A 48,806-nucleotide genomic window follows, 5' to 3' on the forward strand; every position below is an offset into this window, starting at 1 on the left:
TAATTGCCACGCTGGTTGGATTTTAATTGCCAAAGTGGTTGATTTTTTAATTGCCAAACACACTTCTAATGATTTAGCAACGATTTTACTAATATTTTCTTTTATCTCTTCTAAATATCCCTGCCTCTTTAATTTCTCATAAATATTATTAAGGGTATCGAAATCATCGATACCCTTAGCAATGGATAGTATTAACTTTATATCCATATCTTCATAGTTTGGATATTTCTTTTGATTAAATTCGTGAATCTTATTTTTCATTTCAACAAATTCATCTTCTATATACATAGGATTAATATTATCTTTTGTTTCTAATATTTTTTTGATTGTTCTTACAGACAAGGTTTTAGATTTTGGAAGCTCTATGCTTTCCGGTGTACGAATTACCATTTTAAATAAACCTTCATTTATTTTTTCAAAATATCGTACAGAGTAGTTGTACTCTTTATTTTCAAAAAGTTGTTCCATTTCTTTTGCTGTCGCTTTAATATTTTTATGATATTCCAACTATCTAACCTCCTCCTTACATTCTATTTTCCTATCTGTATTCTCATCTTGTAATTCTCCTTTTCCTACTTTCTCTTTGAAATAATCAAGCCTATCCATTACAGATGATTTTTCTTTTTTATCAAAATCTCCTATACTTTGTACTTTGCTATCTCTAAAGTCTGCATCATACCTGTCTGCTACTCCGTCTAAATCCATATCCATTGATAGTGGATCATAAAAATTGCCCTCATCATCAATTTCAAGATTAAGAACTTCTTTTAGCTTTTCTTCATCAATAGATACAAGTTCATTAAAATCCCAAAATGCAATATCATTTTTTAGTTGTATCAATTCTTTTTGACTGGCTGCATCATCCTTATCATAAATATATGGATAGCTCTCTATCAAAGTATTATCAACATAGGTATTTAGCTTATAGTTTATTAAATCTAAATTCGTCTGAATTTCATGTTTTTCATCAGGTGTTGTCGTATATGCTATTCCAACATTTGAAAGATCCGGAAATAAAGTATCAAAATCTTCTACTCTATTTTCTTCATCATACTCATGATTGATAAAGTTTATAATTTCTTCTTTGACTTCCTTTAAGAGAACTTCATCTGTATTTTCTTTTCCATCGCTTTTTCCCATATCAAGAAGATTATTGACCTCAGCAAGCCTCAAGTTCTTTTCTTTTAATAAATCAGCTTGCGGAAATTTTTTCTCCACTTCAAGTTTTGCAATTTCAAATTGCTTTTTTGTATCTTCAAGTTTACCTAAGGTCTGTTCCAATCTCTCAGGAAGTTTATCAAGTACATTATCCATTCTTGTGATATTTCCTATCTCATCTGTACCAAACTCACCATAATGACTTTCCTGTCCCTGTAGCTTAAATTTATATTGGCTTGCAAAACTATCATAAAAAGCATAGAGATTAAAATTTCTATATTGACCTATCAAAGTGTCCTTATTTTTATCTCCTAGCTCACTTCTTTTAATAGACTTTATCCTGTTTATCAAAAATTCTCCAGCTAATTTTTTATCTGTATATTTTCTTCCATCTAAAGTTAATGAAGTAAATTTAGATAGTTTTTCTTTGCCCGTTTCCATATCCTTTCCATTTAGCTCTTCCATTCCTACAAAAGCTCCTTGAACCATATTTATGGTTTGTTCCTGATTTTCTGTATCTTTATATGGTTCTACATGCTCTATATCTTTTTTAAGGTTTTCTATTTTTATCTCCAGTCGTTCTATCTCTTTTGGATAAAATTTAACTACCTTATCCTCTAGCTTATACAAGTTTGATTTAAAGTTGGACTCAAGCATTTTTAGTTTTGATACCTCTACATCCAGATCCATTTTCTCACGAATAAGAGGATTTCCTGTGGCAAGTGCCTTTATCTCCGCATAGTTTAATGTTGCCTCGTCTACATCTTCTGCAACTCTTACAGGTGTCTTACTTGTCATGATTTGAGAGATGTATTTCTGTTTATTCTCTAAGGTTTGGAAAAGATAGGCATCAAAGGTATTTTCTGTAACATAACGAAAGATATGAACATCTGTATTTTCATTACCTTGACGAACTATACGACCTGCTCTTTGGGCTAAATCCGCAGGTCTCCAAGGCACATCTAAATCGTGGATAGCAATTAGCTTATCTTGGGCATTCGTACCTGCTCCCATCTTCTGTGTTGAGCCAAGTAATACCCTTATCTCTCCACTTCTTACCTTATCGAATATAGCATCTTTTTCTTTGTTATTTTTTGCATTATGGATAAATTCAATCTCATTTTCAGGTACTCCCATTTTAATCAGTTTTTCCTTCATATCATCATAGATATTAAACTCATTACTTGGCGTTGACATATCGCAAAAGATTAACTGAGCTGATTTTTTATCCCTGTACTTATCCCATATACTAAATACATTGCTTACACAAGCATTTACTTTTGAATTTTCATAATCAGGAAGTAGCGGATTGATAAGCCTTTGGTCAAGTGCCATTTTCTTACCGTCGTTCGTTATTTTTAACATATTATCAACAGATGGATCCACTTCTTTATTTCTAACCTTATCCGCTCTTTCAGAAAAACTTTCAAGGATCTCTTTTTGTTCTTCAGTAGGCTTTGTTTTAATGGTTTCATACTGTGCATTCGGTACGGGCAAGTTTAATACATCGGATGTTTTAATATCCATAAACTGTTTAACTGTATTCATTAACTCCGGAAGGTTATAAAATTTTGCAAATCTTGTTTTACTTCGATAACCATTACCTTCAGGATTTAATTCAATAGCTGTAACCGTTTCTCCAAAGGTGCTTGCCCAAGAATCAAAGTGCTGCAGGTGCATATTCTTTAACTCGTCATATTGTAGATAACGCTGCATAGTATATAACTCCGCCATAGAATTACTTACAGGGGTCCCTGTGGCAAATACAATCCCCTTATTATTTGTAATCTCATCCATATATCGGCATTTCATCAACATATCACTTGACTTTTGTGAATCCGTTGTAGTAATTCCTGCCACATTTCGCATTTTTGTAAATAAATACAAATTTTTAAAACTATGTGCTTCATCCACAAAGAGCTTATCTATGCCAAGTTCCTCAAAAGTTACCACATCATCTTTCTTATAATCATCATTGAGCTTTTTAAGTTTTGCTTCCAAACCTTTTTTTGTTTTCTCTAATTGCTTTACTGTAAATTTCTGATCTCTGTCCCTTTTGTATTCGTCTATAAAATCCAAGATTTCATCAATTTGGCTTTGCAGTTCATACTCTTGCCTTTCTTTACTAATTGGAATTTTCTCAAATTGACTATGTCCGATAATAACCGCATCATACTCTCCTGTGGCAATCCTAGAGCAAAATCTCTTTCTCTTACTTGGTGTAAAGTCCTTCTCCGTTGCACAAAGAATATTGGCTCCCGGATAGAGTTCATTAAACTCACGTCCGAATTGCTCTATGATGTGGTTTGGAACGACAAACATTGATTTGGTACTCATACCAAGCCTTTTGGATTCCATGGCAATTCCTATCATCTCAAAGGTTTTGCCTGCTCCGACCTCATGTGCAAGCAAAGTGTTTCCTCCAAAAAGTCCTCTTGCTATGGCATCTTTTTGATGCATTCTAAGCTCTATTTCCGGATTCATACCCTCAAATGTAAGATTACTTCCATCGTATTCTCTTAATTTAATAGAATTAAACATCCTATTATATTTTTCTACAAGGTCGCTTCTTCTGTCTATATCATCAAATATCCAGTTTTTAAATTCTTCTTTTATAATCTCCTGCTTACTTCTTGCAAGCATGGTTTCTTTGTCGTTTAATACAGAACGCTTTTTCCCATCAGCATCAACAAAAGTATCAAATACTTTTGTATCCCTTAAATTTAAACTATCCTCAATTAACTTATAAGCATTTACTCTCGAAGTACCATAAGTAAGATTTGAAAGATCATTATTTCTATCGACGCTCTTTCCTTCAACTCTATATTCACCTGTAAAATTAGAATACTTAATATCAATATTCCACCTGTTATAGTTTGAGGTTTCTAAAAGATGAAACATAAAATCTTTATAATACTTTTCATCTACCCAAGTTGCCCCCATTCTTACAGTAATATCACTGGCTTCCAATTCTTTTGGCATTACTTCGAGTAATTTTTGCTTTTGAAAACCTAAATAAGATAGCTCTGTTTTCAATATCTCATTTTCTTTTCGGATTTCTTCCTGTGGCTTATTTTCTGTTTCATTCTCGTTTTCTAGGTTAGTGTCTTTAGCTAAATACTCTTCATTTTTACTAATTTCATAATCTATATTCTTTATATAGGAGTCTATTATATGAATTTTATCTCTAATATTACCGGATAAATATTCATCTGCTGTAACATAAGGTCTTGAAAAATCTCCATTATTTATTACCGACCTAAAGGGAGTAGTATCGCTTGGGTCAAAATTATCAAGATTTAAAAATATTTCTCCCCTTAATTCCTCTATTAAGGTTTCTCTTGTTTTATCTGTAAGATTTTGCATATAATCAAAATCTACCCTACCTTTTTGAGATATAGATAATATCAAGGCATCATTTGCTTTATCCGTATGTTCCACTGCTACTGCTTTTCTAATTGTCCTTTTTGTAAATATATCTGATTTACCTATAAAATTCCCTTTTTTATCTAATCTTTCCAAACTTGACATAAGAGAGTAATTGGCATCTTCTTTGAAAAGTAGGCTGTTCTTCTTTGCATTTATAAGACTATACTTTTTAGAAAAATCATCATAAATTGCATTTAATTCAACTTGTGCTGCCTTTATTTCTTCATCTGTATAATCTTCCTTCTGAAGTTTGATTACTTGTCTAAGTGATTTTTCTAAATCTATATATGCTTTTACTTTTTCTGTATCCGCCTTATTTAAAGATACTTTTTGCATGATTGAGTTTTCTCTGAAATAAATCTTATCTTCAATAAGTGCATAAGAAAAATTTTTAACACTATCATCTGCCGGTATGGTTTCTGTTTCTAATTCTTCATTTAATTCTGCTTTTTCATAAGTACCTGAGATATTTTTAATTACTGAAGATAATTTTTCTTCTAGGCTTATATTTCCATCCTCTATGCAAGCCAAAGCTGTTCCAAACCTACTTGATATTTCTTTCATACTACCTAAGACTTGACTTGGGTTATCTGCAAAATATTTGTTGTAAGTTAAGCCTTTTTCATCCGTTGCAAGTTTTATCCAATCCTCATCTATTTTTAATAGTTTATCTCTTTTTTTAAGGAAAATTATATCTGAGGTAACTTCTGTTCCTGCTTCCCCTTTAAATACATTATTAGGTAACCTGATAGCTCCTAAAAACTCTGCTCGCTCTGAGATATATCTTCTAATATCTTCACTTTTCTTATCCATTGTTCCACTTGATGTAATAAATGCTATTACACCTCCTGAACGCACCTTATCCAAAGTTTTCGCAAAAAAATAATCGTGAATAAGAAAGTTATTTTTCTCATACTCACGATCGGCTACTTTATATTCTCCAAAAGGTACATTTCCTATTGCCACATCAAATAGGTTATTTGAAAATGTTGTTTCTTCAAAGCCTTTTATCTGTATGTTAGCATTAGGATATAGCTTACTTGCTATCCTACCACTAATACTGTCAAGTTCCACTCCATAAAATCTACTACCTTGCATACTCTCCGGTAGATTCCCAAGAAATCTACCTGTTCCCATACTAGGTTCTAAGATATTACCACTTTCATATCCCATATTGGATAGAACCTTATAGATACTGTCAATTACTATATTTGGTGTATAAAAGGCTGTAAGTGTACTTCCTCTTGCTGCTTCATACTCTGATGATGATAGATTTTCTTTTAAAAATTCTCTTGCTTCTTTCCATTGCCCCTCTTTCGTTTCGTCAAATACATCAGAAAGTCCGCCCCAACCTACATATTTGCTTAAAATATCTTGTTCTTCTTTTGTAGCATAGCTTGATCTTGCTTCAATTTCTTTTAAAAGTTTTATTGCTGATATATTGTTTCTAAGTCGTTCAGATGGTGGCAAGATTTCATCCTCTTTTGTTATTTTATAATTTACAGGAGGAATACCACCCATATATTCATCATTCAAAATAGGTATATCTTCTTTTGTTGGTGTTTCTCTTTCTTTTGCCTCTAATCCACGATTTGCCCTCCAGTTGTCATAGGATTCCAATTTTTTATCAATTGTTTCTTTTTGATGTTTGGTAAGTTTTAAGTTATTTCCATCCCCATCTATTTTCCCAAGTCCATTTAAATAATCAAAAGAAAGTTTAAACTCTCTATAGTTATTCGGATTTTTTTCACTATATACTGTAAGCTCTCTATTTTGATTATCGACATCTACGATAAATTGGTTGGCAATCACAGTGCCTTGATCATTTACCACATCCAAACTATGGTGTAAAAGTTCTGCCCTATCTTTTTCTTGTAAAGTAGAGCTTTCTTCAAATTTTGAAATTTCATCATTTACATCCTTCAATTTTTTAAATTCCTCTAGAGATTCTTTTTTCGCATAAAGTTCAGTAACCGGTCTACTTTGAGTATATAAAATTTCTGTCATCAGTTTTTCTGTATTTGAAACAAGTTGTAGCCTGCTCATTCCAACGGGATTAAAATTATTTCCTGTAATTTCATACTCTTTATTTTGAAAGGTAACTGAAAGTCCTTTTTTGTTATAATCTTCAATATCCAACAGAATTAAATCTTCATTGTCTAAACTTTGCTCTTGTAGTTTTTCTCCTCTAGATACAATCTCTAAATCAAGTTCACTTTCATTTCTGAATGCAAGAATTTCACTGCCTGTAATAAATCCATTCATATAGCCTTCATTATCATCTAGTTTTATAGTCTTATAGGTATTATAATCTTGAATTTCTGCAATTACATATTCTTTGCCTTGATATTTTACCTGCATTCCTTCCTTGTATATAGGCTCTTTGGGTAAGTCTTGCTCTTTTTGTCGTTCTATTTCTAAATTTATAAAACCTGTCAAAAGTACATCTCTATGGTTATCATCCAGCAAATATGGTAAATTTCTTAGCATAGTATGATAGCTATCATACTTAATCGCCTTGTTGGTATTTACTACAAAGCCATTATATTTAAGGTTTTGCCTTAACTCCATATTTTTAAAATCAAGAATTAACTCTGCTTCATAGCCTTTCTTGAAATCTATGCTATCTGTTATATGTTCAATATCTTTTAAAGTCCCATCTTCAATCTTTTTAATTTTCAAAGTATATTCTTCTGATTGTGGATTAAAATAATACCCTTTACTTTCTGCTATATCCTTTTCAATTAGGTTTGATAAAATTTCTTTTTTATCTCTAATTTCATACACCTTATTTTTTTCATTTTCAGGAAGATTTACACTAAAGTTCAATTCATTGTCTTTGTTTATATATGCTACATTTTGCATTGCACCATCAATCTTTAGGTTTTTATTTGAAACATATATATCTTCATAGTAATTTGGAAATTGCTCACCAAAACTTGATATATCAAAATCATAGCCCTCTTTTTCTTCCGTTACTATATCTCTATCAATTTCATATAAGCCTTGATTATTTAAATAAAACAAATCGTTTAAATCTGTAAGGTTTGTTTCTTTCATATTCGCAGCTATTTCATCAAAGAGTTTATCTAATTTTTGACTTTCTTCAAAAGTTGTTCCCCTGTATAGAGGATAAACTCTTCCTTCAACATTATCTTTACTTGGATATACCTTAGTCCCTGTTTGTTCAAGAGAAATATCTACTACTTTTTCTTTATCCACTACTGTATAGTAATATCCTACTTTTACAGCTATTTTATTATCATCATATATATCTTTTGTTTCTAATACACTTTCTTTTTCTTTAGATAATTCACTTAAATATTCATTGTACCTATGTTCAAGTTCAATTCGCAGTTTTTTGACATCATCTAAACTTTTCATATCGTCAGGAAGATTGCCTTGTCTTTCGGCAACTTCTCTCATAACTCTTGCGTATTCTCTTTGAAAAACTCCTGAAAAGTCAGCAAGTGTATTATTCCCTAAAATTTCCCTTGCTTTAAGTACAGTTCTTTGTAAATCTTCATCATTTTTCAAAGTTTCATACAATGTATCTGAAATATCTTTAATAGAATTTATTTTTGGATACTTTAAATTAGCTATATCTTTTTCGCCTTCTATTGCTACATCTATCTTTCCTAAGAAATTATCTACTGTACTTGAATAAGTTAAGCTATCTGTATTTGTATATACTACTCTATATTCTCCATCATTGTTTTTAAAAAAAGTGAGACGAACTAAATCAGATGAGTTCTTATCATCTTCAAAAGGATTATATTCATTTAACTTAGATCCATCTGTATATGAAAAATCTTCAAAGTATGGAAATAACTTTTGGTAATCTTCTTTATTTGAAAATACCTGCATAGACTCTTTTTCTAAGATGTTTTTTATTGTAGTATCTACATTTTGCTTATTTTCTATGATGTTTTCTTTATCTACCTGCTCATATAGGTACTGAAAATCTCTCCCGTTTACTTCATTTCCATCGCCTATATCTACTCTTAAATGCTCTGTTACCTCTCCATTTTCAATATGGTCGAAATAGAATTTTGAATATCCTTCCCATTCATCCGATATCTCACCATATTTATCTACCTCAACAGTTTCATTGTGAAGTTTTATTTGTTTGTCTAATTCTTTAATTTCATCAATAAGCTCTTTATTTACTATCCTTCCTTTGTATGAAGTTTGTATAAGGTTTGAGTCCTCATTAAATTCTACTATCCAATAATCCTTTGAATTTAACGGTTTTTCTTCAATATTTTCTTTGAATTTAATCTCTTGCTTTTCTACATCACCATAAATTTTTCTGCCTGTGGAATTAAAATTATTTTGAATGCTATCATATATCTTTTCAGCTTCTTCATAAGAAATATCTTCTTGATCTTGCAAGATAAGTATTTCTTCTTCTCTTTTGTTATCAAAGGTAAGTTCTCCATTAAAGGCAACTTGTAATTCTTCTTCGGTCATTTGTTTTTTAAGTTCTGTATCCTTTAATTCTCTAAAAGTTGTTGGAAAATCTTCAAGGATTAACCTTTGTGCATTTAATTCCTTTAGTTCATTCACATTGAAATATCCCCATTCGACTTCATCTCCAAGCACAAGTCCAAAGGCTTCGCCTGTTTCTTTATCATACTCCGTCATATACCAGGTCCAATTTGACTTAAAAGGAATAATATATGCTGCATGTACTTCCTTGTCTGCTAAATCTACTTCTTCTTGATCATAAAGCTGTGGTACTCTTTCAAGCATTTCATTTGTTACAAGCTGATGCGGATCATCTTTTGGGTAAATTTTTGAATTACTATCTTCTTTTTTTATTGAATGAAGATTTTCCTGTTCTTCTTGCAATAAAGTCTGCTCTTCTTTGGTAAGATATTTATCATTTTTAACTAAATCTTCTATTCTTCTTGCTACCTGATTCCAATTAAAGAAAACATCTTTACAATCATTTTTTGTCAGCTTTATACCTTTGGCATCGTGGTTCTCGCCACTTCCTCTTGCACCTGATAGAGCGTGTGAGCTACCACCTGTTCCATACTCATTTTTAAGAAAATCTGCTTGTTCTTTTAAGGTGTAATTTTTTCCAAAAAATTCGTATATTCTTTTTTTACCTTCGGATACTCCACTACCTCTCATAAGATTTGTGTCAATTTCATCTTCTGTAATAAAGGATTTAATTGTAGGTAAGTCAGTAAGATTTGTAGTAAATTCTTTTCGTGGTAGTTCTAAATCATTCAATCTGTTTAATAGTTCATTAATATTATGATTATGAAATCTTAGTATATCTGAATTGCCTTGATACTCTTTTGAAAATGTTAAATACTCTGTTCTTAAATTCGCCCTAAAGTCTTTGTCTTGTAGCATTTTTGCAAGATATTCCGTTTTTTCAGGATAGCCTAACCTTTGTTTTTCATTCAGGATTGATAAATAAGTGTCTTTTACCTCATCATTAAAATCTCCTTTTAGATACCATAGTTTCTCTGCAAGCTCAGCTCTTTCATTACTCATGGCTTCAATCAGTTCTACATTCGTTGCATAGTTGCCTTCGTCTAAAAGCTCTCCCATTCTATTTGCTGCATCTTCCCAAGATAAAAGTTGCGTGTAGTTTTCTCTTGATGATATATCATTTGATAAATGAATCCCATCTTCTGAGTACCAAGCACAAACTTTGTCATTTCCTAAGTAAAAGCCATTACCACCTTGAAATGTATTTTTTAGAAAATCTGCTAATTCTCCCTTTGTTTTTCCTTTGCTAAATTCCGCTATGACATCTAATCTTAAATTATGCTCATTACCACCATAAATTAAAACAGTGTCTATCTGATTTTGGGTAAGTGGTATCTGAAAACCTATTTGTCCTGCATTTTGAGTAAAAGAAAAAGAAGTCTGTTCGACTTCTTTTTCAGCATTTTCTTTATTTATATTTTCATTTGAGTTTTCTATACCCAAACTATCTGTTCCATTGCCATTCTGTCTAACTCCATATCGAGGTTCTTCATTAGTCCTGCGTATTTCAGAAAGTCGTTGTTTTGAAGTTCCTCTGTCAAGCCCCAAGACTCTTTCATCTTCAGTTTCTCTCTCATTGTGAAGTCTATCGCTTGATCCTCTATCTTGTCCAGATGTTCTTGTAATGTCCCTTCCAGTAGCATCTGTTCGTAGTAGTCCTCCTTGTTCTCCTTGAGGAATTTCAGTCTTGCTTTGCTGAACTTTCTCAAATTCCTCTCGTCTACCTGCTTCGGTATCTTTATTTTCGGAATTAAGACTTGTTCTCCTCCTGTCATCTTCTCTATCATATATCCCCCTCCCATTTCCTCGAAGTGGTTCTCCTTGATTACCGGATAATATATCTCGTTCTCTACTATATACTCCTTGCCTGATAGTATCACTTTTTCTTCCATTTTCTATGCCTCCAATTCCTATTTTATTTTCATCTATTCCATTTTCTGTAAAATTATTATAACGCTCCTTATCCTCTTTTGTCTGCTCCTTTTTATGAAATTTCTCCATTTGTTCTTGTCTTTGCATCAAGGAGATTTCATTTCCAATATTTATAAGAAGACCTCTACTAATACCTGAGGTATAGATAAGTAATTTATCTAAGTCATTCATTTTAAGATTATTGGATAAAATTTTAAAACTATTGTTATCTGATGTATATTCTATTCCCATTCTTGCACATATTGAAACTTTTACGGATTCTTTTAAAAATGCCAAAATATCAAGTTTACTATGTTCTTTTAAAAAATCATCTGACAATTCATCTGTTATTTTATATAGATATTGCTTTGCATAGAGATTTGCCAATGTGTCTAACTTTTCATCCAATGAAAATAGTAGACCGGCATCTTTTTGTTTAAAATGATTTATTAGCTTATCCAGCACTTCAATATGTTTTTTATTGTCATATTCCCATAGTTTTACTTCTGAGATATTGTGATTTCTGCTCACTGTTTGACTTACATCAAACACATATTTTATTTTACCTGTTGTACTATCTAATAAAGGGATTCCTTTTTCATTTCTCTTTACAACTCTGCCTATGCTTTTCCAATAATCGTACTCTGCACAAGCGGTAGCTTCTTTGTTTACATTACAAATGCTAAGCTGATGTGTATATGGATATTTGTAGTTTTTTCCTGATACTTTCAAATATTCTTCATATTTTAAGGTATTGGTTTTAAATTCTCCTTTTAGATGATCTAATATATATTTTAGTTCATCTTGTGTATATCTTTTCATATCACTTTTGTCCTCCTTATTTGATTTTTGATGATTTGTTGTAGTTTTATTTCTATGTTCATTCCTCCTTTTATATCTATTTTCTCTGTCCCAATCATAAAATGTACCCATTCCGTTAAATGCTTTTTGAGCTATATATCCAAGATAGTTCGTGCCTGACCGTCTTTTATACCACTTCTCTCTGTTTAATCCACTTCTTTTCATCAGTGATATCGCTTCATTTATATTTCCTGTGTAATATAGTAACCTTTGTAGCATAAAAAAATCAGCCTCTGATTGGCTGTTAAAATAGGACCTATAGTTTCCATTATATATTTGTCTTAAATCTTCTCCGCTGTATGAAAAATATCCTTTATTAAATAGCTTTTCTAATATATCTCTATCTGCATTATACAAAGTTATGCTTGTCATTTTTCTGTTTTCTTTGCTTACAACTTTTGGTTTCGGCATATATTTTTCATATAAAGGTTTTAGCTCACTTTCAATCTCTATTACCTTACTTCTGTCTTTATCTTTTATCACATTGCCGGTTACGGTAAAAAATCTCCCTTCATCATAGATTTCAAGATTTTTATGTCTTTTTCGCTCTCCCGGTACATTTCCTTTTCCAATGAAATGTAGTCCTGTTCCTGATGGTGATATTTTTGCATAAGTTGATATATTTCTTAGAAAATCGGCTGTCATAGAATTTGCATTAGTATCCTTAAAATACGCATTCATATCCTCTGTTACTTTATCTATATCTATTCCTAAATATCCATCTCCTAAGAAAAATCCCAGTCCATCGCCAATATGTTGACTAAGTGCCTTCTTGCAATCTTCATAAGAATGCCAAGTGGATGTATCGTTGGATTTTGCAGGTTTTTCATTTGGCATAATGGGAAGTTTTGTGTTTTTTTCTTCTCTTTGAATGATTTTATATAAGCACCATCTATTCTCTCTCTTTAAGTCATTAGGTATATTACTATAGGCATACTTCTCACCATTCATTATATTTCCATTCCTTTATCTTTTTTAATGGTCTTTTCCTCCTTTGTTTTTTCACTGTCATTAATTTTTTGCTGATTCTCTTTGAGCATCTTTAGTACAGATGGTTTCTTTTCAACTTTTTGTGATTTAGATTTCTCCAACACTTTTTCTTTTTTAATAACTTCTTCTTTTTTAGTTCCTACTTCTACCTCTTTTTTATCTGTTTTATCCCTGTTCTTTTCGACAAAAAATTCTTTTTCATCCTTTTTTATTTCTTCAGATAAACTATCCAATTTTTCAAGGCAGACATTTAGCTTCTTTTGCTGGTCTTTGATAAAATCCTGCATTGAACTTACAAGATTTTTTACAATACTAATTTTTGCTTGTACTAACTTTTCCTGTGCTTTGGTTAAATTATATGAAAACTGATATTTCATATTGATATATAGACTTTTCATACTGTCTACTGCCTTGTTTTGCAAGGTTACCAGTGTATTGCCTATATTTTTTATATCTCTTAAAATAAGAGAACTAAATGTGATTCCCTCTAATTCATTTAATCTTTTTATCTCTGATTTTAATCCTAGTATCTCCTCTTTTAGTGATTTTAGCTCTTCTATATTGACATCAAAATCATTATTTTTGAGTTCTTTTTTTAGTTCTTCAGCAACCTTTAACTGTATATTGGTATTATCTTCAAGATTATCTATCCCTTTATCGTATTCATCTTTAATTTCTTTTAAAACTTCATTTGCCTTAACTTCTTGTTTTTCAACTTTATTATCCATAAATCCTCCTTGTATAATGAACACATAGTAATTAGTGTTCAAAAATTTCTTTTTACTATATGATAATCATAGGCTTGTGGATTGGTTTTTCCTCCTATAGCTTTGACTATTTTATTAAGGTTCCAACCACAATTCTATGTTTATTTGTTTATGAGTTAGATAACGCTAGACGTTTTATCTCGTGCAAGGATACGATACATAGTTTTTGTGGTTACCACAGCCAATTTATTTTAAAGGATGTGTTTTTATGATTTTTGTTGGTATCGATGTTGCTAAAGATAAGCATGATTGTTTTATTTGCTATTCTGATGGTTCTGTTTATAAAGATGCTTTTTCCTTTTCTAATGATAGAGATGGTTTTAATATTCTTTTATCTTTTATGCCAGAACCTTCTGAGAATGTTAAAGTGGGGCTTGAAGCTACTGGTCATTACAGCTTGAATTTAATTAACTTTCTTGTTGATAATGGTTTTAATCCAGTTATTTTCAATCCCCTTCAAATTAATCTTTTCAGAAAAGCTCATACGCTTAGAAAGACTAAGACTGATAAAACTGATGCTAAGTTAATTGCTTTCATGCTTTCTTCCAGTGATGCTAAACCCCACTTAGATTTATCTTATCATGTTGTGGAGCTTAAGTCATTAACTAGATATCGTTATAGACTTAAAGATCAGCTCGCTAGGCTTAAAATTTCTATTTCTAGAATTGTTAATATTATTTTTCCTGAGCTTGAGAATTTAGTTTATTCTGTTAATCAAAAGTCTACTCTTGCTCTTTTGCATGAGTTCCCATCTAATTATTTGATTGCTAATACTCATCTTACTAGAATTACCAATATTCTTAAATCTAATTCTAGAGGCAAATATGATAAGTCTAAAGCCTTAGAGATAAGATCTGCTGCTCTTAATTCTATTGGTTCTGATTCTGATGCTTATAGATTTGAACTTGTTCAAACTATTGATTTGATTAATTTTTATTCTTCTAAGATTGATGAATTGGATTCTAAGATTAAGGATATTCTGCTTGAGCTTGAGTCTCCTATTTTATCTATTCCTGGTATTTCTTTTAATTTGGCTTCTATTATTTTAGCTGAAATTGTTGATATCAATAAATTTGACACTCCTAGCCAGCTTCAAGCTTTTGCTGGTCTTGATCCTGCTACTCATCAATCTGGAAAATTTGTTGCTTCTGGTGTTTCTATGGTTAAGAGAGGTTCTCCTTATCTAAGATGGGCTCTTCTCAACGCTGCTAGGCTCGTATCTATGAGAGATCCTAGTTTTAAAGAATACTATCAAAAGAAGAGAAACGAAGGTAAACACCATTTTGTTGCTCTTACTCACGTTGCCAAAAAATTAATCAGAGTTATTTTTAAATTACTTAAAACCAATACTTTATTTGTTTCTCAAGTTTAATATAATAAATTTTTTTAGCCTTTAATTAGGCTTGTTTGCCATGCTCATTTTTATTTAATTGTCTTTTTTGTTATCTTTTCACTTTTTTGGCGAATTATTTTTATTTTCGCCCTTGTATTCATATAGTTAGTCTTACTATCTAATCTAAGTTATGTTTTCCCTAAATATCCTACCTCCCATACAAATTTACTAAATTTAATAAGCGTATCAAACATAAACTATTCCTTTTCATAACGAGAAATTACATTTCTTATCCCACTTTCTATTGCCTCCAAAAAATCTTTCTTTAGTGATTTTCCCTGTACAATATCCAATAGCTCCATTTCCCATTTTGATGTTGTTTCTGCGGATTTAAAAGTATCGGCTACAATCGTTACAATGTTGATTCCCTTATGTGTATTAACTTATCTGTTGATTTAGCCACCTTACCATTTATCTTTTTTAATTCCATCAGGCTTTTGATGTTGTAGTTGTTATTCATCCCGTATTTCTTTCATGTCTGTTTTTTCGTTTTCTGCCATTTAGTTCATCCTTTCGACTTCCACAAAAAAAAGATTTCCTGTACTTAGGAAACCTCTTTTTCTCTTGCTTATATTTTGTTTTTCGTTTTCGGTATTGATTTTAAGTTGTGGATTGTATCTTTTTTCTTGCTCTATATTCCCTTGCTTTTACTTTCTCATACTATCTAAATTTTTCAATATTTTTAGCTCAGTATTTTTTGGAATATTCTCTATGGTATGCTAGTGATTTTTCTTTCTTTGCTTCTTCAATTTCTTCTCCCATCTGTATCATTTCTTGTTCTGTTGGCTATATTTGTTTTGTGAGTTCATTCTCAAATCTGCTTATATAGTTAAAATAAACTTCTATACGCTGAACAACATATCTTGCTCTTTTGACATCTCGCTCATGCACTATAATTTTACTGATAATTTGAAAATTTATCAATTACTTTTTTACCCATGACATAAATATCCAACGTTCCACTATCTACTTATATATTTTGTTATTAGTCTATTCATTAAATTAATAATATTAAAATGTTTATCATACTGAAACAAAAAATAAAAGAAGTTTTGACACTATCCTATTTTTAATATTAAATATTTATTTAGTCTACTTTTTACAAATTTTGCCATCTTTTAATATAAAATAATTAACATCATATTTTTTTAACAGTTCTAAATTATGTGTAACTATTATAACAATTTTTTCACTTGCAATATCATTCATAATATCAATAACTTTTTTTTCCATATTAGGATCCAATGCTGATGTAGGCTCATCCATAATAATCACATCAGCTTCCTTTATGAGCATTTTTGCTAATCCTATTCTTTGCCACTGTCCTTTAGATAATTCTTCCCCACCAAACCATTTACCCATCTGCGTATCTAATTTATTGTCAAAGTTATCAACTTTATTTTTCAGCCCCAAAATTTCCAATATATTAAAAATTTTTGTATCATCATATCTATATTTATCTGACATTGAAATATTCTCTCTCAGTGTAAATTCATATTGATTATAGTCTTGAAATAAAATTGCTATTCTATCTCTAAAAGATTTCTTGTCTATATTTTTTAACTCTACATCATTAACAAATATTTCTCCTTCATATTCATTATAAAGACCAGCAATTAATTTTATCAATGTACTTTTTCCAGAACCATTTTCACCTATTATTACTATTGGTTTACCAGTCGTAAATTCCACATTAATTTTGTTAATAATTACTTTTTCTCCATAACTAAATGTTACATTTTTTAGGATAATTTCTTTTATGTTTTTCGAAATTTTTTTCCTTCCTAAATTATCCTCTTTAATATCAATAAATTCAAAATAATTTTCTGCATATAATTTATCTTTGTATATCTCAGATAGAGACTTAAATATGGACATAAAATTCAATTGTATATTTTCAATAGAGTAAATGAACCCCATTATGTTTCCCACTAACCCATTAGTAGCTAACGATTTCATAATATATAATGATATTAACAATATTTTTACTATTAACTCAAACAATTGAATTGCAACATTTACGATATTGTATATACATGATAACTTAATCATATATTTCATTGTTTTTTCTTTGTATTTTATGAATTTCTTTAATAAAACATCTATATACTGAAAAGTTATAATTTCCTTTATAGCTATATTATTTGTAAGCAAATATTTAATATAGTCACTTTTTCTTAATATTAAAACATTACTTTTTTCTACATTATATGCATATTCTCCCATTTTTCTATTAACAAAAAAAGAAAGTATTGGAACAACAAGTATAATCCACCAGAATTCATTTTTATAACTTATCAACAGTGATATTATAGACATTATCGATATAATATCTTGAATGAATTTCACAAAATGTATATAAATATTAACCACCTTGCCTTGCCCAAGAACTTGTGCTTTACTTATTAAATTATAAGTATGTTCTTCATCAAAGTGTTTTAAAGACAATATTTTTATTTTATTTATAAAATTCTTTTCTAATAAATATTCTATTTTTAAAGCAAAAACTTGATTTATATATCCCTGAATCTGAGTAATACATATAAAAAACAGATTTACAAAAAAGAATAATGTTATATACGTTATAATAGCACTCTTACTACTAAAATTTTGTATATTATTTATTAAATTTTGTAATATATATATTTTAATAGCTTCTCCAAATCCCAAAAAAATACTAAATATTAAATTTGCTATAAATAAAAATGGTGATGAAATATAACACTGTTTAAGAGATCTCAATAAAATACTCTTTTTCATACTCTTCTATCCTTCCATATAATAAAGAGGGATAGAATACACTATCCCTCTTTATAATTGTAATACTAGATACTTGATCTTGAAGTATTACTAGCAGTTGATGCATTAGCACCATGATTATGAGGCCAACAATTGCATCCACAATGAGAACAATTATCAGCATCACCCAAAGCAGAAGAGAAAGCTATTCCATTTCTGCACATGCATGCAAGTGGTTTTATTCCACCTTCGTCTCTTTTTAGGTCTCTGCCTAATGGATTCGTGATTTTCATAACTTCTACCTCCTTTTCTAAAATAACTGCATTTTATTCAAATCCTCTATTACAGAAGGATTAGAATACATCATTTCATGATATAGTTTTAAATAATTTTCTATACCAAAACGTTCGCTAATACATTTATACTTTTTAGTCAATATATTTAATCCATCCTTATCATAACAAATCGCATAACAAATACTACACAAATTTATTGCCCAACATCTTGAGCAATCATTTTTAGAACACTCACAATAATCATTTACATAGTATTTCTTTATCGAGTCTATGTCATATCCATCTATGTAATTCCCTATAGTTGGTGTTTCTCCCATACGCTCACATAAATTGTAATTACCATCAACTGTAACAAACAATTTCCTTCCACCTGGCATACAACAGCCATTCATTATATATTCATTCATAGGTTTCCCAGAAATTCGCCTACTATGAATTTTTTGGAGATTTTGCAAAATTCCATTCCACGTAAATGGATTTTCAGATGTTACATTATTTATAAAATTTTCAGCCCATTCCTGAACTGGATTATTATCTCTCATAAACTCTTTTGATGAATTATAAAATCGCCTACTCTTTATATCATTTTCATTTATCTTTCTTCCATAATCCACATAACTTGTAATTATAGAAGTTTTTTCGTTTATAAATGGACAAGTTTTGAAAAAATGCTGTATTCTAGATAACTTGTTTTCATCATATGGGGGAGTAATAACTGTACTCAATAATATTAAATCTTCTTTTCCTCTACTCTTTAGCTCATTATATAAAATTCCAAGACCTTTAGTTGTTCGATCAAAACTTCCATTGCCATTGATATCCACTCTATATTCATCATGTGTGATTTTATCCCCATCTATACTACAAACTACAGAAAAGTTTTCTGTAGTTGCAATAAACTCAGCAATTTCCTCATTCATAAGAGTTAAATTAGTTGTCATAGAAAAATACAACTTTGTATTTAATTTCAGTGATAATACATACTCAACAATTTTTTTAATCAGTTTAAAATTAACTAAAGGTTCACCACCATAAAAAGTCACATAAAACTCATCATCTACTCTATCAATAATATTGTTAATACTTTTTATTGCAATATCTAAAGGCATATCTTTAGTTTCAGAAAAATCTCTAAACTTGGAATTTTCATCACCATATATACAATATTTACACCTAAGATTACATTTCTGAGTTACCTCCAGTATTATCTGATTCAATTTTCTATTTAGATTTTCTTCTAAATTCAAGACTTGATCTCCAGTAAATTCCACAAAAGGACAGGCTTGAAGCAAACTCTCTTTATCTATTATATCAACTACTTTGCTAAATACCTCTATGTTCGTATTCTTAAATATTTCTTCTAATGATTCATTATTTTTTATAGAAAGAATTTGTTCAAATATTTGATACTCTTCAAATGTACATTCAAAAATCTTACCTGTCCCTAAATCATAGAAAAAATATTTATTTCTAGTTTGAAAAGTTTTTCCTAACCTCTCATAGTATATGTTCTTTGATAATATACTTTTTAACTTGCTTAACTCTTTACCCATATATATCAAACCTCCATATATTTTATATCACATTCAATAATATTCGATAATATTTTGCAAAAAGCTCAACTTGAAGTTGTATACTAATTATTTTTTCTCTTAGTGAAAATGTCTGCAACTAAAAAACCAATTACACCACCTAAAACATTTGTTATCACATCCGTTATATCTGATGCCCCAATAGACATAATATACTGCATTATTTCAAAAAATAAACTTACTACTAGAAAAATTAAAAATGCCTGGTTAATTTTAATACCACAACTTATTTTTTTTAATAAAATTCCAAAAGGAATAAATATTAATATATTAAAAATAGGTTCTAACCAAAACAGATCTCCTTCTATAATATTGTCATAATAGAAAGGAATAAAGTTTACGTCTCTAACCCTCCTCATATCACTAATAGAAAAGCCTAGCTTAAAAAGAACTAGCCAAGACAACAAAATCAAGTATATGAATAACAATATTTTTAATATATTTTTTTTCTTCATTATTATAACCTCAACCTTTTATGCGGTAGTGTCAAAAACTACCTGTTTTTATTGTTCTAAAATCCTTTAAAACCTTGATTTATTGGAGGTTTGCAAATAAAAAGAGCATTTACCTCCTATTTTTGGTATAATGTCTATTACCAAACCAACCTTATACAAAAGGAGTAAATGCTCATGGACATTATACTTTATTTACTTAACTTAATTCAATACCAACAAAAACAAATTTGCTGGCTTTTTAACTTTATCTGTAGATATATTCCCATTAAGCAATGGGCTTTCGATGATTCTCATTCTCCTAAGTACCAAAAATTTAAGATTGATGAACTCCCTAAGATTCTCCACTATGAGCCATGGGATTACAAAGATTACATTCCTTACATCGAATGGCGCTATGGCAAGCAAATCAAGCCAGTTTCCAGACGTTCTGAATGTGACATTGACGACGAATGCCAATGTCCAAGATGCAATGCTCCCAAGCCATATCTCTATAAAAACAATGGTTCCAAAGGACAGATACTCTGTAAAGTATGCTCTACAAAATTCAACCCTGCTGAAAGCAGATTTACACGGACAACAACATTACGCTGTCCTCACTGTCTGAATACTCTGGTAAAAAAGAAAAACCGTAAGCATTTCATTATTCACAAGTGCGTCAATCCGAAATGTCCGTATTATCTTCACAACCTTAAAAAGGTTGATAAAAAAGACCTTGCAGAAGGCTATGGAAAAAACAAATATAAACTCCACTACATCTATCGAGAATTCCGGGTAGATTTCTTTCGCATGGACTTAAACAGTCTCCCTAAAAATGCATCTTCTTTGAAGTTCACCAAACACGATCAGAATGTCATGTCTCTCTGTCTTACCTACAAAGTGAATCTTGGACTGTCACTCCGCAAAACAGCTCAGGCTTTAAAGGATATTCATGGTATCAGCATCTCACATCAACAGGTTGCCAACTACTGTAAAACTGCCTCTGTCTGCATAAAGCCTTTCGTAGATAATTACAATTACGGAACTGACAAAGTATTTACTGCTGATGAAACATATATCAAAATCCGTGGCATCAAAACCTATATCTGGTTCATTATGGATGTTGCAAAACGTTCCATCATTGGTTACCAAGTATCTGATAATCGTGGCGTAGGACCATGCATTCTTGCAATGCGAATGGCATTTCGACATCTAAAAGAGCTTCCTAAAAACTTTAAATTCATTGCAGACGGCTACAGTGCCTACCCACTCGCTGCCCAGCAGTTTTTCCGCAAATTCGGCAAAAAGTTTAAGTTCGAAATCACGCAGGTAATCGGTCTTACCAATGATGATGAAGTCTCCAAAGAATTTAGACCCTACAAGCAGATGATTGAACGCTTAAACCGTACATACAAGGCTTCATATCGTAAAACAAATGGGTTTGATAACATCAATGGAGCCAACTATGATCTGTCTCTATGGGTTGCCTATTACAACTTTTTAAGACCACACAAACACAATAAATTCAAACCTTTAAACGAAGTTGAAATAATATCACAAGCTGATACAATGCCCGGCAAATGGCAATTGCTCATTTCCCTCGGTCAACAGACAATCCTAAATCTCCAACACGGCAAAGCTGCTAACTGTTCTTAGATTCCAAGCCTGAGGTTAAACACAGCCACCGCAAAGCGGCTTGCCCTTGATGGCACGAAAAAGAGCTGCTATACTGCTGTAAGCGACGGAAAATTCAAACTGTTCTTGAGTTCTTCGCCGTCGGTGCTTCACCTACAGCAGCTCTTTTTCGTGCTGTCAAGGGTGGCGGTAAGCTACCACAACATAAAATATCTACAGTTTTCAAGGTTCATTTGAGTCTTTTTCCTTTGGTTCGTTTTTTTCATAGTTCACTTGACACTATCTTTTATGCATTTGTAAAAAATATTCCCATAACACTCTCCCAAAACTTCTGCCAACTGAATTGCTCTCTGTATTGTCGGAACTATTATACCTCTTTCCACACTACTTATATACTGCTGCGAAATACCAGTCAACTCCGATAATTGTATTTGGGTATATCCTTTACTTTTTCGTATTTTTGCTAGTGAATTACACACTTTTATTTTTTGCATCATTAATCCCTTCTCTTTCTTGTCTTCTATTATATATTAAATCTAAGATAAATACAAGTTTAAATTGTATTATATTTTTATTACCCGTTGTTCTTACCTTATAAATCTCACAAAAAAATTAGTTCTACTCTACAGACTCATTTTTATTTAGATGAATTGTCAAAAAATCTCTTATTATAAACTTGGCTTTAAAAAACCTAACATGCTTTAACCCATTTATTTAACTTTAGTAATCATAAGCTATTCCTTTTTATAACGAGAAATTACATTTCTTATCTCACTTTCTATTGCCTCCAAAAAATCTTTCTTTAGTGATTTTCCCTGTACAATATCAGATAGCTCCATTTCCCACTTTGCTGTTGTTTCTGCCGATTTAAAAGTATCTGCTACAATCGTTACAAGGCTGATTCCTTTGTGTGTGGCAATAAGGTTTTTTTTATCTCTTTCTACAAATCCCTTGAAAATCAGATTTTCAATGATTCCTGCTCTTGTTGCAGGTGTTCCAAGTCCTTTTCGCTCAACTTCCACACCTTTTTCCAATGCGTCATTTCCTGCAAGCTCCATAGCCTTTAGGAGAAGATCTTCCGTAAAATGTTTAGGCGATGATGTGTATTTTTCTTTTATCCCTTTATCTTTAATATCAAGACTATCACCAATCTTTACATCCGGAAGCACTGTATCTTCATTTTTCTTTTTTGCATATTCGTTTAGGTATTTGGTAAAGCCCTCATCTACAATCACCTTTCCACTACTTGTAAATTCAAATCCATCAAATTCAGCCACAATCTTCGTTGTATTCTCAATTAAAGGATAGCCTACACTTGCATGTAGCTTATTTAAAATAAGTTCATATACCTTCAATTCACTTTCCGGAAGAGAAGTTAAGTCCCCATTCATACTGCTTGCTGTCGGGATAATAGCATGATGATCTGTAACCTTTTTAGAGTTAAATACCGTCTTAATACGCCCCGTATCAAAGTCATTCTTTCCTAAGATATGATTGATGGTACTTGTAATCATATCTTCCGTTAAGCATCTGCTGTCTGTTCTCGGATAGGTAATCAGTTTTTTCTCATACAGACTTTGAGCATAATCAAGTGTTTGCTTGGCACTATATCCAAAATATTTATTGCACTCTCTTTGAAGTGTTGTAAGGTCAAAAGGCAAATCAGGTTTTGTTATCTTTTCCTTTTGAATAACATCGGTAATTCCTATCTTATTGCCAACTAAATTGATTAGCTGTTCAGCAATAACCTCATCATCAATTCTATCTGTTGATAGTGTAAAACCATTCATAGAAAGTTCGACTGTAAAATATTTTTCTTTCTTGAAATTTGCTATCTCATCATCTCTATTTACAATCATTGCAAGAGTTGGTGTTTGTACCCTCCCAACAGAATAACTCTGTTTATATAGGCACGAATACAGTCTGCTTAAATTCATTCCCACAAGCCAATCTGCTATTGCCCTTGCTTGTGATGATTCAAATAGATTATCGTAAGAACTTCCATCTTTTAGGTTATCAAAGCCATCTTTAATTGCACTATCTTCCATTGATGAAATCCAAAGGCGTTTCATCTTCTTTTTGCAATTTGCCTGATTGTAGACAAGCCTGAAGATTGCTTCTCCCTCACGCCCTGCATCACAAGCATTTATCACAATATCTATGTCCTTATCGTTCATCAGCTTTTTAAGAATCATAAATTGTTTCTTTGTAGACTTTGCAATCTCATACTTATATTCCTTTGGAATAATCGGCAAATCAGCCATATTCCACTTCGCATATTTTTCATCATAACTATCAGGATTTGCCATTTGAATTAAATGTCCAACACACCAGCTTACCTTGTATCCGTTTCCTTCATAATATCCATCTTTCTTCTTTGTTGCTCCAATCACTTTTGCAATAGAGATTGCAACACTTGGTTTCTCTGCTATCACCAAATTATGTTTCATAAATTCCTCCTTATTTTTGTACTAAAAAAGGCAATCAGAGTTTCAATTTTCTCCAATTGCCTATTAAAATTTCATATATTTAATTGTCTATTTTTTAATCCATTTTCCTGTTTTAGAACTACCTACATACTCTATCTTTCCTTCATCTTTCAATTTTAAAATATCTCTTCTGATGGTAGATTCTGCAACATTTAACATCTTTGATAATTCTAATCTCGTAATATTTGGTTTGTCTGAAATAATATCAATTATTTTATTCAATCTATCTTGTTTCGTCATTTTTTGGGGTTCATTTTGGGGTTCATTTTGGGGTTCATTTTGGGGTTCATTTTGGGGTTCACCACTAACATTATAGTTTAAATTCTTTAAAATAGTAAAAAATGAACTTCTTGTAGATCTAAATTCCGGTTTTAAGTGTTCATTGTAGTTCTTCTCAAATTCATAACTCTCTATAATTTTTTTCAGTCCACTTCCCCGTCTTTCCATTAAGTCCATTCTTCCAAAAATATCTGCAAGAATTGGATTTCTTCTACTTGACGAAATAGTATATGGGTCTACATCTTGAATTAAGGTTCCGTCATACATTCCACCTGGAGAGTAAATTTCCATTCTATCATCATAAATATCCAAATGTACTTCACTTCCAATGACGCTATAATCTCTATGAATCAAAGCATTGACAATTGCTTCTTGAACCGCTCTTTCAGGATATTCAGGATATTCTTCACGATAGAGTGGTCCTTTTCTCCACATTTTCTTTGTGTTTACCTTTGTAAAATTCAGTGCATTTTCAAGCAAAAACAAGATATTTCCCTCAAATTCATTATCATCCAGTGCTTCCATCAAGCCACTAGCCTTTGTAAGTCCATTCCATCTTGTGCAAAATATCCTTGATTGATATACTAAATATCCGTCTGCAAACAAGGCTCCTGCATAAGTTAAAAGATTATCTTTTGTTGTTAAACCGAACGATAACAAATCTTTTTCTTCAAATTTTTTATTTGTCCTTTTTTCATATTCAATTCGCAATTTATTAAAGGTAGCATCTTTTGTCTGAATATCCGTTTGTATAGTATCAAATGTTTTATTCATTCCTTTCAAAACTAAATTTTTAAGGTCAATACTTGTAGCGGCAACACTCTGATTTCCAATCCTTATATAAGAAGACCTATTTCCTCCATCAATAACATAATATGGAGTCTCACTTCCTGCTTTTATATGAAGAACAATAAAATACTTACCATTTTCAGTATGGTTTTCAAGTTTTATTTTTGGAACCGGATCCATCTTAGCCTTAATTATTTCACTGATAGTTTCAGAATCTTTCTTATAATCTTTTAGTCCAATAAGTTCATCTGCATCAGAAATACCAAATATTAAAGCTCCACCATTTTCATTTGCAAATGCACTAATACTTTTTAACCAGCTCTTTGGTTTATTTATTTCAAGTTTTTCTTTTTTATCATAGGAAGTGGATTCTCCAATATATTTTGACAAATCCATTTTCTCTACACCTCCCTTATACCATAATGTAATATTATTACCTATTACAGATATTTATCGTCTATAATTTTATTTCTTTGATAAAAATAGCCCAGCCACAATCGGGCTTGGGCTTACCACATTCAAGTTTTTATTGCCAAAATTATACCATAAATTCACTGTAAGTACAATTCTATCCTTACTAATCATACATAATTTTTATGTCAACAATTTACTTCCTCATTGTTGTGTCTACACTTATTTTATGCTATTTTTTAAGTGTAAACACAACAAATCGAGTGGATAATTTCATTTATATCTAATTTTAGTCCTCATCTTCATCATCATAAGCATCAATTGCCAAATCTTCTATCTCTTGTTTTTCTTCTTCGTCTGGCACTTCACTTTCATCATCTTTTCTTTCATAGGAATCTTCAAACTCATCATACTCTTCTTCATCTTCCTCATCATCTTCCTGATTTTTCTTATAAATCTTGAAATAGTATCCTCCACCTATTACAGCGACAATGATTAAACCTAAAAATATATAAAGACCGTTTCCTTTATTTTCAGCTTTAGGGTCTTCTTTTTTAACTTCAGGTTTAGGCTCTTTATCTTCAATTTTTTTAATTTCTTCTTTTGACTTTTCCTTACCCTCTACCATATTAAGAAGATCATCTTCAGACACTTCCGTTAAAAGCATTACATTTTCACTTTGCTCATCATGGTTGATAATTAAATGAAATGTCTTACCTGATTTTGTCTGGAAGGTTACAAATTGTCTTGCATCAGCAGAATATTTGTCAGTTTCTTTATTGTCTTTACCATCATTATGATGAACCCTATAATCCTTGTTAGCATTATCCTTATTCTCAGTAACAGAAGCTCTAGCCTTTGACGGTGCTGAGGCTACTCCTTTATTGGTATTGACATTCTTTTCTCCGCTATCCGTAGTCGAATTTTGACTGTTATTACTTGCTGCCTGTTTGGGTGTCAATTTATTAGGATAACGAACCTCTTTTTCTTTATTTTCTTTATTCTCTTTACTTTCTTTATTCTCATCACTTTTTGTATTTTTAGAGGTATCCGGTGCAGATGATTTTAAGGCACCCTTTTCTTTCTTTACACTATCTCCACTACCTACTGAAGCAGATGGTGCATTACCTTTTACAAATGAAGATGGATTTTGTGGTAATGCTTGTGGCAATGGATTTGTTATAGCCTTTGGATAGTCTTGTTTATTGATCTGATTTGATTTTTCCTGCAATTCTTTAATTTTCTTCTCCAGTTCTTCCACAGATTTTTTGATTTCTGTGTTTTCTTTAGAAGAATTCATCTTTTCTTTTTCCTTTTTCAGCCTTTTCTCCAAGGATTCTATTTCATCTTCCAAGTCTTTGATTTTATCCTTTTGCTTATCATTTAACTTGTCCTTATCCTTGACTTGTTCACTTAATTTATCTAATTTTTCTTTCAGCTCTTTCGATTCCTTTTCCATCTTAGATATGCTTTCTTTATCTATGTCTGTTTGAACTTTTTTATCTTCTGTTTTTGGATTTTCCGTTTGTGTACTTTGTTCATTTTTAGGATCTTCTTTTTCATTATTTTCCTCTGTCTGCGTTTTTTTATCCTTAACAGTAACTTTTTCCACTTTACGAATAATTTCGTCTGTCCCGTCTCCCTTTACTTTATAGAACAAAAATTCATCTATAAATTTCATATCATCAGGCAAGATAGGAATGTCTCCACTGTCAAGAATCTGTCCTTCCTTTGCTTTAATGCTTTCTTCTTTGTAAAGACTATCATCTTGAAATATATATTTTACCTTAACTTCTACCTCATCTTTTTTAATATCTTCCACTGGACTAATCAATGTTGGAAACAAATTCCCCTGTGCAAATACAATCTGTTTATTAAAAATCATAGTTCCGATTAACATGACAATAACAACAATTATTCCAAATAAGGTAGCTTTGGATTTCTTATTCATCTTAAATTTGGTTTTCATCATTTTCCTCCATATATTCTATATTTTCTGCTTTTTGCATACTCCTTTTTTCCTTCAATTCATCTTTCTTGTAACTTTTTATCATTTCCAAAAATTCATCAATGGAAATATCAATACTTCGATATTCTTTTAATATACAAGCACTTTCCATTTCTTCCTGCTCTTCTTTTAATATCTCTTTTTTTAACTTTAATTCTTCTATCTTTTCATCAATTTCTTTTTGTTTTTCAATATTTTTTCTATACTTGTTATTCAATGTACTCCCTCCTATTTAGGTCTACCAAATCCGTAAAAATGCTGTTTCCAGTACGGTGTATCAATCCTTGCATACTGAATCGGATCTCCTGCATGAATCATATAACCCCCACCTACATAGATGCCTACATGAGAAATTGGTGATCCTGAATTATATGTTCCCTTAAAGAAAATAATATCTCCCGCCTTTGCTTCACTTGGTGAAACGGGATTGCAATAGTCTGTATAAATTCTCCAAGCAGTAGTACGAGGCATATTTTTTATCCCTGAATGGGTATAGGTCCAACATACAAAACTTGAACAGTCAAAGTTACTAGGTCCATTAGCTCCAAACACATATCTTTTTCCGATATGTTTTTCCGCCTCATGCACAATAGCTTTTACACTTTCTCCATTAAATTCAAGTCCGGGATTTGAAAAATCGGGATTATTGATAATCTCTGATAAATCCCCATTGCCACTTCCAAAGGCAAGTTCCATATTTCCTTTACTTGCAAGGAGCGTTTCATAGTGGGATAAATTGTCAGGATAAGAGTGGAACACTTCTCGGATAATTATATCCATCTCTCTTTTTTCCAAGGTTACAATGAGCTTTTTATACTCATATGCTTCTTCATGACTTTCACCGTCCTCAGATGTAACAGTTCTATATCTGATTTCAATTTCTTCTTTGTAGGTTAAGGTATACATCTGATGAAACAAACTTTGAAGTTCGCTTTCTACTTCGGATACTTCTTTTACCACTCCAAAGCGGGCAGTGATGTAGGATAAGAGTTCATGAACATTATGACCAATATTCTCTTTTCCATTTATAATATATTCATCATAACCCGGATGATTTTCATGGACACTATCCATTTCTTCCTGTAATTCCTGTTCTAAGGAAGAAAATTCCTGATTAATTTCTTTTAGTGTATCTTCTGATGATAGATACGTAGTCGAGATTGTATTTCCTACCATACCTGTTCCCATGTTCATCAACATAGTTCCCGATTGAAAAAGCATAAAAAATATTCCTATAACAATAAGTAATAGGAATCCCATCTTTTTACCTCTGGCTCTTATAAACTCAGCAAATCTTTTACTACTCTCGATAAAGGATTTTTTTATTCTGTTTTTTACGCTATCTTTATACTTCTTTTGAATCTGCCTTTTATACTGCCTTCTTTTAAAAAACTGTTTTAATCTTGAAGTATTCTGATACTCACTACTCTTTTTTAGTTCTTCCATATTTTTTTGAAAGAAGAGTTTCTTTTCCTGTTTATGAATACTCTTGTCAAGTTTATTTATCTTCTTTTGTCTCTTTAATACCTTCTTCTTTCCACGATGATAAGCATGTCTTGAAATGGTTTCCATCTTCTCTACAGCCTTATGCGTTCCCTCAACTCCAGCATTATCTTCTTTTCCGCTTTCCAAATACCTCTTTACCATTCCCGTTGCCATTACAGCACTTTTTGCACTTTGACTTTTGCCATCAATTCCCTTATTTTTTAGTTTCTGCTCTTGTCTTTGCTTTTTTTGCTGTAACTTGGAAATTTTCTTTTCCTTATTTTCAAATTTCCCTTTTCTTTTTTGTGATGTGCTTTTATCACTGGTTTTTCCCTCATTCTTTACATCTTGAAATGACTTCTTTTTCGTATCTTTATCTCTTGTAAACTCCTGATTGTCAAAATTACTTTTAAAATATTTCTTTTGATTTTCCGATTTTGGACTTTCTTTGGAAAAGGTATCTTTTGCATAATGTTTGTATATCTTATTCTTGGATTTTGGATTTTTTACATATTCATCATAATTTTTTTCCTTATCATTTTGCCTATTATCATACTTTTCATCATCTGCAAGAGTTCGATATGATACTTTACTATCCCTAAAATCCACATCATACCTATCTATTACTCCATCGTTGTCCATGTCTTTAGATAATGGATCATAAACCTCTTTTTCTTTATGAAACTTATCTATCTGCTTTCGCATTTTTTTCTTCTGATTTTCTTTTCTTGAAAAAGTTTGACCTTTTTCTCCGTTATCACTTAATGGGTATAATTCATCGTTTCGTATATTTTTTTCGTATTGTCCACTCATAAAATGCTTTGATTGATTCTTAGATACCAGCTTATCTTTACTCAAATTCATACTTTCTTTCATGGAATTATCTTCTTGACTGTAAAAATTTTTATGCATCTTTTTACTACTTATGCCATTAGATTTTAATGTGGAATTTTCTTGTATATCTACCATAGAATTATCATCTGACAGATTATTGTCATATCTACTAACATTTTGATGACTTGAATCAAAAGAAGTATTCTTTTTAAAATTCTTTTCTCTACTCTTTTTGTATCTCATTTGCTTTTTCATTCAAAGAATTCACCTCCCTTTCGATTCTTTCCCTTGCAAGCCTGCAATACTCTTCATTTAATTCTATACCGATATATTTTCTATCTTGCATAAGTGCCACAAATCCGACTGTTCCACTTCCAATAAAAGGATCAAGGATTATTCCACCTTTAGGGCAACCCGCTATCATACAAATTTCAGCTAACTTAGGTGGAAAAGTAGCATAATGTTCCCCTCTAAAAGATACGGTATTTATAGTCCAAATATCTCTTTTATTACGAAACTGAGGAATATTATCTCCCATATACTCTCCATATCTTCTTGCTTTATTGATTTTTTGTATCTTTGCTCCGGAATTTTCTTTTAAATATTTATTATCTGCCTTTCTTCCTCTCATATATCTTTTTTTGCTAACTTCTTTCATCGGCTCTGCCATTTGTTCATAATCATAATAATATTTTGGTGATTTAGAAAGTAAAAAAATATGCTCATAAGAACGAGTAGGTCTGTCCTTACAAGACTCAGGCATGGCATTTTCCTTATGCCAAATAATATCAGAACGTAAATACCACCCATCCTCTCTTAAAGCAAAAGCCAATCTCCAAGGTATACCCATTAAATCCTTTGACTTATATCCTGAAACCTTTTGTGTAATTGATGGATTTTGTCCATTTCTTCCTTTTGGATATTTAGGATCAATATATTTTCCCTTTCCACCTCCTGAACCGGCATAAGAATCCCCAATCACGACAAAGCAGGTGCCGTCTTTTTTTAATACTCTTCTCACCTCATGAAATACTGCTACCAATTTGTCAAGATATTCTTCTACCGTAGTTTCTCTTCCGATTTGATCTTCCTTGTGGTAATCTCTCAGTCCATAGTAGGGCGGGGAGGTAATCACACAATGTATACTTTCATCTGGAAATTTTCTTAAAGTTTCAAGTGCATTCCCACAAATAATTTCATTTGTATTTTCTTTTATGAATGCTTCTTTACTCCTGTCTACACTCATCCCTATTCACCTGCCTTTTTTACTTCTTCAGGTTTCGTTGTGATTAGTGAATAGAGTTTTGTATTTTTCGGAAACTGGTCTATAAAAGGAACAATCGTATTTCCATAAAAGATAAGTCCCTCTCCTTCACCCGAATTGGTTACATAGGAAAGCTGATGTTTGGAGATGTTGAGTTTTTTAGCTAGAATATCTCTATCCGTTCCTGCTTGGTTAAGCATCAAAATAAAGTCGGTATTGTCAAATATATTTTCAATTTCAGGACTTGCAAGTAAGTCCTTTATATTTTGAGTTAAGCCTGTCGGCATACCGCCCCATTTTCTAAAACGCTTCCAAATTTCAATGGAATAATTGGCTGTTTGCGGTTCTTTCAACAAAAGATGAAATTCATCAACATAGTATCTTGTCGCTTTTTTGCTTGCTCTGTTTATGGTTACTCTGTTCCATACCTGATCCTGCACCACGAGCATCCCTATCTTTTTAAGCTGTTTTCCAAGCTCTTTGATGTCATAACAAACCACTCTGTTACTTGTATCTACATTCGTTCTATGATTAAAGACATTTAAACTTCCCTTTACATAAATCTCCATCTCTACTGCAAGTTTCTTTCCTACGGTTTCTTCCTGTTTTTGAAGAAGATTATATAAATCTTCCAATATCGGCATATTTTCAGGAATTGGATTTTCAAAGTAGGCTTTATATAAAATTGGCAAACAACGGTCAATAACGGAGATTTCTTCCGCACTTAACTTTTTTTCTCCTACAACGAGTTCAAATAGAGATAGTATGAAGTCTGATTTTAAGGACAAAGGATTATCTTCATCCGCATAGTCAATATTGATGTCCAGCGGATTGACATAGTCTTTTGAAATCGGAGATATTTTAATAACCTGTCCTTTTAGAGCCTCTACGAGTGGTGCATATTCAGCTTCCGGGTCTGCTATGATAATGTCATCATCCGTAATTAAAAAGGCATTGGTGATTTCCCTTTTGGCTGCAAAAGATTTACCAGAACCCGGTGTTCCTAAAATTAGACCATTTGGATTTTTTAGTTTCTTTCGATCTGCCATAATGATATTTCTGCTCAGTGCATTTAGTCCGTAATATAAGCTCTCTCCCTTGATAAAGAGTTCTTCCGTTGTAAATGGAATAAATATAGCTGCTGCACTTGTGGTAAGTCCTCTTTCGATTTCCACTTCATTTATCCCAAGAGGTAAACTTGCAACAAGTCCCTGTTCCTGTCTGTAATTTAGATTTTTCAAACTGCAATTATGTCTATTTGCAATTGACTTTAATGCAAATACCGTATTATCTAGTTTCCCCTTACTTTTGTTGGTGTTCATAAAAAGTATAGTTACCAAAAACATCTTTTCATCATGATTTTGTAGTTCCGATAAGAGATTCTTTGCTTCTGCCCCATAAGTTACAAGGTCGCTTGGTAAGATGTCGATATCATAGCCACTACGAATTGCTTTCTTATTTTCTTCTAATTTCATCTTGTCTAAATCCGTAATTTTTCTTTTCACATTTTTAATAGCTTCCATCTGATCAATCGCCTTAATATGAAATGTTACAATCATATTCTCTTCCATCTCTAAAAACTCGGATAACATCTCATCTTTAATATCCGATGCCAAAAGTTGTAAGAAATTTACTTCAGCAAAGACCTCTCCGGTTTTAAAATAGGTTGGCTTGGAAAAATTAAAAGATGGAGGAACAATGTACTCTTTGGTTGTCAGTCCGCTATATTTTAAATCTTCAAAGGAAAAGACCAGTTTGTCATTCGGATTTAAAATATCATGAATTGTTTTAAGTCTTTCCTCACCGTCAAGTACATAGGCTTTTACTCCCATCTGCTTAAAATTATTTAGCACATCCATCTCCATTCTCTCTAACCTACTCTTTGCCTGCTTTAAATCCTCCGCCTCTATGGTAAAGGTAAGATACATACTTTTAGAAAGCCCATTGTTTCCTTTGGAACTTTGACTTAAGAGCATTTGTCTATATTCATTTCTAATTTCATTAAAATCATCCATATTTTCTTTAATATCAATCAGTCTACTGATTTCCTCATTTTCACCGATACTATTGATATAACTAAATTCTACTTCCACAGAGGAATCAAAGAAATTTAGAAAAGAAGAAAACTCCGAAAATATTCCCTCTTGGTCTGCTTCTTCCATAAGTCTATAGTTAATGTCCAAAAATCGAATGGTTTTGTTATAACTATTCTTATCAATTTGACAAATTCCGTCTTTTAGCATTCGTTTGTAGGGAATTGTATCTTGTACCGTTTCTTTCTTTTCTTGTTTCATCAAAAAAGGAAACCACCTATCTTTCTTTGATGATTTCCCATTTGTTTTTGACTTTGTTTTTTTCTTCCCTGATTTTTTAAGTTCAGATAACTCTTTTTTATTTTTCTTTAGCTCTATCTCATCTTTTCTTAGTCGTTGCTCTTGCTTTTTTCGATTGTTTTTGTTCACTCTTTTTCCTCCTTCCATTTGTTTTGTTTTTACTTCCTATATGCTGTTTTTTCTTATCCGTATGGTAGATACTTTTCGCCTTGTATAGCCTGATTTTTTTGCTCTTGTGAAATCTTAAGATATATGCCAAATGTTTTTCAAAAGGCAAATTATCTTTTTCATATAGTGTTGCAAAAAGAACCGGAAGCACCGCTATACTCATAACTATCATTGATATATCTACACTGAAAAATTTTTTACAAAGCATATACACAGGAAATCCGATAAGTCCTGCTATACTAAAGCCTATAAGCTGTCTTTTGGTAAGATTAAGAGCGACTTTAGTTTTTACTTTCGTCAAATCCTTTGGTACTTTTACATATGCCATAGCCTACCCTCTATCTACTTTTTCTTTGATATTTGAAAGTGCTTCTATATGCTCCCAAAGTGCAATAATTTCTTCTTTACAATTTTCTAATTCTTTAACCAATGCTTTAGCTTCACCTATTCTGTCAATATCTTTTTTTACTGCATTCACGTTTTCACTCATTAAAATCACTTCTTTTAAAACAAGATTCATTACCTCTACTGATAAACCTCTAAATTCATCTTGTTTTTCTTCTTCTGTCTTTAATTCATATTCTAAATACTCATCCTCTAAAGAGCCTCTCTCTTCTTTTTTTACATTATCTTTTGTATTTTCTGTATCAAATTCATCCATAATACAAGACTCTTTTTCTGTCTCATCAAAATCAAAGTAAAAATCATCTTCTTCAAAATCGGATAACTTTTTCGCTCTATTTTCTATTAGTACTTTCATCATTGTCCCCATAGAAAGAATCAAACCTGTTCCTATCAATATTCCTATTTTCTTATTCACTTTTTTCATTTATTACCTCCAATAATTATATTTTTTAACTATCTTATTCACTTTTGCTCATTTTGAACTGAAGTTATTTAGTGGCTATTTAAAATCGCCTTTGCGATACTTCCCGATTTCATCATCATGACTCCAAGAATCACTCCATATGCCAATACCTGTAAAATACTTGCGTGAATATCCGTAAAGTTTACCGTTTTGACCAGAACTGCATAAATTCCAAAAAAGATTAGGATAAAGAGTCCTTGAAGTCCAAGTGCAAATAAAGATTTAATATAGTTTGTTCCAATATTTGACCATTCCTTATTTCCCATTGTAGAAAATGGTATTGCACAAACAGAACAGTAAATATATATTTCAATCATTCTTCCATATAGAATTACAGTGATTAAAATAGAAATAACAGTTAAAGAAAATTTAACTAATCCCGTCTCCAGTGCAATTCCAATGAGTGTTCCAAGTTCCTTTGTTTTTAGGGCATCAACCATAGCATCAAAATTACCAGGTGTGATGTTGGCACTTGTTCCCACAACACCTGCCGCCTTTCCTATCATGGACTGTGCAACAACAAAGACTGCCATTGAAAAATCAAAAGCGTGAGAAACAAACCATATAGCTATCCACATCTTGATGATATACTTAAAAAATTCAAAGGTATCCGTATCTTGCATAGAATTTTTTCTCAGCACCACTTGAATCAGCTCTATACAAAGTATTGCGGCTAGAATTATGGCTGCTATGGGCAAAACAACATTTGTGTTGATTGATTTGATGAAGGTAAAGACCTCCGAGTTCCAAGAACCCGGAGTCTTTCCTACTTCTCCTGCAACTGTTCCTACTTTGTCATTAATATCCACAAGCATTGCAGAAAGATTATCTTTAATAATATCAATCATAATATCCTTGAAAAACTCTTCTATCTTTCCAAATAAGTCAAACATTATTTCAAGACGTTAGCAAGTAGTGGAATGAGTTTTAGCCCTATCAAAACAATTCCTCCACCGCTCATCAATTGCTTGATGCCTTGCGATTTTGCCCCGGGATTATCCGATCCATATCCTTCGAGTAAGTTGATAACTCCCCATGCACCAAGTCCTGCTCCGATTGCCATAACCAAAATTTTAAGCACATTTACTGCTTGTACAAAAAAATCCATAATTTATTCCTCCTTGTTTTCTTCCTGTTCTTTTTTCTTTTCCATTTCTTTGTCGATTTTATTGACATGCCTTACAATAAAGTTTTTGTAGGTTTTATCCTCTTTTTGAACTTCTTTGTAATATCCGTATACATGGATAAAATCTCCTTTTTCAAATTCCTTTGTAAGTTCCGTCTTTTCTCCGTAAACATTACAATTGATATATTCTTTCTTTTTTTCTCCTTCCTTGCCCATTTTTCTAAAGAGCGTAAAGTTTGCAACTGTTACTTCTTTGTCTTTTCCCTGAATGGTTTTCATCTCTACTTCATTAATTAAATTTCCATTGATATTAAGCATTTCTTTTTGCATATAAATCCTCCATTTTCATTTCTTTTAATTTAACAAAAAAAGACCACAACTTTTCTATATTGTCATGGTCTTATCTATATTTTTCTCATTTTAAATTTTGTCTTTTATTTATTCTAACTTCTGTTCATTTTGGGCAAAAGTTAGAAGTTCTTCTTTTATCCCTGCCATAATATACTCTACACAAGGTAAGGCAATCGCATTTCCAAGTGCTTTATACCTCGCACTGTCTAATATAATTTTTCCGTCTTCTCCATATTTTGTGTAGTTATCCGGCAGTCCCATCAGCCTTTCACACTCTATCGGTGTTAAATATCTAATAAATCCCTCTTCTTCTTTTCCGTCTATCCAATACGCAAACATCGTTGGATTGGATGCTAATAGAGTTGGAAAAGGTTCATTTGGCTTTCCGAAGCTGTTTCTAAAAAGAGTTTCATTTCTTCCTTTTGCACCTCCTCGCATTTTTCTATCTTGAAAGGGTCTGATGTTTGGTATTTCCCTCCCTGTTTTATCAGAATTTCTTCGATTGGACTTGGTATCCTTATCTTCGATATTTCCGATAGTTTTAATATCTTTGAGCAAGTTTTCGGGCTTATATAGTATTTTATGGGAACGAAATCCTCCAAAATCACAGACAATAAATATTCTCTTTCTTCTTTGAAGGAGCTTAGGCTCTCCGAAATATTGGGCGTCCAAGACTCGTAGGCTATGCTCAAATTCTCTCCCTCGCACCATTCCTGCATTTGCCCATTTAAGTGTAGGCATTGGAATTTTGGTGCTACTGAAGGATTCAAGGACGGCTCTAAAATCCAACCGATCTCCTGATACAAAAGCTCCCATGACGTTCTCCCAAATAGCGAAAGTTAGATAACTCCCATTTGTTACACACCTCATTTCTCTTATCAAGCGTATCGCTTGATAGAAAAGAGATGATTTCTCTCCACTAAGTCCTGTTAAATCCCCAACTGTTGAAAAATTTTGACAGGGAGAACCAAAGGTTATTATATCCACCGACTCTATATCTCTTGCCTTTAATTTTGTTATATCTCCTAAATGCTCTACATCAGGAAAGTGTCTTTTAGATATAGATATTGCATTTTTATCAATTTCACTTGCCCATACTGTTTTTATCCCTACATTTTCTGCTGCTAAAGGAAATACTCCTATTCCATCAAATAAACTTCCAAGTGTTATTTCTCTTACTTTGCACCACCCCTTTTCTATTTTTACAATGCCATATTGTTGGCATCATCACTATAAAATTACATCTTTTACCTCCAATCTATACATAACAATTGGAGGACTTCTACTCTTTTTGAAATTTCTCATATTTCAAGGACTCCTTTTTTGTAATAAACTAAAAATAACTTCTGCTCATTTTGAACAAAAGTCACTAAGAAGATTTACACATCAGCTTCCAACACTGTTACCACCATATTTTCTTTTAAATTTACTTCATCTTTTCTCTTTAAGTATCTTTCTATATCAAAGGTATTTTTATCATTGTAGTCGGATAAAAGTCTATAATTCTTGTGCTTGGTAATGTCAAATTTATCAGAATAAAAAGGTCTTGCCCCTCTTATTTCCAAGATACACTTTCCACCATCCATTATTTTAAGTTCATCTCTACTCATCAGTTCTTTGCCGAGTTTTTGATAGTTTAGTCCAAAAGATTTTTGATTAGACCTTGTTTCTGATGTATTGTAAAGGTCTATGGTTTCTTTTCCCAAGTTCTCCGACAGCTCCTTTATTGTTGTTCCTTCTTTTCCACCTAAAAATAACTCACTATCACAATTCCCCTGAATCGTTTCAGCATGGTCTTTGTAAATGGCTTTAAGTTGTGATTTAGCTTGAAGGATAATACTTGCGGATATTTCTCTAGAACGAATGGTTGCAATGAGTTTTTCAAATTTTGGTATCTGCCCGATGTTGCTAAATTCATCAAGTAAACATCTTACATGAACGGGTAATCTTCCTCCATATTCGTCATCTGCTTTATCACAAAGCAAATTGAAAAGCTGGGTATACATCATTGCCACCACAAAGTTAAAGGTATCATCAGTGTCTGATATGATGATAAAAAGTGCTGTCTTTTTATCTCCTATGGTATCTAGGCCCATTTCATCATATTCCATTAAATTTCTTAGCTCCCCAATATCAAAGGGAGCAAGTCTTGCTCCGCATGATATAAGAATAGATTTTGCTGTTTTTCCCGCAGCTAATTTGTACTTTTTATATTGCTTGACTGCAAAATGGTTCGGTTTTTCTTTTTCTAATGCTTCAAAAATATAATCTACTGCATTTTTGAAATTCTCATCTTCTTCTCTAACCTCACTAGCATCAATAAAAGCAAGAAGTGTTGCAAAATTTTGTTCTTCAATCGGTGCTTCATAATATAAATAACCTATTAAGGCTGTGTAATACAATCGCTCGGCTTTCGTCCAAAAATCCTCACTGGATTTTTCTCCTTCTCCCTTAGTATTCACCATTATTGTCTGCACGAGTTTCAATATATCTTTTTCACTTCTTAAGTAAGCAAAGGGATTGTAATGCATTGATTTTTTGAAGTTTATTGTATTTAATACCTTAATTTCATATCCATTTTTCTCAAGCATCTTCCCACACTCAACAAGGACAGTTCCTTTAGGGTCGGTAACAACATAAGATGAATGCATTTGCATAAGGTTCGGTTTTACAAAAAATCTGGTTTTACCACTTCCGGATCCTCCTACTACAAGCACATTTTTATTCCTCGCATATTTAGGAATTTTCGGTCTGCTGTTCATCGTAAGCCGTTCTGTATTGGTAAGTAAGATGTTGTTTTCAAACTTTTCATCTACATAAGGCTCAATATCTTTACAACTCCCCCATCTTGCAGAGCCATATTCTCTCCCTTGACGAAATTTTTTGGCATTTTTCTTTTTGTTATAAACTATAAACCATATAACTGCTGAAAATATTATACCTGTAAGTAGGTCATTTACTCTAAAAGAGGGCAAATAAGACATATTTTCAATATCTGATAAAGCAACGATACTTCTATCTATAAAATCTCCACCTGTGTAGCTGTTTACCTGTCTTGAGAATATATTGCCTATATAAAAGAAAAAGAGATAAGGTAAGTTTAATAATACAAACTTTTTCTTATCTCTTATATGAAACACATTCTTTATGTCTTTTATTACTTCATTTAATATTTTTATACTACTCACTTCCTTTCTTTGGAAAAAATTATAAGTTTTTTAATATCTTCGCCTTTTATCAATTGAATAATAGGAAATCTTAACCCCTCTTCTCTCAAAGCAATGTGTATATCATTCGGTATTGATAATTCAACATTTTATTATATTATGTTCTTTATCAAGCGTGGGCGCATAAATTTATTCTTTTATTATTCAAACACTAAAAATAAAATAAGACATGATCATTCTCTCTTATTTTTGTCAGAGGATTTATGAATTAAAATTATAATTACCTTCGGGAGTTTATTATCTTGAACTAACTTACTAGCTTAATAAGACTATATCTTATTTCTGCTCATCTATCTACAAATTTGCTGTTTTTCTCTCTACCATACCTCATTACGTAAAATTTGCAAGTCTCTATAGGTTTTTTAATAACTTTTTTCTTTCCAAATTTTAATTGTAGATACAAAAAAAGAAATAACAATTTGTTATCTCTTTTAATAATATTTCAACTTATATTATTTATAATTTTTTCCAATTCAAAAATAAATTTATCAATCTTTTCTATTTTACAAGCTAAATTAACTCTAAAATATTTTTCAAATAGTTTATATTTAGATGAAAATACAACTTTTATTTTATTCTCTTTTAAAATTTTTTCAAATAATTCTTCAGATATCCCTAACGCATCATAATTAACCCAAGCTAAATAAGAACCGTATGTTAATTCATAATTTAACTTATTTCTAAATTTGCTATCTAATTCTTGCTTAAAATACTGCTTATTTTTTAGTATTATATCATTGATATCATCTAACCAAAATTTCCCTTCCATAGAATATAAGCATTCTGTTAAATAATATGAAAAAATATTTGGAGACATTAATCCATCAGATTTAATTTCATGTACTATTTCATCACAAATCTTTTTATTATAAGCTATTAAATATGCTCCTCCAACACCCGAAATATTAAATGTTTTTCCAATTGTTTTCACAACAATACAATTATCATATTCTATATTTACAGCACTAAAGAACTCATTTTGCACTATATCTCCATATGCTTCATCAACAACTAAATATATATTGTGTTTTGAGCATATATCAACTATTTCTTCTAATTTTTCTTTGCCTATGATTTTCCCTGTAGGATTATGTGGATTTGAGATTATTATACAATTAATTTTGTTTTTAATTATAAATGTTTCTAAATGTTCTTTAAAACATTCTTCAAATAAATTCAAATAATTATAATCAAAAACTCTATATAAATTTAAAATATCATTATAACCATTATAACAAGGTATAAAATTAAGTATATTTACCTTATTACAAGAATCAATTATTTTCTTTATAGCATACTTTATCGAATGGGTATATACAAAATATCTATCATCAATAATTTGTCCATATTGAATATAAAACCATCTTTTTATAGACTCTGAGTATTGTTGTGAATCAGGATTACCATATCCCAATTTATTTATATTTTCCAGATACTTTCTAATAGGAAATTCAAAATCCATTTCTGCTATTCCAAAATCCAATTTGTATTTGGTTCTAATAACATCTTTTAAATAAAAATCATTTCTCATTTTTATTCCTTTTTATTCCTTATACACATATTTGTTAAAATTGGTAATACAGCCATACTCATCGCAAATAAGGGAAGCTTTTGAATACTATATTTTATAGCTACTCCACCAAGAATACCTCCCAATGAAATACCAAAATTTATAAACGACATATTTAAACTTAGTAATTTTTCAGACTCTCTATTATTTCTTGATTTATTAATTAACATTTTTTGTATCATAGGTCCACTTGCCCACTGTATAACACTCCATAAAAATATTAAAAAAGATAATATGTAAATATTTTTAAAAATATAGATTATAGGTAGCAACAAAGTATATACAATTAATATAATCTTTAAACCTTTTTTTCTGAACATTTATTTGATATTTTAGAACTAATATAACTTCCTAAAATGCCTCCAACTCCAAATATAAAAAGCACTATAGAAACGCTATTATTTCCATTATTTTTTAAAAATGGATCAATATATCCCATAAATATCATATTAGAACCTAATATACAAATTGTAGTAAATAGTAACATGATAACTTCAATATTTCTATACCATTCTATTTTACTGTAATCATCACAACAATCAATTTTATTTTTTATAAAAAAATCATCAAATTCAATACAATAAACAGTTAATATTACAACAAATATAAAACTTGCTGATAACAACTGAGGAACTACTCTCCATCCAAAATTATTAGATATATGTGAATATGTTGGAATTAAAAATGTATTAGCAGCTGCAAATGCACTATATAAGATACCTAAATTTTTGCCAACTTTTTTTAAGCTTGAAAACTCTGTTATATATCCAAAACATTTTGTAATTAAAAATGATGCTATACCTGCTGAAATTATTCTTATTATAAAAAAAACTTTTATATCATGTATATAAGCTATTAACAAATTAGAAAATAATAAGAATATAACCGAGGTTAAGATAGATATTTTATAACTAAATTTACCAAATACTTTTATTAATCCTGGTCCTAAAATCGCAAAAGATAATGCATATACCGATGAAATTTGTCCTGATAAAGACAGTGATATACTAAAATCTTTAGATATATCATCTATTGACCCTAAAAAACACAAAGCCATGCTAGCTGAAAAAAACACAGTAATCCATAAAACAATTATTTTTTTCAACTCCATACTATATTATCCTTAAATTGTTCTAATATATCTTCATTAAAATTGTAGTCTAATGTAACCAATTTCTCATAATCTATGTGAAGTGTATTAAATCCCAATTTAATTGATGGCTCTATATCATTTATATATGAATCACCAATCATAATAGTATAGTGTGGTGTTATATCAAATTTATTAATTAAATAATAAAATGCTTTTAAATCTGGCTTCTCATAACCTATAGACTCAGAAATAATTATATTTTCAAAATATTTACTTATTCCTAACTTATTTATTTTCATTTCTTGTTCTTTCTTTAAACCATTAGTTAGAATATAAAGTTTATAATTATCTTTCAAATTAGATAATATATTATTTATTTTTGATTCAATGAACATTTCATTAATCAAAATATCAAACATTCTTAAATAAAACTCTTTACAAAATTTTCTAGATTTATCTATTCCTAGTTTTTTAAAAGTTATATATGGCCTAATAATCCTAAGTTCATTCAAATCTATTTTTCCTGCTACTATATCATTCCACAATACTTTGTCTTGAATTAAATACTCCTTCATAAAGGTATTATAATCAACCTCTTTTATATTTAAATCTTTATACAATTCATAATGGGCTTTTTTCCCAAAAATATTTAAAATTATATAAAGTATTGTCTAAGTCAAATATTATAGTTTCAATTTTATTCATCATTTTTATTTCCTATTTTTAATGCCTCCTTTATAGCAAATTCTGTTATACCTGATGATAAATCACTTCTTTGACCATCATCTAATGATATCCACTCATATGAACCAATTTCTCTTCCAATAATTATTTCTCCATTTATTTTTTTATTATTTAAATGAAATAAATACGTTTCTAATTGACTATTTTCAAATTGAGAGTTTGTATAAAAAATACCCAAAAAATCAAAATCATTGTCTACAGTATTCAAATTTATTTCTTCATTCAATTCTCTTTTTAATGCATCTAATGGTGTTTCTGAGTTTTCTATCTTCCCACCAGGTAAAATATAATGAGTTGGATTTTTTTTCTTTTTAACAACTAGCATTTTGTTATTGTTTATAATTAATGCTGAAGATTTTCTTATCATTTTATTTATACTCCTTATTTCCCAACAATAAATCAATATGTTCTCTGCAATAATGAATTTTATCTTCTATATATTCTTTTATTACTGAATCATCTGGTTCTGTAAATGAATCACCAAAAATAGACACTCCTTCCAAGGATTTATTATATATTCCAAATTCAAGTAATGCATATTTAACAGCTTTCTTATCTCCAAATTCATATATAGGAGATTCATATGTTATATTATATTCCTTTTCAAAATTTTTTAACATTTCCATAGCAATAATTTTTTGTTCCACTAATTCATCTTGGTATTTAACAACTCCATCTAATAATTTAGTAATTCCATTTTGAATACAATAGGCTGTCGCAGCAGCGTGTATTGCCATTTTATCACCTAACAAAACTAAATTACATTTCCACTTCAATATATCTTTTTCTATATCTTTTATTGCTATTTTCCTTAATAATGCGCTTGTAGAAAGAAAGTGTCTTTCTATGACAACATTAGGAAATCTTTCAATCAATTCTTTAACTCTTATTTCAGATAATTCACTTTTTATTCCTATACCACTAACTCCAGTAAGTAAATGAACATTATTTCCCTTACTCGCTTCTAAACAAGCTACTAATGATGAATCTTTTCCACCAGTAAAAAGCACTGCAACGGTTTCTCTTTCTTTATTCATTCCCAAATACCTCACTTCAATATTCAATATACAACATACACACTTATTTTAATATACACACTTATTTTAACATATAAGCTACATTATTTCAATACTTACATTTCTTAATTGAATTTCCATAAAATCATAAAATTAATTATATATTACTTGATTTTATAAAAATATATAAAAAGAAAAATCTTTCTAAATTTTATAATGTTAAATTTTTTTGAAAATTTTATTTTCTTATTTGTTTTATTTATAGATAATCTATAAACTTTGCTCATGATGTTTTTCTTTTATCTTATCTTTTTGAGGTGCATTTCTAACTTTTTCTTTAAAGTGATTTAATTTATCCATTACAGATTCTCTCTTTTTATTCTTACCGGCAAATTTTGAAACAGTATCTTTAAAAGCCTGTTCCATAACTTTTTCATCTTTTGCCTGAAAAAACACTATCTTATTTCCTGTAATTAAATCTTTTTTTATACTGAATTTCACGCCACTCTTCTTTAATTCTCTTTTTAGATTTTTTAAATCAACATCATTTAACTCTAGGGTTTCAACTTTTCCTTTTTTCACTAAATCCTTTACTGTAGTCGGTTTTTGTTTGTCAATCAGACCTTTCAACCCGTTTTTTTCTTTTTCCGCCTTATTCAGTATCATCTTCATTAGTTTTACAATTTCTTTCGAAGTCAAATGAAGTGCTTTTTTATTTACAGCAATTACCTGTCTTGTTACTTCTTCATTGATCAAAATATCACCTACTTTCTGTCAAAATTAAATTGGCTGCCATTGCCTTCTCCCTCATTGTTTTTAATCTATGATTTTCCCCATTGAAGATAAGAGGTGTTGCCATTTCAAGAAGTCTGGAATATATTCTCTTTTCTTTTAAATCTGTTGTATTCATCAAGTGGGCAATTGACAAATTTGTTGTAACAATAATGGGCTTGTTCGCCCTATATCTGCTATCTATGATGTTAAAAATATGTTCTAGGGCAAAAGAGGTATCTCTTTGTATTCCAAAATCATCTATAATCAAAAGCCTATTGCTGTTTAGATTTTTGATATACTTATTTTTATCTATCTGTAGATTCATCATATCGTTTAATATCACTCCAAAGTTTGTCATTCTAACTGTGATTCCTTTTTCTATCAAAGCATTTGCAATAGAGGATGCCAGATATGTTTTTCCAGTTCCAACTGCACCTGTTAATATAAGACCTATATTTTCTTTTTCCATATTCTCAAAATGCTTCACATAATTTAACCCTGCCTGTTTATGTTCCAAACTCCCATCTTCCCTCTCAAAAGTTTGTTTATACAAGAGATTATCATCAAATGCCATACTTTTAAGTCTGCCTATACGCATACTACGTTCAAATTCTGCCATTTCTTTTCTTTCTTGTTCTATCTCTTTACTTCTACAATCACAATTTTTAGGGATTTTTCTTGAAACACCAGCAATATTTACCATCTGTTGCTTGGCTGTATGGCATTTTCCACAATAGACAAGTCCATCTTCACTATTTACATAATCTCCATTTTCCTCATTTAGCATATTCTTTTCCATATTTTCAAACACCTTATCAAATACTTCACTTGTCGTTTCCATCTGTGAACCTCTCTTTCAATCAATTTTATTTTTTAAAACTCTTTACTCATTGACCTTTTAAAAATTCTTTCCACAATTTTTCATCATCAGCATAATTCTCAAAATTTCTTACATCCTTTGATTGCTTATTGTAATAAATAATGTTTATAGGAGCATTGTAGATTATAGATAACAGATATGCTCTAAAATGGGTAATTTTAGATGTATTTTCTCTTAAAACGGATAAGATATATTCTATGTGTTCTTTTTTGATACTTAAGAATTTTTCCTTAATCTTTTCATAGCTTATCCATGTCTGATTGATTTTTAAATCTCTTTTACTTTCAACTGCATCCACCATAATTTCTACTATAAAATCTATATTTTCTTTTGTAGGACTATCCCTATCCATAAAATCGAAATATGAAATATTTTGCTTTATTATTTTTTCTACTTGACCTCCTTCTCCTTTTTTTGATTTTCTCTTACATCCTGTTTTATCTATGGAGGTGGTCTTACTAATATCAGTATCACTCTTTTTAGTTTTATTTATATTAGTCTTATTACAGTTTGTTTTTGAAACTTCTTGAGGTTTGTTTTTTAAATTTCTTGAAGTTTGTTTTTCAAACTTCTGTAAGTTTGCTTTTGAAACTTCTTGAAATTTGTCATTTAAACTTCTATCTCCATTTTTTTCTTCTTCCATTTTTCCGTTTTCTTCTATGGTTTCTACAAGAAAACTTTTTACATAGATTATGTTCGGTTTTCCAAGCCCTCTTCTCTTCTTTTCTATCAGTCCAAAGTCTTGTATTTCTTTCATAATGTTGATTGCCTTATTTCTGCCTATATTCATAGTTTCTTCTATTTCATCTATGGTAAATATGATGAATACTTTGTTTTCTTCATCTAACCACCCATTTTTCATAGATAAGCTCATTCTATCGAGCAAAATAGAATACAGAACTTTTGCATCGCTACTTAATGTTTTAAAAATGCTGTCTGTATATAAAATCTTCGGTATTTTAAAGAAGGAGTATTGATCTGCTTCTTTTCCGTAGTAATAGCTAAATTTAATATTCATAACTTTCTCCTTCCTGTATTTTTATTTGTTTTAGCAACAAAAAAAGAGATAACTCTTTTGCTATCTCTTTGAAAATATCTTAATTTTAGTTGTTATCTTTACTCTTTTTATCTTCAGAACTTGTATTTTCTATTATAGTCTCTTTGACCACATCTTCTATAAGTTTTGACATATCTACTGCATTTTTAGGACTGATTACAGGTTTACCGGTTCTTTCTTCTATTTCTTTTCTGGCATTACCTGCTATACCGCCTCCCTCTTTAGCAACTTTCCTATTTTCTTCTAATCCTTTAGGATTGGTTGTTTTAGTAAGTTCCGTTGTTGTGGCTTCTGCAAGCATATTAAGGACTATTTCAAGGGTAGTCATATTGTCCCTTAAATTCTCCTTTTTCAGTCCTTTTAGATTTTTGTATCCTCTTGTTGTCATTCCGGACCATGCTTTAGTGATTTCATCGGTAAGGATTGCGTATTCTTTGCCTTTTTCTATGCCATGATCCTCCCAAGCATCCGTAAGTTCCTTTCTTACTTGAATAGCTTGTAATCTTTGATTTATCCACTCTCTTGAATAGCCCTTCTTCAAATATGTTTCTAAGGCTCTGTCAATAGTAAGTTCCGGATCAATGATTTCATCAATTCGCTCTTTTCCTACTTCCGCAAGCCATAATTTGAAAGGCTCTGCCTTTGGGGATGGAATGGACTGAATAATACGGAAAATATCTTTCATATTTCCCGCCAATATTTTTCTTTTTTTGCCACTTGATGATTTCATTTCTACCTGGGGACAATTTGTCCCTATGTAGAAAGCTAACTGTTCATCACGTTTTCTCATCTTCTTGAGATAATCTGTTGGATTTTTACTTTCTGACAAGACTCCAACTACATCGACTACTGAAAAATACCATTCTTCTTTTTCTTCGTCCCAAACAGAACGTATTTCTTTGTTCTCATACAATTTTATTTCGTCCATTGTACCACCTTCTTTTTTACATATTATTCTATCAAACAGTTATCTGAATTTATTTTGTACCTATATTATACTTCAAACTTCCTATTTCGTATTTTACTTGCTTATATATTCTTAAAATAATTTTCCAATGCCTTTTCTATAATATTTTCTACATTTTCCTTTGTTTCACCTTGAAAAAATTTTTGAAAAATATTTTGCGATAACCTTATATTCTGATATGCTTTCATCTTTGGTTGTTGTAGGTTCAATAAATATGCTCTAACCATCTCTTGATTTAAATGTTCTTCATTATTCATCATATGAAGTACTTTAGCATCGCTTGGCTTTAAGGTTAGTTTCAGTTCTTTACTCTGCTGATATAGATATTCTTGTATCTCTTTTGAAAGATAAGATAAATCCACTGCCATTGTTAGTCCTATTTTTTCATTATCAACATCTTGTTTCCAAAAATCAGATAATTTATTTAATCTAAGATACCTTGCAATGGATGCTCCTGAAAGATTGTATTCTTTTCCAAGTGTTTTTCTACTGTCTGCTTTACCAATCTTATCTTCCTTCTCTATAATACCCTTATCTAACAGTTCTATTTCATTTTTTAAATCATTTCTCTTGCCCTGACTTGCTATTTTTTCATATCTTATTTTAAGAACAAGGGCTTTTTCTGTCGGTAATAAATCTGAGAATGAACGTTGCATTAGATTTGTTTCTATCACATAGGTATAGGCTTGTTTATCTGTTAGATTTTCTTTTACAATACAAGGAATGCTCTTTATATCGGCAAGCCTTGCTGCATTTACTCTATTATGCCCGGAGAGTATTTCATATCTATTATCGCCTTTTTTTAAGACAATTATTGGATTTAATATGCCATTTTCTTTAACACTTTCCACCATATCATTAAGTCTTTTCCCTTTATAAAGAGTAAATGGATGGTCATGATAATTTTCAAGTATATCAAGTTCTAGCTGCTTAATATCACCTTGCTCCACAGATTCTATATCATCAAGCAAAAAATCTACTACATCTGTTATTTCTCTTTTCTGTAGTTTTTTACTCATGGCAGATCTCCTTTGCAAGATTATCATATGCAACATCTACACTACTTCCTTTTGCATATTTTTTAATGCTTTGACCACTGTATATGGCTTCTCCAACTTTTACTGTTTTGGGGATTTTTGTTTGAAATACCGCTAGCTTTCCATGATACATTTCTTCCACCTGTTCAGTAAGTAGTTTTGAAAGATTGGTTCTATACTCACACATCGTTAGCAAAATCCCCTTCACTTCCAGTTTAGGATTAACTCTCTTTTTGATTTTTTGAATGGTTTTTAAAAGTCGTAAATTTCAAGTACAAGTTAGCCACCCCCTAAATTTTTCACAAAGGGAGAGCTGTGGCTT

General features: G+C 30.8%; 35 protein-coding genes and 4 pseudogenes. 2 read left to right on the forward strand and 37 right to left on the reverse strand.

Annotated elements, in window-relative coordinates; all coding sequences use genetic code 11:
• From D3H64_RS06585 to D3H64_RS06595, 4 genes and pseudogenes are all read right to left on the reverse strand, one after another.
• Positions 1–507 (reverse strand): annotated as a pseudogene (locus tag D3H64_RS06585) (conjugal transfer protein); the annotation flags it as partial.
• Complete coding sequence (locus tag D3H64_RS10580; protein ID WP_370448459.1) at positions 508–7,614, reverse strand: SNF2-related protein; 7,107 nt, start codon at positions 7,612–7,614, stop codon at positions 508–510.
• A gap of 2,918 nt (positions 7,615–10,532) precedes the next feature.
• Complete coding sequence (locus D3H64_RS10585) at positions 10,533–10,991, reverse strand: TnpV protein (protein WP_197049876.1); 459 nt, start codon at positions 10,989–10,991, stop codon at positions 10,533–10,535.
• A gap of 1,830 nt (positions 10,992–12,821) precedes the next feature.
• Positions 12,822–13,589, reverse strand: coding sequence for a hypothetical protein (locus D3H64_RS06595; RefSeq protein WP_037328201.1), 768 nt, complete (start codon positions 13,587–13,589; stop codon positions 12,822–12,824).
• A 247-nt stretch (positions 13,590–13,836) separates the two neighbouring features.
• Between D3H64_RS06595 and D3H64_RS06600 the strand changes: the two genes are divergently transcribed.
• Positions 13,837–15,000 carry an IS110 family transposase gene (locus tag D3H64_RS06600; RefSeq protein ID WP_121565483.1) on the forward strand — a complete coding sequence of 388 codons (1,164 nt, stop codon included), beginning with the start codon at positions 13,837–13,839 and terminating at the stop codon, positions 14,998–15,000.
• Positions 15,001–15,218: 218 nt separating this feature from the next.
• Here the strand turns inward: D3H64_RS06600 and D3H64_RS06605 are convergent.
• The 6 genes and pseudogenes from D3H64_RS06605 to D3H64_RS06630 form a co-directional block, all read right to left on the reverse strand.
• Positions 15,219–15,404: pseudogene (locus D3H64_RS06605) on the reverse strand (DNA topoisomerase III); the annotation flags it as partial.
• A gap of 277 nt (positions 15,405–15,681) precedes the next feature.
• Positions 15,682–15,933: pseudogene (locus D3H64_RS10420) on the reverse strand (recombinase); the annotation flags it as partial.
• Between the two features lie 180 nt (positions 15,934–16,113).
• A complete protein-coding gene (locus D3H64_RS06615) occupies positions 16,114–17,781 on the reverse strand; it encodes an ABC transporter ATP-binding protein (RefSeq protein WP_121565484.1) in 1,668 nt (555 codons plus the stop codon).
• Between the two features lie 65 nt (positions 17,782–17,846).
• The gene (locus tag D3H64_RS06620; protein ID WP_037328205.1) at positions 17,847–18,053 is read right to left on the reverse strand and encodes a hypothetical protein; all 207 of its coding nucleotides are present in this window, start codon (positions 18,051–18,053) and stop codon (positions 17,847–17,849) included.
• A gap of 17 nt (positions 18,054–18,070) precedes the next feature.
• Positions 18,071–19,609 (reverse strand): radical SAM protein, encoded by a 1,539-nt coding sequence (locus tag D3H64_RS06625; RefSeq protein ID WP_037328207.1) that lies wholly within the window; start codon positions 19,607–19,609, stop codon positions 18,071–18,073.
• An 83-nt stretch (positions 19,610–19,692) separates the two neighbouring features.
• Positions 19,693–20,103: a VanZ family protein gene (locus D3H64_RS06630; RefSeq protein ID WP_052039395.1), complete on the reverse strand. Its 411-nt coding sequence runs from the start codon at positions 20,101–20,103 to the stop codon at positions 19,693–19,695.
• A 174-nt stretch (positions 20,104–20,277) separates the two neighbouring features.
• On the opposite strand from D3H64_RS06630, the gene D3H64_RS06635 reads away from it, so the two are divergent.
• Entirely contained in the window at positions 20,278–21,735 is a 1,458-nt protein-coding gene (locus D3H64_RS06635) for a DDE-type integrase/transposase/recombinase (protein ID WP_121565485.1), read from the forward strand.
• 248 nt (positions 21,736–21,983) lie between these two features.
• Here the strand turns inward: D3H64_RS06635 and D3H64_RS10590 are convergent, their stop codons facing one another.
• The 27 genes and pseudogenes from D3H64_RS10590 to D3H64_RS06770 all read right to left on the reverse strand — a co-directional run.
• Positions 21,984–22,211 (reverse strand): helix-turn-helix domain-containing protein, encoded by a 228-nt coding sequence (locus tag D3H64_RS10590; RefSeq protein ID WP_370448458.1) that lies wholly within the window; start codon positions 22,209–22,211, stop codon positions 21,984–21,986.
• Between the two features lie 237 nt (positions 22,212–22,448).
• A complete protein-coding gene (locus D3H64_RS06645) occupies positions 22,449–24,164 on the reverse strand; it encodes a DNA topoisomerase 3 (protein WP_037328208.1) in 1,716 nt (571 codons plus the stop codon).
• A gap of 87 nt (positions 24,165–24,251) precedes the next feature.
• Positions 24,252–25,667, reverse strand: a complete 1,416-nt coding sequence (locus tag D3H64_RS06650) for a helix-turn-helix domain-containing protein (protein WP_121565487.1) — start codon at positions 25,665–25,667, stop codon at positions 24,252–24,254.
• Positions 25,668–25,971: 304 nt separating this feature from the next.
• Entirely contained in the window at positions 25,972–27,651 is a 1,680-nt protein-coding gene (locus D3H64_RS06655; RefSeq protein WP_199700146.1) for a CD1107 family mobile element protein, read from the reverse strand.
• Complete coding sequence (locus D3H64_RS06660; RefSeq protein ID WP_037328211.1) at positions 27,635–27,907, reverse strand: hypothetical protein; 273 nt, start codon at positions 27,905–27,907, stop codon at positions 27,635–27,637. The genes D3H64_RS06655 and D3H64_RS06660 overlap by 17 nt, the downstream gene beginning before the upstream one ends.
• Before the next feature lie 11 nt (positions 27,908–27,918).
• Positions 27,919–30,264, reverse strand: a complete 2,346-nt coding sequence (locus D3H64_RS06665) for a C40 family peptidase (RefSeq protein ID WP_233554911.1) — start codon at positions 30,262–30,264, stop codon at positions 27,919–27,921.
• Entirely contained in the window at positions 30,233–31,255 is a 1,023-nt protein-coding gene (locus D3H64_RS06670; RefSeq protein ID WP_037328213.1) for a site-specific DNA-methyltransferase, read from the reverse strand. Before D3H64_RS06670 ends, D3H64_RS06665 begins: the two co-directional genes overlap by 32 nt.
• A 2-nt stretch (positions 31,256–31,257) precedes the next feature.
• Positions 31,258–33,753, reverse strand: a complete 2,496-nt coding sequence (locus tag D3H64_RS06675) for a VirB4-like conjugal transfer ATPase, CD1110 family (protein WP_081931881.1) — start codon at positions 33,751–33,753, stop codon at positions 31,258–31,260.
• The gene (locus tag D3H64_RS06680) at positions 33,686–34,102 is read right to left on the reverse strand and encodes a PrgI family protein (protein ID WP_037328216.1); all 417 of its coding nucleotides are present in this window, start codon (positions 34,100–34,102) and stop codon (positions 33,686–33,688) included. Before D3H64_RS06680 ends, D3H64_RS06675 begins: the two co-directional genes overlap by 68 nt.
• Before the next feature lie 3 nt (positions 34,103–34,105).
• The gene (locus D3H64_RS06685) at positions 34,106–34,603 is read right to left on the reverse strand and encodes a hypothetical protein (RefSeq protein ID WP_037328218.1); all 498 of its coding nucleotides are present in this window, start codon (positions 34,601–34,603) and stop codon (positions 34,106–34,108) included.
• A 68-nt stretch (positions 34,604–34,671) separates the two neighbouring features.
• Positions 34,672–35,535, reverse strand: a complete 864-nt coding sequence (locus D3H64_RS06690) for a VirB6/TrbL-like conjugal transfer protein, CD1112 family (RefSeq protein WP_121565489.1) — start codon at positions 35,533–35,535, stop codon at positions 34,672–34,674.
• Positions 35,535–35,750 (reverse strand): Maff2 family mobile element protein, encoded by a 216-nt coding sequence (locus tag D3H64_RS06695; protein ID WP_035915748.1) that lies wholly within the window; start codon positions 35,748–35,750, stop codon positions 35,535–35,537. Before D3H64_RS06695 ends, D3H64_RS06690 begins: the two co-directional genes overlap by 1 nt.
• Positions 35,751–35,753: 3 nt before the next feature.
• Positions 35,754–36,098: a single-stranded DNA-binding protein gene (locus tag D3H64_RS06700; RefSeq protein WP_037328222.1), complete on the reverse strand. Its 345-nt coding sequence runs from the start codon at positions 36,096–36,098 to the stop codon at positions 35,754–35,756.
• Between the two features lie 108 nt (positions 36,099–36,206).
• Positions 36,207–37,328, reverse strand: a complete 1,122-nt coding sequence (locus D3H64_RS06705; RefSeq protein WP_197049877.1) for a DNA cytosine methyltransferase — start codon at positions 37,326–37,328, stop codon at positions 36,207–36,209.
• A 170-nt stretch (positions 37,329–37,498) separates the two neighbouring features.
• Positions 37,499–39,307, reverse strand: a complete 1,809-nt coding sequence (locus D3H64_RS06710; protein WP_121565490.1) for a VirD4-like conjugal transfer protein, CD1115 family — start codon at positions 39,305–39,307, stop codon at positions 37,499–37,501.
• Positions 39,308–39,788: 481 nt separating this feature from the next.
• Positions 39,789–40,877: an aminotransferase class I/II-fold pyridoxal phosphate-dependent enzyme gene (locus tag D3H64_RS06715; protein ID WP_037328247.1), complete on the reverse strand. Its 1,089-nt coding sequence runs from the start codon at positions 40,875–40,877 to the stop codon at positions 39,789–39,791.
• A gap of 2 nt (positions 40,878–40,879) precedes the next feature.
• Entirely contained in the window at positions 40,880–41,098 is a 219-nt protein-coding gene (locus D3H64_RS10140; protein WP_147429901.1) for a hypothetical protein, read from the reverse strand.
• 116 nt (positions 41,099–41,214) lie between these two features.
• Entirely contained in the window at positions 41,215–42,027 is an 813-nt protein-coding gene (locus D3H64_RS06725; RefSeq protein WP_121565492.1) for an MFS transporter, read from the reverse strand.
• A complete protein-coding gene (locus D3H64_RS06730) occupies positions 42,018–42,629 on the reverse strand; it encodes an HAD family hydrolase (protein ID WP_147429902.1) in 612 nt (203 codons plus the stop codon). Before D3H64_RS06730 ends, D3H64_RS06725 begins: the two co-directional genes overlap by 10 nt.
• Before the next feature lie 77 nt (positions 42,630–42,706).
• Positions 42,707–43,120 carry an NUDIX domain-containing protein gene (locus tag D3H64_RS06735; protein ID WP_002841637.1) on the reverse strand — a complete coding sequence of 138 codons (414 nt, stop codon included), beginning with the start codon at positions 43,118–43,120 and terminating at the stop codon, positions 42,707–42,709.
• Between the two features lies 1 nt (position 43,121).
• Positions 43,122–43,790 carry a hypothetical protein gene (locus D3H64_RS06740; protein ID WP_121565494.1) on the reverse strand — a complete coding sequence of 223 codons (669 nt, stop codon included), beginning with the start codon at positions 43,788–43,790 and terminating at the stop codon, positions 43,122–43,124.
• 249 nt (positions 43,791–44,039) lie between these two features.
• Positions 44,040–44,525, reverse strand: a complete 486-nt coding sequence (locus D3H64_RS06745) for a PcfB family protein (protein ID WP_037328252.1) — start codon at positions 44,523–44,525, stop codon at positions 44,040–44,042.
• Positions 44,526–44,529: 4 nt separating this feature from the next.
• The gene (locus D3H64_RS06750; RefSeq protein ID WP_121565495.1) at positions 44,530–45,384 is read right to left on the reverse strand and encodes an ATP-binding protein; all 855 of its coding nucleotides are present in this window, start codon (positions 45,382–45,384) and stop codon (positions 44,530–44,532) included.
• A gap of 46 nt (positions 45,385–45,430) precedes the next feature.
• Entirely contained in the window at positions 45,431–46,441 is a 1,011-nt protein-coding gene (locus D3H64_RS06755; RefSeq protein WP_037328254.1) for a replication initiator protein A, read from the reverse strand.
• 85 nt (positions 46,442–46,526) lie between these two features.
• On the reverse strand, positions 46,527–47,408 hold the full coding sequence (locus D3H64_RS06760; protein WP_037328255.1) for a Bro-N domain-containing protein: 882 nt from the start codon (positions 47,406–47,408) through the stop codon (positions 46,527–46,529).
• Between the two features lie 101 nt (positions 47,409–47,509).
• Entirely contained in the window at positions 47,510–48,466 is a 957-nt protein-coding gene (locus D3H64_RS06765; protein ID WP_037328256.1) for a ParB N-terminal domain-containing protein, read from the reverse strand.
• Positions 48,459–48,734, reverse strand: a pseudogene (locus D3H64_RS06770) (ParA family protein); the annotation flags it as partial. The pseudogene D3H64_RS06770 and the gene D3H64_RS06765, both read right to left, overlap by 8 nt.
• Between the last annotated feature and the right edge of the window lie 72 nt (positions 48,735–48,806).

Source organism: Atopobacter sp. AH10 (genome assembly GCF_003664595.1).
GTDB lineage: Bacteria > Bacillota > Bacilli > Lactobacillales > Aerococcaceae > Atopobacter.

Excerpts from the sequence above, each read along its gene's own strand:
- D3H64_RS10585 (WP_197049876.1), bottom strand. The coding sequence starts at position 10,991 with ATGGAAGAAAAAGTGATACTATCAGGCAAGGAGTATATAGTAGAGAAC.
- D3H64_RS06595 (WP_037328201.1), bottom strand. The coding sequence starts at position 13,589 with ATGGATAATAAAGTTGAAAAACAAGAAGTTAAGGCAAATGAAGTTTTA.
- D3H64_RS06600 (WP_121565483.1), top strand. The coding sequence starts at position 13,837 with ATGATTTTTGTTGGTATCGATGTTGCTAAAGATAAGCATGATTGTTTT.
- D3H64_RS06615 (WP_121565484.1), bottom strand. The coding sequence starts at position 17,781 with ATGAAAAAGAGTATTTTATTGAGATCTCTTAAACAGTGTTATATTTCA.
- D3H64_RS06620 (WP_037328205.1), bottom strand. The coding sequence starts at position 18,053 with ATGAAAATCACGAATCCATTAGGCAGAGACCTAAAAAGAGACGAAGGT.
- D3H64_RS06625 (WP_037328207.1), bottom strand. The coding sequence starts at position 19,609 with ATGGGTAAAGAGTTAAGCAAGTTAAAAAGTATATTATCAAAGAACATA.
- D3H64_RS06630 (WP_052039395.1), bottom strand. The coding sequence starts at position 20,103 with ATGAAGAAAAAAAATATATTAAAAATATTGTTATTCATATACTTGATT.
- D3H64_RS06635 (WP_121565485.1), top strand. The coding sequence starts at position 20,278 with ATGGACATTATACTTTATTTACTTAACTTAATTCAATACCAACAAAAA.
- D3H64_RS10590 (WP_370448458.1), bottom strand. The coding sequence starts at position 22,211 with ATGATGCAAAAAATAAAAGTGTGTAATTCACTAGCAAAAATACGAAAA.
- D3H64_RS06645 (WP_037328208.1), bottom strand. The coding sequence starts at position 24,164 with ATGAAACATAATTTGGTGATAGCAGAGAAACCAAGTGTTGCAATCTCT.
- D3H64_RS06650 (WP_121565487.1), bottom strand. The coding sequence starts at position 25,667 with ATGGATTTGTCAAAATATATTGGAGAATCCACTTCCTATGATAAAAAA.
- D3H64_RS06655 (WP_199700146.1), bottom strand. The coding sequence starts at position 27,651 with ATGAAAACCAAATTTAAGATGAATAAGAAATCCAAAGCTACCTTATTT.
- D3H64_RS06665 (WP_233554911.1), bottom strand. The coding sequence starts at position 30,264 with ATGAAAAAGCAAATGAGATACAAAAAGAGTAGAGAAAAGAATTTTAAA.
- D3H64_RS06670 (WP_037328213.1), bottom strand. The coding sequence starts at position 31,255 with ATGAGTGTAGACAGGAGTAAAGAAGCATTCATAAAAGAAAATACAAAT.
- D3H64_RS06675 (WP_081931881.1), bottom strand. The coding sequence starts at position 33,753 with ATGGAAGGAGGAAAAAGAGTGAACAAAAACAATCGAAAAAAGCAAGAG.
- D3H64_RS06680 (WP_037328216.1), bottom strand. The coding sequence starts at position 34,102 with ATGGCATATGTAAAAGTACCAAAGGATTTGACGAAAGTAAAAACTAAA.
- D3H64_RS06685 (WP_037328218.1), bottom strand. The coding sequence starts at position 34,603 with ATGAAAAAAGTGAATAAGAAAATAGGAATATTGATAGGAACAGGTTTG.
- D3H64_RS06690 (WP_121565489.1), bottom strand. The coding sequence starts at position 35,535 with ATGTTTGACTTATTTGGAAAGATAGAAGAGTTTTTCAAGGATATTATG.
- D3H64_RS06695 (WP_035915748.1), bottom strand. The coding sequence starts at position 35,750 with ATGGATTTTTTTGTACAAGCAGTAAATGTGCTTAAAATTTTGGTTATG.
- D3H64_RS06700 (WP_037328222.1), bottom strand. The coding sequence starts at position 36,098 with ATGCAAAAAGAAATGCTTAATATCAATGGAAATTTAATTAATGAAGTA.
- D3H64_RS06715 (WP_037328247.1), bottom strand. The coding sequence starts at position 40,877 with ATGAGAAATGATTTTTATTTAAAAGATGTTATTAGAACCAAATACAAA.
- D3H64_RS10140 (WP_147429901.1), bottom strand. The coding sequence starts at position 41,098 with ATGATACAAAAAATGTTAATTAATAAATCAAGAAATAATAGAGAGTCT.
- D3H64_RS06725 (WP_121565492.1), bottom strand. The coding sequence starts at position 42,027 with ATGGAGTTGAAAAAAATAATTGTTTTATGGATTACTGTGTTTTTTTCA.
- D3H64_RS06735 (WP_002841637.1), bottom strand. The coding sequence starts at position 43,120 with ATGATAAGAAAATCTTCAGCATTAATTATAAACAATAACAAAATGCTA.
- D3H64_RS06740 (WP_121565494.1), bottom strand. The coding sequence starts at position 43,790 with ATGAATAAAGAAAGAGAAACCGTTGCAGTGCTTTTTACTGGTGGAAAA.
- D3H64_RS06750 (WP_121565495.1), bottom strand. The coding sequence starts at position 45,384 with ATGGAAACGACAAGTGAAGTATTTGATAAGGTGTTTGAAAATATGGAA.
- D3H64_RS06755 (WP_037328254.1), bottom strand. The coding sequence starts at position 46,441 with ATGAATATTAAATTTAGCTATTACTACGGAAAAGAAGCAGATCAATAC.
- D3H64_RS06760 (WP_037328255.1), bottom strand. The coding sequence starts at position 47,408 with ATGGACGAAATAAAATTGTATGAGAACAAAGAAATACGTTCTGTTTGG.
- D3H64_RS06765 (WP_037328256.1), bottom strand. The coding sequence starts at position 48,466 with ATGAGTAAAAAACTACAGAAAAGAGAAATAACAGATGTAGTAGATTTT.